The sequence below is a fragment of the uncultured Sulfitobacter sp. genome, assembly GCF_947500075.1.
GTDB lineage: Bacteria > Pseudomonadota > Alphaproteobacteria > Rhodobacterales > Rhodobacteraceae > Sulfitobacter.
Genome location: NZ_CANMQS010000003.1, coordinates 215,013 through 269,519, shown reverse-complemented (window position 1 = coordinate 269,519; position 54,507 = coordinate 215,013). Strand labels below are relative to the sequence as shown.

At 61.5% G+C, this 54,507-nt stretch carries 58 protein-coding genes, 1 pseudogene and 1 riboswitch (2 of these 60 running past the window's edge); of the genes and pseudogenes, 38 read left to right on the top strand and 21 right to left on the bottom strand.

All coding sequences use genetic code 11. The features are described from left to right. Positions 1-175 carry the final stretch of a 23S rRNA (adenine(2503)-C(2))-methyltransferase RlmN gene (rlmN, locus tag Q1A91_RS11210; RefSeq protein ID WP_299876839.1) on the top strand. Its footprint begins 1,013 nt before the window's first position, so the window shows 175 of its 1,188 coding nt (coding positions 1,014-1,188); its start codon lies beyond the left edge, outside the window; it ends in the stop codon at positions 173-175. 240 nt (positions 176-415) lie between these two features. Further along, complete coding sequence (locus Q1A91_RS11205) at positions 416-637, top strand: hypothetical protein (protein ID WP_299876837.1); 222 nt, start codon at positions 416-418, stop codon at positions 635-637. Here the strand turns inward: Q1A91_RS11205 and Q1A91_RS11200 are convergent. Continuing rightward, complete coding sequence (locus tag Q1A91_RS11200; protein WP_299876834.1) at positions 634-1,485, bottom strand: LOG family protein; 852 nt, start codon at positions 1,483-1,485, stop codon at positions 634-636. The two genes, Q1A91_RS11205 and Q1A91_RS11200, sit on opposite strands and share 4 nt — an antisense overlap. 124 nt (positions 1,486-1,609) lie before the next feature. Between Q1A91_RS11200 and Q1A91_RS11195 the strand changes: the two genes are divergently transcribed. The 3 genes from Q1A91_RS11195 (at position 1,610) to Q1A91_RS11185 (ending at position 3,456) form a co-directional block, all read left to right on the top strand. After that, a complete protein-coding gene (locus Q1A91_RS11195) occupies positions 1,610-2,158 on the top strand; it encodes a thioredoxin family protein (RefSeq protein WP_299876831.1) in 549 nt (182 codons plus the stop codon). 64 nt (positions 2,159-2,222) lie between these two features. After that, entirely contained in the window at positions 2,223-3,050 is an 828-nt protein-coding gene (gene dapD / locus Q1A91_RS11190; RefSeq protein ID WP_299876828.1) for a 2,3,4,5-tetrahydropyridine-2,6-dicarboxylate N-succinyltransferase, read from the top strand. 67 nt (positions 3,051-3,117) lie between these two features. Continuing rightward, positions 3,118-3,456 (top strand): hypothetical protein, encoded by a 339-nt coding sequence (locus Q1A91_RS11185; protein ID WP_299876826.1) that lies wholly within the window; start codon positions 3,118-3,120, stop codon positions 3,454-3,456. 58 nt (positions 3,457-3,514) lie between these two features. On the opposite strand, the gene Q1A91_RS11180 is transcribed toward Q1A91_RS11185, so the two are convergent. The 4 genes from Q1A91_RS11180 to Q1A91_RS11165 form a co-directional block, all read right to left on the bottom strand. Next, positions 3,515-4,903 (bottom strand): PepSY domain-containing protein, encoded by a 1,389-nt coding sequence (locus Q1A91_RS11180; RefSeq protein WP_299876823.1) that lies wholly within the window; start codon positions 4,901-4,903, stop codon positions 3,515-3,517. Positions 4,904-4,967: 64 nt separating this feature from the next. After that, positions 4,968-5,273 carry a hypothetical protein gene (locus tag Q1A91_RS11175; protein WP_299876821.1) on the bottom strand — a complete coding sequence of 102 codons (306 nt, stop codon included), beginning with the start codon at positions 5,271-5,273 and terminating at the stop codon, positions 4,968-4,970. A 122-nt stretch (positions 5,274-5,395) separates the two neighbouring features. Then, the gene (locus Q1A91_RS11170; RefSeq protein WP_299876818.1) at positions 5,396-6,490 is read right to left on the bottom strand and encodes a Hint domain-containing protein; all 1,095 of its coding nucleotides are present in this window, start codon (positions 6,488-6,490) and stop codon (positions 5,396-5,398) included. A 1-nt stretch (position 6,491) separates the two neighbouring features. Next, on the bottom strand, positions 6,492-8,075 hold the full coding sequence (locus Q1A91_RS11165) for a Hint domain-containing protein (RefSeq protein WP_299876815.1): 1,584 nt from the start codon (positions 8,073-8,075) through the stop codon (positions 6,492-6,494). 276 nt (positions 8,076-8,351) lie between these two features. On the opposite strand from Q1A91_RS11165, the gene dapE reads away from it, so the two are divergent. Genes dapE through rnr form a run of 4 tightly spaced genes read left to right on the top strand, consistent with a single transcriptional unit; the run spans position 8,352 to position 12,769 of the window. Next, positions 8,352-9,497, top strand: coding sequence for a succinyl-diaminopimelate desuccinylase (gene dapE, locus Q1A91_RS11160; protein ID WP_299876812.1), 1,146 nt, complete (start codon positions 8,352-8,354; stop codon positions 9,495-9,497). Continuing rightward, on the top strand, positions 9,494-9,910 hold the full coding sequence (locus Q1A91_RS11155) for a GNAT family N-acetyltransferase (protein ID WP_299876809.1): 417 nt from the start codon (positions 9,494-9,496) through the stop codon (positions 9,908-9,910). The genes dapE and Q1A91_RS11155 overlap by 4 nt, the downstream gene beginning before the upstream one ends. Then, positions 9,907-10,479: a TIGR04282 family arsenosugar biosynthesis glycosyltransferase gene (locus Q1A91_RS11150; protein ID WP_299876806.1), complete on the top strand. Its 573-nt coding sequence runs from the start codon at positions 9,907-9,909 to the stop codon at positions 10,477-10,479. Before Q1A91_RS11155 ends, Q1A91_RS11150 begins: the two co-directional genes overlap by 4 nt. Positions 10,480-10,510: 31 nt before the next feature. Further along, a complete protein-coding gene (gene rnr / locus Q1A91_RS11145) occupies positions 10,511-12,769 on the top strand; it encodes a ribonuclease R (protein WP_299876804.1) in 2,259 nt (752 codons plus the stop codon). On the opposite strand, the gene Q1A91_RS11140 is transcribed toward rnr, so the two are convergent. Further along, a complete protein-coding gene (locus tag Q1A91_RS11140) occupies positions 12,738-13,463 on the bottom strand; it encodes a glutathione S-transferase family protein (RefSeq protein WP_299876801.1) in 726 nt (241 codons plus the stop codon). The genes rnr and Q1A91_RS11140 overlap by 32 nt on opposite strands. Positions 13,464-13,539: 76 nt before the next feature. Between Q1A91_RS11140 and Q1A91_RS11135 the strand changes: the two genes are divergently transcribed. Together Q1A91_RS11135 and Q1A91_RS11130 are read left to right on the top strand one after the other, a co-directional pair. Continuing rightward, positions 13,540-14,253: a YafY family protein gene (locus Q1A91_RS11135; protein WP_299876798.1), complete on the top strand. Its 714-nt coding sequence runs from the start codon at positions 13,540-13,542 to the stop codon at positions 14,251-14,253. A 67-nt stretch (positions 14,254-14,320) separates the two neighbouring features. Continuing rightward, positions 14,321-15,580 carry a lytic murein transglycosylase gene (locus Q1A91_RS11130; RefSeq protein WP_299876795.1) on the top strand — a complete coding sequence of 420 codons (1,260 nt, stop codon included), beginning with the start codon at positions 14,321-14,323 and terminating at the stop codon, positions 15,578-15,580. Positions 15,581-15,640: 60 nt separating this feature from the next. Here the strand turns inward: Q1A91_RS11130 and Q1A91_RS11125 are convergent, their stop codons facing one another. Both Q1A91_RS11125 and Q1A91_RS11120 read right to left on the bottom strand, forming a co-directional pair. Beyond that, complete coding sequence (locus Q1A91_RS11125) at positions 15,641-17,038, bottom strand: aspartate aminotransferase family protein (protein WP_299876792.1); 1,398 nt, start codon at positions 17,036-17,038, stop codon at positions 15,641-15,643. Between the two features lie 65 nt (positions 17,039-17,103). Next, positions 17,104-17,814 carry a GntR family transcriptional regulator gene (locus tag Q1A91_RS11120; RefSeq protein WP_299876789.1) on the bottom strand — a complete coding sequence of 237 codons (711 nt, stop codon included), beginning with the start codon at positions 17,812-17,814 and terminating at the stop codon, positions 17,104-17,106. A 206-nt stretch (positions 17,815-18,020) separates the two neighbouring features. Here Q1A91_RS11120 and Q1A91_RS11115 point away from each other — a divergent pair, with 206 nt between their 5' ends. Next, positions 18,021-19,349 (top strand): FAD-binding oxidoreductase, encoded by a 1,329-nt coding sequence (locus Q1A91_RS11115; protein ID WP_299876786.1) that lies wholly within the window; start codon positions 18,021-18,023, stop codon positions 19,347-19,349. On the opposite strand, the gene Q1A91_RS11110 is transcribed toward Q1A91_RS11115, so the two are convergent. Next, positions 19,338-20,018 carry a flagellar hook capping FlgD N-terminal domain-containing protein gene (locus Q1A91_RS11110; protein WP_299876783.1) on the bottom strand — a complete coding sequence of 227 codons (681 nt, stop codon included), beginning with the start codon at positions 20,016-20,018 and terminating at the stop codon, positions 19,338-19,340. The genes Q1A91_RS11115 and Q1A91_RS11110 overlap by 12 nt on opposite strands. Before the next feature lie 15 nt (positions 20,019-20,033). Continuing rightward, positions 20,034-21,332, bottom strand: coding sequence for a flagellar hook-length control protein FliK (locus Q1A91_RS11105; protein ID WP_299876780.1), 1,299 nt, complete (start codon positions 21,330-21,332; stop codon positions 20,034-20,036). Between the two features lie 116 nt (positions 21,333-21,448). On the opposite strand from Q1A91_RS11105, the gene Q1A91_RS11100 reads away from it, so the two are divergent. The 3 genes from Q1A91_RS11100 to Q1A91_RS11090 all read left to right on the top strand — a co-directional run bounded on the left by Q1A91_RS11100 (position 21,449) and on the right by Q1A91_RS11090 (position 22,463). After that, positions 21,449-21,730 (top strand): rod-binding protein, encoded by a 282-nt coding sequence (locus tag Q1A91_RS11100; protein ID WP_299876777.1) that lies wholly within the window; start codon positions 21,449-21,451, stop codon positions 21,728-21,730. After that, entirely contained in the window at positions 21,720-22,091 is a 372-nt protein-coding gene (locus tag Q1A91_RS11095; protein ID WP_299876775.1) for a flagellar biosynthesis protein FlgN, read from the top strand. The genes Q1A91_RS11100 and Q1A91_RS11095 overlap by 11 nt, the downstream gene beginning before the upstream one ends. A 201-nt stretch (positions 22,092-22,292) precedes the next feature. Further along, positions 22,293-22,463 carry a hypothetical protein gene (locus tag Q1A91_RS11090; protein ID WP_367278676.1) on the top strand — a complete coding sequence of 57 codons (171 nt, stop codon included), beginning with the start codon at positions 22,293-22,295 and terminating at the stop codon, positions 22,461-22,463. Here the strand turns inward: Q1A91_RS11090 and Q1A91_RS11085 are convergent. Further along, a pseudogene (locus Q1A91_RS11085) lies at positions 22,427-23,701 on the bottom strand (flagellar hook protein FlgE); the annotation flags it as partial. The gene Q1A91_RS11090 and the pseudogene Q1A91_RS11085 overlap by 37 nt on opposite strands. Before the next feature lie 118 nt (positions 23,702-23,819). Next, positions 23,820-24,620 carry a flagellar motor protein MotB gene (locus Q1A91_RS11080; protein ID WP_299876772.1) on the bottom strand — a complete coding sequence of 267 codons (801 nt, stop codon included), beginning with the start codon at positions 24,618-24,620 and terminating at the stop codon, positions 23,820-23,822. Between the two features lie 142 nt (positions 24,621-24,762). Here Q1A91_RS11080 and Q1A91_RS11075 point away from each other — a divergent pair, with 142 nt between their 5' ends. Both Q1A91_RS11075 and Q1A91_RS11070 read left to right on the top strand, forming a co-directional pair. Further along, positions 24,763-25,998 (top strand): CynX/NimT family MFS transporter, encoded by a 1,236-nt coding sequence (locus Q1A91_RS11075; protein WP_299876770.1) that lies wholly within the window; start codon positions 24,763-24,765, stop codon positions 25,996-25,998. Between the two features lie 428 nt (positions 25,999-26,426). Further along, complete coding sequence (locus Q1A91_RS11070; RefSeq protein ID WP_299876767.1) at positions 26,427-27,485, top strand: Hint domain-containing protein; 1,059 nt, start codon at positions 26,427-26,429, stop codon at positions 27,483-27,485. A 121-nt stretch (positions 27,486-27,606) separates the two neighbouring features. Here Q1A91_RS11070 and Q1A91_RS11065 read toward each other — a convergent pair whose 3' ends face one another. After that, positions 27,607-28,497 carry a rhodanese-related sulfurtransferase gene (locus tag Q1A91_RS11065; protein ID WP_299876764.1) on the bottom strand — a complete coding sequence of 297 codons (891 nt, stop codon included), beginning with the start codon at positions 28,495-28,497 and terminating at the stop codon, positions 27,607-27,609. Positions 28,498-28,627: 130 nt separating this feature from the next. Between Q1A91_RS11065 and pncA the strand changes: the two genes are divergently transcribed. Further along, positions 28,628-29,221: a bifunctional nicotinamidase/pyrazinamidase gene (pncA, locus tag Q1A91_RS11060; protein WP_299876761.1), complete on the top strand. Its 594-nt coding sequence runs from the start codon at positions 28,628-28,630 to the stop codon at positions 29,219-29,221. On the opposite strand, the gene Q1A91_RS11055 is transcribed toward pncA, so the two are convergent. Next, positions 29,218-29,862, bottom strand: coding sequence for a hypothetical protein (locus Q1A91_RS11055; protein ID WP_299876758.1), 645 nt, complete (start codon positions 29,860-29,862; stop codon positions 29,218-29,220). The two genes, pncA and Q1A91_RS11055, sit on opposite strands and share 4 nt — an antisense overlap. Before the next feature lie 98 nt (positions 29,863-29,960). Between Q1A91_RS11055 and pncB the strand changes: the two genes are divergently transcribed. Continuing rightward, complete coding sequence (gene pncB, locus Q1A91_RS11050) at positions 29,961-31,253, top strand: nicotinate phosphoribosyltransferase (protein ID WP_299876756.1); 1,293 nt, start codon at positions 29,961-29,963, stop codon at positions 31,251-31,253. Positions 31,254-31,259: 6 nt separating this feature from the next. Here pncB and Q1A91_RS11045 read toward each other — a convergent pair whose 3' ends face one another. The 3 genes from Q1A91_RS11045 to Q1A91_RS11035 form a co-directional block, all read right to left on the bottom strand. After that, entirely contained in the window at positions 31,260-32,369 is a 1,110-nt protein-coding gene (locus Q1A91_RS11045) for a Fic/DOC family N-terminal domain-containing protein (RefSeq protein WP_299876752.1), read from the bottom strand. A gap of 101 nt (positions 32,370-32,470) precedes the next feature. Next, the gene (locus tag Q1A91_RS11040) at positions 32,471-33,082 is read right to left on the bottom strand and encodes a DJ-1/PfpI family protein (protein ID WP_299876749.1); all 612 of its coding nucleotides are present in this window, start codon (positions 33,080-33,082) and stop codon (positions 32,471-32,473) included. A 20-nt stretch (positions 33,083-33,102) separates the two neighbouring features. Further along, a complete protein-coding gene (locus Q1A91_RS11035) occupies positions 33,103-33,351 on the bottom strand; it encodes a DUF1272 domain-containing protein (protein WP_299876746.1) in 249 nt (82 codons plus the stop codon). A gap of 53 nt (positions 33,352-33,404) precedes the next feature. Between Q1A91_RS11035 and Q1A91_RS11030 the strand changes: the two genes are divergently transcribed. Next, complete coding sequence (locus Q1A91_RS11030) at positions 33,405-34,445, top strand: GlxA family transcriptional regulator (RefSeq protein WP_299876743.1); 1,041 nt, start codon at positions 33,405-33,407, stop codon at positions 34,443-34,445. On the opposite strand, the gene Q1A91_RS11025 is transcribed toward Q1A91_RS11030, so the two are convergent. Next, on the bottom strand, positions 34,433-35,347 hold the full coding sequence (locus Q1A91_RS11025) for a DMT family transporter (RefSeq protein WP_299876740.1): 915 nt from the start codon (positions 35,345-35,347) through the stop codon (positions 34,433-34,435). The two genes, Q1A91_RS11030 and Q1A91_RS11025, sit on opposite strands and share 13 nt — an antisense overlap. A gap of 141 nt (positions 35,348-35,488) precedes the next feature. Beyond that, positions 35,489-35,712, top strand: a riboswitch (cobalamin riboswitch). 34 nt (positions 35,713-35,746) lie between these two features. Here Q1A91_RS11025 and Q1A91_RS11020 point away from each other — a divergent pair. The 10 genes from Q1A91_RS11020 (at position 35,747) to cobJ (ending at position 45,226) form a co-directional block, all read left to right on the top strand. Continuing rightward, positions 35,747-35,917, top strand: a complete 171-nt coding sequence (locus Q1A91_RS11020; RefSeq protein ID WP_299876737.1) for a CbtB-domain containing protein — start codon at positions 35,747-35,749, stop codon at positions 35,915-35,917. 219 nt (positions 35,918-36,136) lie between these two features. Next, a complete protein-coding gene (locus tag Q1A91_RS11015) occupies positions 36,137-36,835 on the top strand; it encodes a CbtA family protein (RefSeq protein WP_299876734.1) in 699 nt (232 codons plus the stop codon). An 11-nt stretch (positions 36,836-36,846) separates the two neighbouring features. Next, positions 36,847-37,362, top strand: coding sequence for a hypothetical protein (locus Q1A91_RS11010; protein WP_299876732.1), 516 nt, complete (start codon positions 36,847-36,849; stop codon positions 37,360-37,362). Beyond that, positions 37,359-37,733: a DUF1636 domain-containing protein gene (locus Q1A91_RS11005; protein WP_299876729.1), complete on the top strand. Its 375-nt coding sequence runs from the start codon at positions 37,359-37,361 to the stop codon at positions 37,731-37,733. The genes Q1A91_RS11010 and Q1A91_RS11005 overlap by 4 nt, the downstream gene beginning before the upstream one ends. Next, complete coding sequence (gene cobW / locus Q1A91_RS11000) at positions 37,730-38,764, top strand: cobalamin biosynthesis protein CobW (protein WP_299876727.1); 1,035 nt, start codon at positions 37,730-37,732, stop codon at positions 38,762-38,764. The genes Q1A91_RS11005 and cobW overlap by 4 nt, the downstream gene beginning before the upstream one ends. A gap of 4 nt (positions 38,765-38,768) precedes the next feature. Continuing rightward, a complete protein-coding gene (gene cobN, locus Q1A91_RS10995; RefSeq protein ID WP_299877733.1) occupies positions 38,769-42,011 on the top strand; it encodes a cobaltochelatase subunit CobN in 3,243 nt (1,080 codons plus the stop codon). Further along, the gene (locus tag Q1A91_RS10990; protein WP_299876725.1) at positions 42,008-43,132 is read left to right on the top strand and encodes a precorrin-3B synthase; all 1,125 of its coding nucleotides are present in this window, start codon (positions 42,008-42,010) and stop codon (positions 43,130-43,132) included. Before cobN ends, Q1A91_RS10990 begins: the two co-directional genes overlap by 4 nt. Then, the gene (locus Q1A91_RS10985) at positions 43,133-43,762 is read left to right on the top strand and encodes a precorrin-8X methylmutase (protein WP_299876723.1); all 630 of its coding nucleotides are present in this window, start codon (positions 43,133-43,135) and stop codon (positions 43,760-43,762) included. Between the two features lies 1 nt (position 43,763). Next, positions 43,764-44,495: a precorrin-2 C(20)-methyltransferase gene (gene cobI, locus Q1A91_RS10980; RefSeq protein ID WP_299877730.1), complete on the top strand. Its 732-nt coding sequence runs from the start codon at positions 43,764-43,766 to the stop codon at positions 44,493-44,495. Next, positions 44,492-45,226 (top strand): precorrin-3B C(17)-methyltransferase, encoded by a 735-nt coding sequence (cobJ, locus tag Q1A91_RS10975; protein ID WP_299876720.1) that lies wholly within the window; start codon positions 44,492-44,494, stop codon positions 45,224-45,226. The genes cobI and cobJ overlap by 4 nt, the downstream gene beginning before the upstream one ends. On the opposite strand, the gene Q1A91_RS10970 is transcribed toward cobJ, so the two are convergent. Next, positions 45,202-45,951 (bottom strand): cobalt-precorrin-6A reductase, encoded by a 750-nt coding sequence (locus Q1A91_RS10970; protein WP_299876717.1) that lies wholly within the window; start codon positions 45,949-45,951, stop codon positions 45,202-45,204. The genes cobJ and Q1A91_RS10970 overlap by 25 nt on opposite strands. On the opposite strand from Q1A91_RS10970, the gene cbiE reads away from it, so the two are divergent. From cbiE to cobF, 7 genes are read left to right on the top strand one after another with little or no spacing between them, the layout of a single operon-like run. Then, positions 45,950-47,131: a precorrin-6y C5,15-methyltransferase (decarboxylating) subunit CbiE gene (gene cbiE, locus Q1A91_RS10965; protein WP_299876714.1), complete on the top strand. Its 1,182-nt coding sequence runs from the start codon at positions 45,950-45,952 to the stop codon at positions 47,129-47,131. The genes Q1A91_RS10970 and cbiE overlap by 2 nt on opposite strands. After that, on the top strand, positions 47,086-47,493 hold the full coding sequence (locus tag Q1A91_RS10960; protein ID WP_299876711.1) for a cobalamin biosynthesis protein: 408 nt from the start codon (positions 47,086-47,088) through the stop codon (positions 47,491-47,493). The genes cbiE and Q1A91_RS10960 overlap by 46 nt, the downstream gene beginning before the upstream one ends. Positions 47,494-47,500: 7 nt before the next feature. Then, positions 47,501-48,286 carry a precorrin-4 C(11)-methyltransferase gene (cobM, locus tag Q1A91_RS10955; RefSeq protein ID WP_299876708.1) on the top strand — a complete coding sequence of 262 codons (786 nt, stop codon included), beginning with the start codon at positions 47,501-47,503 and terminating at the stop codon, positions 48,284-48,286. After that, positions 48,283-49,608, top strand: a complete 1,326-nt coding sequence (locus Q1A91_RS10950; protein WP_299876705.1) for a cobyrinate a,c-diamide synthase — start codon at positions 48,283-48,285, stop codon at positions 49,606-49,608. Before cobM ends, Q1A91_RS10950 begins: the two co-directional genes overlap by 4 nt. Next, entirely contained in the window at positions 49,605-50,330 is a 726-nt protein-coding gene (cobA, locus tag Q1A91_RS10945) for a uroporphyrinogen-III C-methyltransferase (protein WP_299876703.1), read from the top strand. The genes Q1A91_RS10950 and cobA overlap by 4 nt, the downstream gene beginning before the upstream one ends. Further along, complete coding sequence (locus tag Q1A91_RS10940) at positions 50,327-50,629, top strand: DUF1636 family protein (RefSeq protein WP_299876700.1); 303 nt, start codon at positions 50,327-50,329, stop codon at positions 50,627-50,629. Before cobA ends, Q1A91_RS10940 begins: the two co-directional genes overlap by 4 nt. After that, positions 50,626-51,360, top strand: a complete 735-nt coding sequence (cobF, locus tag Q1A91_RS10935; RefSeq protein ID WP_299876697.1) for a precorrin-6A synthase (deacetylating) — start codon at positions 50,626-50,628, stop codon at positions 51,358-51,360. The genes Q1A91_RS10940 and cobF overlap by 4 nt, the downstream gene beginning before the upstream one ends. A 75-nt stretch (positions 51,361-51,435) precedes the next feature. On the opposite strand, the gene Q1A91_RS10930 is transcribed toward cobF, so the two are convergent. Next, positions 51,436-52,749 carry an ammonium transporter gene (locus Q1A91_RS10930; protein ID WP_299876694.1) on the bottom strand — a complete coding sequence of 438 codons (1,314 nt, stop codon included), beginning with the start codon at positions 52,747-52,749 and terminating at the stop codon, positions 51,436-51,438. Positions 52,750-52,764: 15 nt separating this feature from the next. Continuing rightward, entirely contained in the window at positions 52,765-53,103 is a 339-nt protein-coding gene (locus Q1A91_RS10925) for a P-II family nitrogen regulator (RefSeq protein ID WP_299876691.1), read from the bottom strand. Positions 53,104-53,357: 254 nt separating this feature from the next. Here Q1A91_RS10925 and Q1A91_RS10920 point away from each other — a divergent pair, with 254 nt between their 5' ends. Further along, positions 53,358-54,507: the 5' portion of a transglycosylase domain-containing protein gene (locus Q1A91_RS10920; protein ID WP_299876688.1), read on the top strand. It continues 1,076 nt past the right edge of the window; the window shows 1,150 of its 2,226 coding nt (coding positions 1-1,150); its start codon is at positions 53,358-53,360; its stop codon lies off the right edge, out of view.

Genomic DNA, 54,507 nt, shown 5'->3' with positions numbered 1-54,507 from the left:
CCGCATCCGGCGCTTTGCGGACATCATCTACAAGGCCGGTTATGCTTCTCCGATCCGGACGCCACGGGGGGAGGACATCATGGCCGCTTGTGGCCAGTTGAAGTCCGCCACGGAGCGGGCGCGCAAGTCGCGCAAGCAGATCGAGGCAGAAGCCGGTCTGGGCAGCGCAGGCTGACCCGAGGTCATTGGTTAAAATCTGTTTGCTGCTGGAATGTGGCAGTGTGTTGGGCTGGAAATCTCGCGCAGGATTTCGTTCATACCGTTGATTTACAGTGATAGTTTCGCTTTGACGGTATGCTGTCTCAAAATCGCAGGCATCACGAAATGACCTTCTTTCTGCCAAAAACGTGAACGATTTTCGCCACGACCCCCCCGCAGTCTCTCTTCATTGCAAAAAGCGATTAGGAGACTTCAGATGTCTGCACCGTCTACCAAAGACCCCTTTATCATCGCCCAGGTGATGGAACTTGTGATCCGCGAGCGCGAACATGCTTTGTCGCCTCGTGAATGGCAGCACCGCCTTGCGGGCTATGGCTATGCCGTGCGCGAAACGGACGAGGGCCATGTGGTTGAAACACTGCCACACCACATTGAAATCGGTCTTTTGCCCGAAGAAGCGCCCGCCGCAGCCCACTAAGTCGAACGGCCCGGCACTTTCTGCCGCGCGGGGGCGCGTTCCCATTTGGCAATTTCCGCCATGGCGTCCTCTGCCGTTTCGACAAATTTGAACAGATTGAGATCTTCAGCTGAAATCGTCCCGGCGTCTGCCAACGCCTCCCAGTTGATGATCTTTTTCCAGAAATCAGTGCCGAACAGCAGGAAGGGCAACGGCTCCATCCTGCCGGTCTGAATGAGCGTGAGCGATTCAAACAGCTCATCCATCGTTCCAAACCCACCGGGAAAGACGCAAATCGCCTTCGCGCGCATCAAGAAGTGCATCTTGCGGATGGCGAAGTAGTGGAAGTTGAAACACAGCTCAGGCGTGACATATTCGTTCGGTGCCTGCTCAAACGGCAGCACGATGTTCAGACCGATAGACCGCCCGCCTGCATCCAGCGCGCCAAGGTTTCCGGCTTCCATCACACCGGGGCCGCCGCCGGTGACAATCACATCTTCGGCGCCACCGCTTTCCATCGACTTCAGCGTCATCAGCCGCGAGAACTCCCGCGTCTCTTCATAGAACCGTGACAGATCGGCCAATGTCTCCGTCCGGGCAGAAGCCTTGTTTTCCGGCGATGGAATACGCGCGCCACCAAACAGCACGATGGTCGATTGAATCCCTTCCTCATCCAGCATCATCTGCGGTTTCAGCAGTTCCAGTTGCAAACGCACCGGCCGCAGTTCTTCGCGCAGCATGAAGTCATTGTCGGTGAACGCCAGTTGGTAGGCGGATGCGCGCGTTTGCGGCGTATCTGGCGTGACCTGTACGGCCTGCCGGTCTTCAATCGCGTCCCGCAGGGGATGGCGGCGGTTCTCTCGTGTCATCGTGGTCTCCGGATGATGCTGGCAAGGCGTTGCCAGACGTCAGAATGCACGGCACGCGAACAATTGACCACCGTCTTCTGCGGCTTCACTATGAGCCGTGTGTTTGACGGGGAGAAACATCACCATGTTACTTGAATCCAGGATTTGCGATTTTGACTGGCCTGCGCCCGATTTTGATCTGGCCACACCCGAAGGGGTGCGCCACAGCCGTGACAGCGTGATGGGGGATAAGGGGCTGTTGGTGGCGTTCATCTGCAACCACTGCCCCTATGTGATTGCCCTGATCGACCGTCTGGCAAAAGACATGCAGGCGTTGGAAGAGATCGGGGTCGGCTGCGTGGCGATCATGTCCAACGATTACAACGATTACCCCGCTGATGCACCGGACCGTATGACCGCCTTTGCAAAGGCACATGGCCTGCAAGCGCCCTATCTGGTGGATGAGGATCAATCGGTGGGCCGCGCGTATGGGGCCGTTTGCACACCAGACTTCTTTGGGTTCGATGCCAAGGGTGGGCTGCAATACCGCGGCAGGCTGGATGACATTGGCATGCGTGATGACCCGGCAAACCGCGTGCCGGAATTGCTGAATGCGATGACCCAAGTGGCGCAGACGGGACGTGGTCCGGAGGACCAGACCGCCTCCATGGGCTGTTCGATCAAATGGCGCTGACAGATTGCGCAGGTCCGCGCGCACAGGTATAGCCCGCCAAACCTTTTCATTCAGGAGCGCCCCTATGTCGAATGCCCAACTTGAGACCGCCATTGAAGCTGCATGGGACACCCGTGATCAGATCACCTCTGCCACCACCGGTGAGACGCGCGATGCCATTGAGGAAACGCTGAACGCATTGGACAGCGGAAAGCTCCGCGTCGCGGAGAAGATGGAGAGCGGCGATTGGCATGTGAACCAATGGGCCAAGAAAGCCGTGCTGCTGGGCTTTCGGATCAAGGACATGGAGCATCAGGAAGGCGGCCCGCAGGGTGCCGGCTGGTGGGACAAGGTCGACAGCAAGTTCAAGGGCTGGGGCGATGCGCAGTGGACCGAAGCCGGTTTCCGCGCTGTGCCCAACTGCGTGGTGCGCCGGTCGGCGTTCATCGCGCCCGGTGTGGTGCTGATGCCGTCGTTTGTGAACATCGGGGCCTATGTTGATTCAGGCACCATGGTCGACACATGGGCCACGGTCGGCTCCTGCGCGCAGATCGGCAAGAACGTGCACCTGTCGGGTGGCGTGGGCATCGGCGGCGTGTTGGAACCGATGCAGGCCGGACCGACCATTATCGAAGACAACTGCTTTATCGGCGCGCGCTCCGAAGTGGTCGAAGGCTGCATCGTGCGCGAAGGATCCGTGCTGGGCATGGGCGTTTTCATTGGCCAATCCACCAAGATCGTGGATCGCGAAACCGGCGAAGTGATGTACGGTGAAGTGCCATCGGGGTCCGTGGTCGTGGCTGGTTCCATGCCGTCCAAGAACGGTGTGAACCTCTATTGTGCGGTGATTGTGAAGCGGGTGGATGAGCGTACACGCTCCAAAACGTCGATCAACGAGCTGCTGCGCGACTGATCGCGACACTTCCCAAACCAACCTGATCACGCTAGGGCTGCCTTTCATACCAAAGGCGGCCCTTTTCATGTCAGACAAGAAGAAACCCAAAAAGCCCTCCCGCCAGCAGGTCTTTACCTTGCTGGTGCAGATCGGGCGCAAGGAAGGCGACGGCTTGCCCGACAAGGCAACCGGGGCGGCGTTGATGTGTTTTGCGTCAGGTGTGGACGAAGCGGAAGCGGTACGGGAGACGGTGGCCATCCTCAAGCAGGCGGATACTGCACCTTTGGATGTGACCGGGTATGGCACCTTGGCGGAGCGCGAAGCGGACGGTCAGGAGATCGACGATGAGGAACGCGCGCTGATGGCCCGTGCCCTGGCGGAGAATGCAGTGATCGTCGCGCAGATGACACCGTTCTTTGATTGATCAGGTGCGACGTACAGCCGCCCCCAAATTCGAGACTAAGGCCCTGTTTAGAGCCTGTTCAGGTCAGCGCCCGCCGCAAAAACGGCAGCCGTGACAGGATCAGGCTGTCCAGTGCCAACACCGTCAGCAGCGCCAGCCCTGCCATCGGAAATGCCATCGACACGGCCAATCCAACCAGCACCGCACCCTGCCACAGGGGCAATTCGCGCGGCATGGGCGGTGCGGCCAGACGTCCCGCGCCGACGGGGCGGCGTTTCCACCACAGCACCACGGAGCTGACACACAGGAACATCACCGCAAGACAGACGATTGTATTGGCCAGCACGCTCCATAATCCCATGGTCCCCATGTGCAGCGCGATGCCCACTGCCATGGCTTTGCCTGCCCATGTGTAATCCTCATACCGCACATCGGCGAGGATGTTGCCGGTGTATTGATCGACATGGACCGTGCGGTCTGACATCGGATCGGTGCTGTCCGTGTTCATCGAATCCCGGCTGAGGGTCCACACACCGGCATCGCCGCTGGGCAGGTTCATCTGGTAGCGGGCATCGAACCCGATCTCCCGCGCCAAGGCATCAACGCTGCCCATATTGACCAGCGGTGCCGTCACCCCCGGCACCCCGGCATCGCTGCCTGATGCTGGCATCGGTGTCAGTTCCAGCGCCCAGGGCACCTCGCGGCGGGCGTGGTTCATGTTGGCGTGGGTCACATCAGACAGCGGGACGGCGTCCCATTTCTCGGCCGGGAATTGGCTCCACGCCTGCACCATCTTGCCCCCCCAGATGCCTGCCCAGGACAGACCAGAGATCAGGAAGAATACCAGAATGATGGAAACCCAGATGCCCACAACCCCGTGCAGGGATTTCCACAAGGATCGCCCCGTCGCGAGTGTTGGCACCAGCGCGCGCCGCCAGCCGTCACCGCGGGGCCACCACATGTAAAGGCCCGTTGCCACCAGCACCATCGCAAGCGAAGCGGCTGTTTCCAGCATCCGGTCGCCGGTTACGCCCAGCATCAAATCACTGTGGATGCCGTCGGCAAAGTCATACCAGCCGCTGCGCCGGGGGAAGGTTTCGATCACCTGCCCGGTATAGGGATCAACCGCCACCATGGTTGCATCCCCTTCGTGGTCAACGCGGAACAGCGCTGCTACTTCTGGTGTGCGCGGGGCTACATATTGCTTCAGCTCACCGCCCGGAATGGCCGCAACCGCTGCCTCTGCCTGAATGGAGATTTGCATCGCTGTATCCTGCGGCACGACAGGTGTGCGTTCGCCGTCACGGCCATCGACCCATGCGATCCACAGCATGGCCATGCCGGTGACGGCAAGGATCATGAGGAACGGGATCACAAAAAGGCCTGCATAAAAGTGCCAGCGCCACGCGGCACGGTAGAGTTTGGTCGCACCGGTATCGCCGGGTGCGTTGATATCAAGAGTCGTCATTGGAATGCTCCAGCATAGAAGGTCCGCCAAGGGGCGGATATTGATCAAGGAAATGAAACGTTGATCAGATCTGGGGCGGTGCGCGGCTGAGACGGGTGGCATCCAGCGGCTTGGCATGATGGCGTGCTTGCGCGCAGCGCTGCATCTGCTGGGTCTGGAGCCGGAACTGAATATGCACGACTTGCGCGTCGGATGGTCTGGAGAGCGTATCAATCAGACGACAGGCCTCACAATCCTGCGTCATCCCTTCGCCGCTCTCTCCAAAGCTGCCGCAAAGCTCTGCCAGCGTGCCGCCGGCTTGCAGGAACGCAAGCATATCGCCATCAGGCACCTGCACGCTGGTACGGTGAGCAAGAGTCATCGTGGTCATCGCGCATCCAAACACAAAGACCAAAGCCAGACGCAGGAATGATGAAACGACTGCGCGCATACATCATAGCTAAGCCAACCTCGCGAACACGGCCAGCGCATTCATCAAGCGGAGCGAAAATATTATGCGGCGCGTCGCCGCGCCAGATGAATGGCGTCATACCACCGCAGCACGTGATGCGCCGGACGCGCATGTTCCGGCAACAAGGACCGTTCCAGATGGTGCAGGACCGAACTGTTCAGTTTCTGCCCATCGCGGCGAATGCGCCCGATATAGAGACTTTCCAGTGCCGTACCGGCGGCCATCACTGTCTCATGTTCAGGCAGCAACACCTGACCGTAGGTGATCACCGGCCCGCAGGGTTCCTCGATCGCGGCGAACTCATTCACCAGATGGCGCGCAGGCACCAGCACGGCTTCCTGACTGAAGAGGTATTCCACCTCTGGCCCGTCGATGATCAGCCGTTGTTCGGGGGAAACAATGATGTCCTGCTGCAAGCCAAAGTAAGGTGCGCGCAGCCGGATGGGGCGAAAGCTGCCACGGGCGGGGACGGTGCGCCCGATCCGGTGCAGGACGGGCACTGTGCCACTGTCACGGGTCAGGACTGTATCACCACGCCGCAGATCCCGCATCGGACGGTATCCCCATGGTGTCGCCAAAGGCGTGTTGGGCAGCAGCGTTGGCAATGGTCCGACAGCTTCGATCTGATCGGACAGTGCGGCGAAAATCATGTCTTGCGCAAAGGTCTGGTCCCCATGTCCCAGCATCAACTCGCGGATGTCTGTCAGGGAAAGGGGCGATGGGTTGTCGATATAGACGGAAGTGACTTCCGTCTCTTCAGGCTGTTCCAGTGACATGCGGGCCCATTTCATTTCGCTGTCCCAGGAGTAGGTGATCCGTGCGACATCTGTGCGGCCGGCATCTTCGCGTTTTATCGCGGCGTGACTGATCGTGCTGCCCTGGACCTGTACCATGGCGATCCCGCCGCCGGGGATGGCCTGAAAGGTCAGGCTGCGCATTTCCGGGTGGGTGTTCTTGTGGGCAAAGAGCTTCTGGGGACGCCCGTCAGGTGACAGCCGCGTCTCAAACATCACCGTGCCGCGCGTCAGCAGGGTCTGCGGATCGTCCACCAGCAGGGGCATGTCTTTCTTGTCGGTCCCCAGGCCCCGCAGGGACAGACGGCGGTTGTCGTGATCACACAAGGCGAGCCATGTCATATCAGGCCACCTTTCCGGCGCGCAGCAGATCCGCTTCAAACCGCTTCAGGGTGCGCCGGGCGGCCGGGGAATACCCGGTGCCGGTTTCCGCATCCAATTCGGGAAAGATCGCACAGATTTCCTCTACGATTTCAGGCTCAAGGCTCTTGGTGGTTTGCGGGCCGGGAAGGAAGCTTTCCGTCTCTAACCCTTCGGAAAACACCACCTGATGCCGATCAAAAAGCAGATGAACATACGTGACTTCACCTCCTTCGCACCGCCGCACGGAGCGGTCATTGACCAGATCACGGGCGGCGACCAGAACCTCCGGTTCACCAAACAGCAGTTCTGCCATGTTGTCCCGGATCAGCACCCGATGCAGCGGGGACACCAGCAAATCGCGATGGGTCCCGAAGGTGTTTGCGCGGATGTGGATCGGCGCAAATTTCCCCTCAGCCGCCACTTGCCGCGTGCCAATCCAGCGCAGTGGTTGCGGGCCGTCGTCCTGCGTCAGCACCAGATCGCCGGGCTGCAACGCCTCCGCTGCGCGTTCGCCGTCAGGGGTTGCGATCATCGTGCCGGCGACAAAGCAGGGTACGCCGGTTGCGTTGACAAACCCCACATCGGAATCGAGGCCGTTGTCGATGGTATAGGTGAAGTTGAAGTTCTCGACATCGCCATCACCCGTCACGGTGAATGTGCCGTCTGCATTCAGCTTTACCGTCTGGCCGGTCGGCAACGTAATGATGTCCCCGGCAATCACATCCAGGCCGTTGATCTGTGTAATGGTCAGCGTGCCGGGACCATCGTTGAGATCATTGGCAAGAACGTCGATGACTTTTTCACCATCGGGAAACAGATCTACGTCGTCGGACACAGCAATGATGTCGGTCTGGACAGAGTCAGCCGCAATCAGCACGTTTGAATCGTAACTGGAATCCGACACATCCGCGATGGCCACGCGCATGGAGTTCACGACACCGGGGTTGACGTTCATGGTCAATGTCAGGGTAATCGTGAAGCCGTCCATCTCGGTGTTGTGGTCGTCGTTCTGGTTGTCGACGAACATATTGATGTTGTTCGTGGTGTTGACGTTGCCCGGATCGGTGTCGCCATTGCCGACATCCATCGGCACCAGTGTGCCGTTGATCCAGACCCCGAAGAAATCCTGATAGATGGAGTTCTGGAACTCAGGATATTCTTCCGAGGAGAAGATGAACTTCATCGTCATCTTGTCGGAATCCGGGATGAAATCGACGTCCAGTGTTGCCGCGTCATAGGTGCGCGCGCCCGCCACCGCGTTGTACTGGGAAGTGTTGTTCTGCCCGGACGTATTGGTGGACGTGTTATTGTTCTGGTTGGCTTGTCCGCTTGAGTTGGTGAAATCCTCTGCATCGCCCGTTGACAGGATGATCCCGGCATCGCCGGGTGTCACGCCGGGGGATGTGCTGTCCCCGCCTGAGTATGTCCCGGCACTGTCCCGATCTCCGCGAAACGAAGCGCCGGTGACCGTCGCCCCGTTCCCGAAAATGGTCTGCGCCATATCAAGGGCAGACGTGCCCTCGCGCACTGTTTCGATTTGCAGTTCTGACGCGGGTACTGGCATGGGTCGTCTCACCTTTTTATCCAAAGGCGGACAGCACAGCCGGGCCAAGGGCACATGCCCTTTTTCGGATGGTAAGATGCAGAACAGGCCCTGTTTTCAGGTGCTCAACTCTGCGATACTGCTGCGAATGCCCTGCCTCGGGTCATATTATTAACTCAAAGTTAACACGGAAAACGCGAAACTGTTAAGCGTTTCTTGCCATACCCCCCTTCACACCGCGCTTTTTTCGCCACAAGAAAGGCAACGTTGCCCTCAGGTACTGCGAAGGAGCCCGCCATGTCTGGCCTTGACCCTGTCGAACTGACCGCGCGTCTGGTGCGTTGCCCCTCTGTCACGCCTGCGGATGCCGGTGCATTGGATGTGCTGCATGACGTTCTGACCAACGCGGGTTTTGACTGCACCTGGGCGGATCGGGAGGGGATCAGAAACCTCTATGCGCGCTGGGGTGACAAGGGTCATGCACGTAGCTTTGGTTTCAACGGCCACACGGATGTGGTGCCCATCGGAGAAGAGGTGAATTGGTCCATGCCTCCCTTCGGGGCAGAGATCAGGGACGGGGTCATGTACGGGCGGGGCAGCACGGATATGAAATCAGGCGTCGCGGCCTTTGCAGCGGCAGCCGTCGACTTTGTTCAGACCACGCCGCCGGACGGCGCGATCATCCTTGCCATCACCGGGGACGAAGAAGGGGTGGCCGATCATGGCACCCGCGCGCTGCTGGATCACATGGCGGTGCAGGGAGAGCAGATGGATGTCTGCCTTGTGGGGGAACCGACTTGTCCCGAAACCATGGGCGACATGATCAAGATCGGCAGGCGCGGCTCCATGAATGCGCAGGTCAAGGTAACGGGCACCCAGGGCCACGCGGCCTATCCCCATCGTGCCAACAATCCACTGCCTGCAATGCTGCGTCTGATGGACAGACTGGCCAGTCACACGCTGGATGAGGGGAGCGATCACTTTGATGCCTCCACGCTGGCGGTTGTCACAGTGGACACGGGCAACCCGGCTACGAATGTGATCCCCACCGCATGTTCCGCTGCATTGAACATCCGGTTCAACGATCACCACTCCGGAGCGAGCCTGACCGCGTGGCTGGAAGAGGAGGTCGCGCAGGTGCGTGCCGCATTTGGCGTTGAGATTGATCTGAGCGTGCGCATATCAGGCGAAAGCTTCATCACCCGGCCCGGCCGTTTGTCGGATCTTGTTGCACAGGCCGTCGTGGCGGAAACGGGGGTCACGCCGGTCCTGTCCACCAGCGGTGGCACATCGGATGCGCGGTTCATGAAAGCGCATTGCCCGGTGGTCGAATTTGGGCTGGTCGGCCAATCGATGCACCAGGTCGATGAGCACGTCCGCGTCGAACATATTCACCAGCTCAAGGCCATCTACAGCCGTATCCTGCGCGACTACTTTGCATGAGTGTCACGATCACGCTGACCGATGATCTGGACACCTGCCTTGCCTTGCGGCGGGTGGTCTTTATCGAAGAGCAGAACGTGCCGGAACCTGATGAGATTGACGGCCTTGATCCCGATTGCCTGCATCTGTTGGCCGTCGATGGCGCGACCCCTGTCGGCACAGCGCGCATTCTGATCGAAGGGGATATGGCCAAGATTGGGCGGGTCTGCGTGCTGAAATCGCATCGCGGAACGGGGCTTGGTGCCGCACTGATCCGAGCGGCTCTTGGTGCGGCGCAGGGGCAGGCAACGCAGGCAATGCTTGGCGCCCAGATCCATGCGCTGGGGTTTTACGAGAAGCTGGGGTTTATGGCGACCGGGCCGGTCTATGATGACGCGGGGATCCCGCACCGTGACATGGTGCGCCCGTTGTGAGACGGACCCTGATCGTCATGCTGAAAGTGCCGCAGGCAGGCCGGGTGAAGACCCGTCTTGGCCGTGACATCGGGATGACAGATGCGGCATGGTGGTTTCGCCACCAGACCCGTCGTCTGCTCCGTCGAATGCAGGATCCCCGTTGGGAAATTGTGCTGGCCGTCGCCCCGGATATAGCCGGGCTTCAAAGCCGTGTTTGGCCTGCACATCTGCCCCGCATCCCGCAGGGACCGGGACATCTGGGCGACCGCATGGCGCGGATGTTGGGGGCTGCGGGACCCGGCCCCTCTTGCCTGATCGGCGGTGACATTCCCGGCGTCACGCCTGCACATATCCATCGCGCGTTTCAGGCGCTGGGCGATCACGACGCTGTCTTTGGTCCGGCGGAAGACGGGGGATATTGGCTGATCGGTCTCAAACATCCGGCCCGACAGCCACATGGCTTCCTGCAAAACGTGCGCTGGTCTACCGAACACGCGCTGGCGGACAGCCGCGCCACCTTGCCCGGACAGCGCATCGCTACAGCCGACACCCTGCGCGACGTGGACACTGCCGACGATTTGCCATGACGCGGGCCGGGGTGCGTGCTACCTCCCCTTTATGAGCAAAATCCCCAGCAAATCAGAAATCCTCGACTGGATCAGCGAGAATCCGACCCAGACCGCCAAGCGCGACATTGCGCGCGCTTTTGGCATCAAGGGTGCCGCGCGGATCGACCTCAAGCGTGTGTTGAAAGAGCTTGAGGCAGAAGGACATCTGGAGAAACGCAAGCGCAGCTACCGCGATCCTGACCGTTTGCCGCCCGTGTCCGTTTTGGTGGTGACAGGGCCGGACAGTGACGGCGATTTGTTTGCCAAACCGATGGAGTGGCAAGGCGAAGGTGTTGAGCCCTTGGTGCTGGTGCTGCCCCGCGCTTCTGACCCCGCGCTGGGAGAGGGCGACCGCATTCTGGCGCGTCTGACCGAGGTGAAGGGAGACGACCACCACTACGAAGCGCGCCTGATCCGGCGGATTGGAACAAATCCGCGCCGGGTGATCGGCATCTTCCGCAAGAAAGCGGAGGGCGGGCGCATATTGCCGATCGACAAGGGGTCGGACAAGGAATGGGTCGTGGGCAGCGATGCCACGCATGGCGCGAAAGATGGTGAGCTGGTGGAGGCGGAACAAGCCGGACCAAAGGGCCGGATGGGCCTGCCGCGCGCCCGTATCGTGGCGCGGTTGGGGGACCCTTCCGCCCCGCGCGCCGTCTCGCTGATTGCGATCCACCAGCACGGGATTCCCGATGATTTCCCCGACGATGTGATTGCCGAAGCGGATGCGGCGAAACCGCTTGGGCTGAAGGGTCGCGAAGACCTGCGCGACATGCCGCTGATTACCATCGACCCTTCCGATGCGCGCGACCATGATGATGCCTGTTACGCCCACGCGGATGAGGACCCAAAAAACGAAGGGGGTCACGTCATCTGGGTCGCGATTGCGGATGTGGCGGCCTATGTCACGCCGGGTTCTGCATTGGACCGCGAGGCGCGCAAACGAGGGAACTCAACCTATTTCCCCGACCGCGTGGTGTCGATGTTGCCGGACCGATTGTCGGGCGATCTGTGCTCGCTCCACGAAGGGGTGCCGCGCGCCTGCATTGCGGTGCGCATGGTGCTGAACGCCAAGGGCACAAAGATCAGCCACAGCTTCCATCGCGGTCTGATGCGCTCACCCGCCTCCCTGCATTACGAAGAGGTGCAGGCGGCGATTGATGGGCAGCCGAATGACCGGACAGAACAGTTTCTAACCCCGGTGTTAGAGCCGCTTTATTCGGCTTATAGCGCCCTCAAGAAAGCGCGCGCGGAACGTCAGCCGCTGGATCTGGACCTGCCGGAACGGCGGGTGGAACTGGCCGACGATGGCACAGTGAAATCGGTCAATTTCAAAGACCGTCTGGACGCCCATCGCCTGATCGAAGAATTCATGGTGCTCGCCAACGTCGCCGCCGCAGAGACGCTTCTTGCAAAACGCGTGCCACAGCTGTTCCGCATCCATGAAGAGCCCACGAAAGAGAAACTTGATAGCCTGCGCGAGACCGCCCAAGCGGCAGGGCTAACGCTGGCAAAGGGACAGGTGCTGAAAACATCGCACCTCAACCGTTTGCTGAACGATGCGGCGGGAACGGAAGATGCAGAGCTGATCAACCTGTCGACTCTGCGGTCGATGACGCAGGCCTATTATGGTCCTCAGCATATCGGTCACTTCGGGCTGGCGCTGCAATCCTATGCGCATTTCACCTCCCCCATCCGGCGGTATGCGGATCTGATCGTGCACCGTGCCCTGATCACCGCGCATGGTTGGGGGAAGGATGGCTTGCCAATCGAGGACATCGACCGGCTGGAACAGATCGGCGCACATATCTCGGATACGGAACGTCGATCAATGACGGCAGAGCGGGACACGACGGATCGGTACTTGGCCTCCTATCTGTCAGAACGTGTGGGGAACAGCTTCACCGGACGGATCAGCGGGATCGCGCGGTTTGGCGTGTTCGTGAAGCTGGACGAGACGGGCGCGGACGGCCTGCTGCCGATGCGAACGCTGGGGAACGAGTATTTCCACTACGACCGCGACAGCCAGACATTGATGGGCGCGGACACGGGCATCGTGATCAGCATTGGCCAACGCGTCACCGTCCGGCTGACAGAAGCGGTGCCCGTAACAGGTGGCATCGCGCTGGAACTTCTGGAGATCGACGATCAGAAGGTCGCCCAGGGGCGGCAATCGCCCGCAGGGCGCAGTGGGCACCGCGGGAAATCGCAAAAGGCAAAACGCAAGAAGGGGAAGCTCAAGCGCAAAGTCTCACGGGCGCGCCGGTAGCACCACCCATCGCGTTGATGCAGCGGTCGATGTAGCGGCACAGGATCTCATCCTCCGCGATGCGGGTTTTGAGCAGTGTCTTGCCGGGTGTTGCCCGCATGGTGGCGAGCATCGCCCCGACAGAGGCATCCGCCGCTGTAGGCCGCTCCCCAAACAGATAAGGCCCATGCCACAACCGTGTTGTGATGGCGACGAGGTCGGGTTCCAGACGCTCCAGCCGTTCTTCGGGGGTGAAACGTCCCAAACCCTGACGGTCCATGCCTTGCAGGCAGGCTTTGCGTAACCTGTTGGTCACAAATCCACGCAAAACCCCCGGAATAGTGTCGAAGTATGTGTCACGAATGATCGGCCAGACGGTATCGTCGCCCCAGCGATCAAGGACGATATGGAAGTACATATGCTCCTCCGCCATGCGAATGAACGCATGTGACGTGCTCTTCTCCAGATCAGACAGCCCTTGATCGAAGTCCACGCCTTCGGTTTCCAGGTGCTGGCGAATGTTCTCACTGTCCGGAATGATCTGGCCGCCCACACGAATGGCAGGCAGTTTCTGCTTGGGCATTTTCCGGGGGTCTGCGATGTCCTCCCGCTGCCACGGTTGGCCGGAGAGGTTCAGCAGCCAGATGGCCTTGACGCAAAACGGGCTTGCAGCGGGTTGGCCAAAGGCAGGGGCGAAAGTGATGAGGGTGATCATATGGGCTCCTTTCAGGGTTGCCGTGAGATACCATGCGATCCTGTCAATTTTTGTCAGTATCAGCTATGAAATGTCCATGACCCGTACCCACCGCCTGTTCCAGATGATGACCACGCTGCGCCAGTTGCCCGCGCCTGTGCGCGCCGTGCAACTGGCCGATGCGTTGCAAATCTCCCTCCGCACGGTCTACCGCGATATTGATGCGCTGCGCGGCCTTGGCGCGGTGATCGACGGAGAGGCCGGGTTTGGCTATACGCTGATCGAAGATGCGGCGTTGCCCCCGCTGGGGTTTGAGGATGATGAGCTGGAGGCTCTGGTGCTGGGCCTGCGGGACGTTGCGGTGATTGGCGATCCCGCGCTGGCCAAAGCGGCAACCAGTGCTTTGGCCAAGATCACCGCACGCGTGCCGCCCCGGCAGGCACATCGCTTGCAGCATGCGATACTGGATGCGCGCCGGTTTTTTCGACCCGAACCGCCCCGCATTGATGTGGCTGCCCTGCGCGCGGCGACCTGGGCCGAAGATACAATCGCGTTTTCCTACACGGATGGTCAGGGCGCCCGCACCACCAGACAGGTTGATCCCTTGGGGATCATCTACATGCAGGACACCAATATGCTGATGGCGTGGTGTCACCTGCGGCAGGACTTCCGCGTGTTTCGGCTGGATCGTATGGACGATCTGCGCACCACCGGAGAGAGCTTTCGCCCGCGGCGCGTGCCCATGTTGCGCGACTACACCGCCATTTTGCGCGAAGAGGCGCGCGAACGGGCAAAAGACCGCGCGCCGTAGGGACTGTCCCTTTATCAGTGCTGATTTCACGGCTACGCTGATCTGAAAAAACAAGGCGCAGTGTGACATGAAACAGGTTCTGATCTTGGCGTTGATGGGGTGGCTGATGCCCACCCAAGGCGCATGGGCAACAGGTCCGGATGCCTCACCCCGGCCACCGGAGCGCATCGTGCTGGCCGCAGCACAAGCCAATGAAGGGACTGCCGCAGGTTTTCAGAAGTGGATCACCGAATTTCGGACGCGGGCGTTGTCGCAGGGGATCACCGCAAAGATCTTTGACGCGGCCATGACGGGCCTGACATTTGATGAGGACGTCATCCGGCGCGACCGCAATCAATCCGAGTTTACCAAAACGATCTGGGATTATCTGGACACCGCTGCGTCCGACCTGAGGGTCAGCAACGGCAAAGCGGCACTGAAGAAATGGGATGGGGTTCTAAGCCGGATCGAAGCCGAATATGGCGTCGAAAAGGAAGTTGTGACCGCGATCTGGGGGCTGGAAAGCGCCTATGGCACCTTCAAGGGGGGCGACAGTGTGATCAACTCCCTCGCGACGCTGGCCTATGACGCGCGGCGGGCCGCGTTCTTTGAAGGTGAGTTGCTGCATGCGCTGCGCATTGTGCAAAGCGGGGACACGACGCCAGCGCAGATGCGCGGCAGCTGGGCCGGTGCAATGGGGCATACGCAGTTCATGCCCTCGTCGTTCCAGCTCTATGCGGTTGACCAGACAGGTGATGGCAAGCGGGACATCTGGGGTGAGGATCCCACAGATGCGCTTGCCTCCACGGCGGCCTACCTCAAGCATTTTGGCTGGACGGCGGGCCAACCCTGGGGTGTGGAGGTGCGCCTGCCCGAGGGGTTCGATTACCTGCTGGCGAAGCGAGATTTGTTGAAGTCACCCTCCGAGTGGGCGGCGCTGGGCATTCTGGACATGCAGGGAAGTCCCGTACCGGATCACGGTCCCGCAGCGATCCTGTTGCCCGGTGGCGCGCAGGGGGCCGCGTTTATGATTTTCGACAATTTCGAGGTGATCGAACGCTACAACACCGCTGACGCCTATGTGATCGGGGTGGGCCACCTGAGCGACCGGATCAGGGGCGCGGGCCCGATTGAAGGGGCATGGCCCCGTGGCGACAGGGCGTTGAGCTTTGATGAGCGGATTGAGTTGCAGGAACGCCTAACCGCCGCCGGTTTCGACACCGAGAAGATCGATGCCAAAATCGGACCGCTGACGATCAACGCAGTGCGCAGGTTTCAAACGGCACAGAATATCGTGCCGGATGGCTATGCGTCCCTGCGGCTGCTGGAGCGTCTGCGGGAGCTGTAGGAAAAGAGATTTCAGACCTCCGGTGGGGTTTTTTGAACCATTTGGAAGGGCAGGTCGCGCCTATGACGCGGCCTTGAGCATATCCTTTTCCTTGAGATCCTTGTACGTGGCGTCCAGCGCCAGCTTGGCGCGGGTCGCGAAGATCTCAATTTCCTCAGGCGTAATCACCAATGGGGGGGAGATGATCATGCGGTCCCCCACATGGCGCATGACCAGATTGTTCGCAAAGCAGTGCTCGCGGCAGGTGTAGCCGACGGCACCTGCGTCACCGGCGAATTTCGCGCGGCTTTCCTTGTGCGGGGTCAGCGGCAGTGAGGCCATCATGCCGGAGATGTTCACCGTGCCCACCAGCGGGTGATCTGCCAGCCCATCCAGAGCCGCTTTCAACGCAGGTGCTGCGACCTTGCGGACATGGGTGAGGATGTCTTCCTCCTGCATGATGCGCAGGTTCTCTTCGGCCACAGCCGCGCAGACCGGGTGGCCGGAGTAGGTGTAGCCATGGTTGAACTCGCAGGCGTTGATCACTTCGGCAATTGCGTCGGAGACGATTGATCCGCCAATCGGCGCATAGCCTGAGCTGAGGCCCTTGGCGATGGTCATGATGTCGGGCGTGATATCCATGGTTTCGGAGCCGAACCAATTGCCGGTCCGGCCGAAGCCGCAGATGACCTCATCCGCGATCAGCAGGATGTCGTATTTCTTGCAGATGCGCTGGATTTCCGGCCAGTAGGTGGCGGGCGGCACGATCACGCCGCCGGCGCCCTGCACCGGTTCCCCGATGAACGCCGCGACGTTTTCAGCGCCGAGTTCGAGGATTTTTGCCTCCAGTTCCTGCGCGCGGGCAAGGCCGAAGTCTTCGGGAGTGTGATCCCCGCCTTCGGCCCACCAATCCGGTTGGCCAATGTGATGAATGCCGGGGATGGGCATGCCGCCCTGTGCGTGCATATAGGTCATCCCACCCAGCGAGCCCGACCCGATTGAGGAGCCGTGATAGGCGTTCTTGCGGCTGATCACGTGGCTTTTCTGCGGCTGGCCTTTTTCAGCCCAATAGGTGCGGACCATGCGCAAATTGGTATCGTTTGCCTCTGATCCCGACCCGGCAAAGAACACGTGGTTGAGGTGGGCAGGGGCCAGATCCGCCAGTGTCTTGGCCAGGGCAATGCCGGGGACATGGGTCGTCTGGAAGAAGGTGTTGTAATAGGGCAGCTCAGACATCTGCCGCTTGGCCACTTCACCCAATTCGGGGCGGCCATAGCCAAGGTTCACGCACCAAAGACCGGCCATCGCATCAAGGATTTCATTCCCGTCACTGTCGGTCAGATAGATGCCCTTGGCGCGGGTGATGACACGCGCGCCCTTAGCGGCAAGCTCATCGCCGGTCGTAAAGGGGTGCATGTGGTGCGCGGCATCCAGTGCCTGTAGTTCCGCCGTGGGCAAGTGGTTGGTGATCGAAGCCATGGTGCCGCGCCTTTTCAATGCAGGAAAAATGAAGTGGCGTCAGAATATGATCAAAAGTTGCAAAGTCAATCGGTCAACGCGTTTCCCTGCGTCTCTGCGAGCGCGGCGCGGACCTGCCGCATGCCTTGTGCCACGTCTTCTGCCATGGCCTGGGCAGCGGCGGGTGCATCGCGCCGCGTCAGTGCGTCCAGGAGTTCTGCGTGTTTGTCGGGCAGGTTGCTGGTCCCGAAACGCCCGCAGACCACGCGCAGGGAAGGGCCAAAGCGCAGCCACAGGCGGTCAACTGTGGCGGTCATAATCGGGGCATTCGCACCGTCATAGATCATCTTGTGAAAGCGGTAATTGTGGGTCAGATAGCCGCCGACATCACCCGTGCTGATGGCCAGGTTGAGATCATCATCGCAGGACGTCAGAGCCTGAATGTCGTCGTCCTTCATGTTCAGAACGGCACGTCGGGTCAGTTCCGGCTCAAGGGTTTCACGCATAAAACCAAGCTCTTCCACGCCTTGTGCGTCAAGTTCCGGCACGCTGACCCTGCGATTGCCCTGATGGGTCAGCGCCCCCTGGGCGATCAAACGGCGCAGCGCTTCGCGGACGGGGGTCATGCCTGCGTTCAGTTCCTCTACCAGACCCTGAATGGTGATGGCCTGACCGGGCGCGAGGTCACCAAAAAGAATCTTGTCGCGCAGTTGCTCATAGACCCGCTGATGCGCAGGGGTCTTTCCGGGTGTATCCCCGGATGGGGTGGCACGCTGCGATCTCACATCGATGTTCATAGAAGCATACCTTTCGTGTGGTCGGTGCCGTCTGGCCGTTTCGTCAAGATTTGTCTGCACAGCATAAGGTATCTTGTCGCGTGAGGCAAAATTTGATCAAATCAGGATACTATTGTTCAGCGCAAACCGGGGTCGACATTGGCACATAAGGCAATACTGCCCAACCGAGGGCTGACGCAATCAACTTACGCAGTACCTGTTTGTCCATGAAACGGATTTATCCAGAATTTGCCTATGGCGATGGTCCGAGAGCGGGGTGTTGGTGGGATCAGACCATCGATGCCCCGGACCGGCCTACCCTGATGGAGGATCACCACTGCGAGGTTGCTGTCATCGGGGGCGGGTACACGGGGGTCTCTGCCGCACTGCACCTGGCGGAAGCCGGTGTTTCGGTATCGGTGTTTGAGCAGCAGTATGTCGGGTTTGGCGCTTCGGGTCGCAATGGCGGTTTTTGCTGTCTGGGTGGCGGGATGCTGAACGATACACAACTGGATGCCTTGGTGGGGCGGGACGGGCGGTTGGCCTGGCGGCATGCGGAACGCGATGCGATTGCGTTGGTTGAGGGGTTGCTGCGCAAACACGCCATCGACGTGGATCGACACTCTGACGGGGAGACGCAGCTTGCCCACCGTCCGCGCGATTTCGATGCAATGCAGCGCGACGTGGCGGATTATGAAGAGAACTACGGTCTCGAAGTCCGGCTTACGCCGCCGGATGCGTTAGAGGACGAAGGGCTAAACGCCGGGTTTCATGGCGCGATTTCCATCCCCAGTGGATTTGGTCTGAACCCCCGCAAGTACATCTTGGGGTTGGCGCAGGCCGCATCGGACGCGGGTGCACAGATCTTTCACAACTCTGGTGTGACAGAGATCACGCGTAGGCCAGCTGGTTTCGTCTTACAAACGGCACAGGGCCGGGTTTTTGCAGACAAGGTCATCATCGGCACCAACGGATATTCCTCAGAAGATCTACCGGACTGGCTTGCGGGCCGCTATATGCCCACCCAATCCAGCATCATCGTCTCGCGCCCTTTGACCCAATCAGAGCTTGGTGCGCAGGGCTGGACAAGCGGACAGGCCTGTTATGACACGCGCCATCTGCTGCATTACTTTCGACTGATGCCGGACAACCGCATGCTGTTTGGCGTCCGGGGCGGATTGTTGGCGACGCCCGCCTCAGAAGCCCGCGCACTGAAACGCGCGCGCGCGGATTTTGAGCAGATGTTCCCGGCATGGCGGGATGTAGAGACACCAAATGGCTGGTCCGGTCTGGTCTGTATTGCGCGCAGCAGGATGCCTTTTGTCGGAGAAGTGCCCGACCAGCCCGGCATGTTCGCGGCGCTGTGTTACCACGGCAACGGCGTTGCCATGGCAAGCTATTCAGGCGTGCTGCTGGCAGACCTGGTGCAGGGAAAGACGCCACGGGTGGGATATCCGGAAGTGATGAAACGTCCCCTGGCAAAGTTTGAACTGGGCCGATACCGTCGGGCGGTTATGCCGATTGCCTACGCCGGGTTTGCCTTGTCAGACTGGTGAATCGGTAGGCGCGCGCAGACCGGTCACCGCCTGCGTCGTCAACGTGCCACCACCTTCGGTAATCAAAACGGTCTCGCCCTGCTCAATCCGCGCTTCAGTGATGCGATTGTAGGTCTGGGCAGCGGTTGTGCCGATCACCTCTCCCAACAGGCGGCTTTCGACGGAAAAGCTGTATTGACCGGTGGGAAAGGGTGTTCCGTCAGATGAAACGCCTGCCCAGACGACGTCTTGTGCAGCCAGAGGCAGGGCGTTGCGCTGCACCTCCGCGCCGCGTGCGTCTTTGACCACCAGCACGGCTTCATCCGCATTCGGCGCAGGCTTTGACGTGACGCTTATGGGATTGCCATCAAAGAACGCAGGCGTCGTGCTGCGCGCTTCCATGCCGATCCAACTGGCCAGCTGCGCCATGTTGCCCGCCCCCAGCTGACTGCTGAGTGCTGTAAGCAGGTCATTTGATTTGACCTGCTGTTCCACCATGGAGAACTGGGCAAGCTGGGCGGCGTATTCGGTGGCGTCGATCGGTTCCAGCGGATCCTGATTCTCTGCCTGTGTGGTGAGCAGTTTGATGAACGTGTCAAAGTCAGAAGACAGGTTGATGCCGGTATCGCGCGTATTGGCCGCGGCCGCAGGTGCTGCCGCGTTTGCCGTGGGGGTTTGGGTAACTTCCATCAGATGTCCTTCGCGTTAGAGCCGCAGATCGACGCCAGCAGAACTGCCGGTCGAAAGCGCGACATGGAGCGGCGCAGTGTCGGTTTCCTCTGCCACCGGAGCGGTGGCCGGATTGTCGGCCGCCTGATCGCCATTCGTCTGGGCATCACCGCCACCCGAGAAGGAGAATGCGATGTTTTCATATCCCAGCGATTCGAATTGAGCGCCCAATTGTCCGATGTGGCGACGTAAAAGGTCAGCGGTTTCCGGGCGCTCGGCGGCAACGTTCAGGATGATGCCGGACTCATGTGTAGAGACAGACAGACGGACGCGCCCCAGCTCTTCCGGGCTCAAGGTGATTTCCACCGGGCGCGCCGGCAAATGGTGGGCAACATCGGCAATCTGGCGGGCGACATGCCCCGCCAGCTCACTGCGTTGCACAGCTTGAGGCGTGGTGGTCGTTTGCAGGGACCCAGGACCATCACTGCGGCCGAGGGTGAAGGGCTCAAGAGGCGCGCTGGTTGATGTGTCCCGCTTTTCCTGAGCCATGCCTGACGTCACCTGCGAAATGATCAATGGCATGGTCTGTGGTGCCGGGGCGCTGGACAGCCTTGGTGCTGGTGTCGGAGCCGACACCAAGGGTGGCGTGACCGGCTCTGCACGGTTGGCTGTGGGGGCAGGGATACCATCAGATGCGATGCTTGGCGGTGGTGCTCCGTGTGGTTTTCCAAACGCCGGGCGCACCGATGCCGCGCTGGCATTCTGAAGCACCGGATCTGCGGCGATTACCTTGGGGCGGACTGCATCAACGCCGGTTCGCTGCACATCAGGTGTTGGGGGCAAAGCTGTTACCGGTTGAGGGGACGCTGGAGCCGCAGGGCTTTGTTGAAGGGTGGTCCTGCTCTCGCTCACCGTGATTTCAGTCTGATGAACTGCCGCCAACTTCGGTTCTGGATTTTCAACTTCAACCACTTGCGGTTCGCGCGAAGGCGTAATGCCATCTTTCGTGAGCTGCGCGGTCTCAGGTGATTGCTGTCGCGGAAGCAGGTCGGGACGATCGACAGATTCCGCAGGAGGAAGACGAAGCGCCTCCCCGTCCTCTGCCGTGATGCTCTTTTCCGGGTCCGTTAATTGTATTTCCTCGTCCGTCACCTGTGGAATCGCTTTGTCAGCAAGGATCACCAGTTCCTCTTCGGAAAAGACGTCTGCAAATTCTGGCGGTGACGGGTCACGCGACACCTGCGGTCCGACGCCGGTGTTCCCCCTGATCGGCGGGACAACAGATGGGGTGCTGGCAGTCGTGCTGGCAGCGAGCGGCAGGGCGGTTGGTTGCATCGGGTCCTCCGTGCGGTTTTGGCCGTTGGAGGGCTTATCGGCGTTCAGCCTTACCACTTGTTTACCGCCTTGGGCGCATGCTGCGCAAAATAGGCTGCAATTTAAGGACCTCCCCCATGGATGTGACCCCTGTCCTGGCTCCACCCCCCGATCAGGCCGCGAAAGACGCGGCACTCAGACGTGCGGCGCAAGCACTTGAAGCCAGCTTTCTCACTGAAATGCTCAGTGCAGCAGGGCTTGGCATGGCCCGTGAGGGGCTGGGAAGTGGTGGCGCCGGGGAGGATCATTTTGCCTCCTTTCTGGTCCACGAACACGCCCGGATCATGGTGGAGGCAGGCGGCATCGGACTGAGCGAATCGATTTTCAATGCACTCAAGGAGCAAGCAAATGACACCTGAACAGACATCGAAACCGCAACAATCGGGCGTTGAGGCCCTCAACACCCTGCTGGACGCGGAACGTGCGGCCTTGCTGGAGGGCGATCTGGAGAGCATTGCAGAAATGCTGCCCGCGAAGGAGGCCCTGATCGAAGATATGAACGGTGCACCGCCCATCGACATTGAGGCGGTGCATGCGCTCGGGGGCAAGGTACGCCGCAACCAGCTTTTGCTGGATGGCGCGCTTGAAGGAATCCGCGCCGCTGTCGCCCGCATGTCAGCGTTGCGTGAGCTGCGGGTCGGTCTGGAGACCTACGGCGCAGATGGCCAGAAACACCGGATCGCGATGGAGACGGATAATTCAGTCGAAAAACGCGCCTGACGCTTTGATTAAAATCCGGGTCAAGGCGAATGCTCAGATTTACGTGCTGTTAAGAAAATTCGGAGCAGTGTGCCCCTGCATCCGAGGTCGGATGGCGCACCGCTTGGCACTCCGGGCGTACGCAATGGTCAGAATGGCATTTCCGTCCACCCTCAAAGGGGTAGGGCAAAACGGGCGTAAAGCGCCCATGACTAAAGGAACATGCTTATGTCGAGCATTCTCACAAACAACAGCGCAATGGTTGCGTTGCAGACCCTCAAATCCATCAATGCAAATCTGGCAGGGACGCAGAACGAAATCTCTACCGGTAAGTCCATTGCCAGTGCGAAGGACAACTCCACCGTCTGGATCACCTTCGCGTTCGACGAATAGGCCCGCTGTGTCTGGATCATGGAGGTCAGCTCCCCCGCGACATCGGTGGCGGATTCCTCAAGGGAGAATGCGACAATGTCCCCGGTCGGCCCGTCAGAGGCATCCCACAGGAAGAAGGAACCGCTCTCGACCGAAGGCAGGTAGATCTGTTGATCCAGCGCGACCATGCCATTGGGGTTGGGCAGATCGACCAGCGGCACCTGATAGATTGTGCGCGTGATGCCTGTGTCGAAGTAGGCGTAGACATAGCCGTTCGGGTCCACCTCCACCGAGGTCATATTGCCAACCGGGGAACCGTCCTTGGAAATGGACACCGGCGCAAAGTTGTCCGACAGCTGGGTGATCCCATCGCTGTCACCGATGCGGCCGATGTCGATCTCAATGGGGCCGCCGGCGACGTCCACGATGATCTGGCCGGTCGCAGGATCATACGTGCCACCCGGCGCACCAGCCGCCTGAGACACAGTCAGCATGGTGCCACCCGCAGTCCGGTTGTCTGCGAAGGTGACGGTGTATTCCCCGATGGTCACGCCCGGACTGGCGCTGTCTGTCATGGTCAGAGTCCATTCGTTCGACGACCCGGTTGCCGGCACGGTGGGAGAGAACACGATGTTGATGTTTTCCGACGTGCCGAGGTTGTCGTAGTATTCAACCGACAATTCCTGCGTATCCCCGTCAGAGCCTGCATCCGTCTCTGTCGCGGGCAGATTCACGCCCAGCGTCATGCTGGTTGTCGGCTCCCCCGAGAATTGGTTTACGTTGATCTGCACGGGCACAAGGCCGTCTGCCGTGTCGCGCGGGAAGGATGGAATGGACCCATCCGGCTGCGCAGGCCATCCCAGCAGCACAAGGCCGGAGGAGGTACGCAGATAGCCTTCGGCATCGGTGCGGAACGATCCCGTCGTGGTCAGGAACATCTGTGTGTCGCCGTTGGCGACCTCCACGTCCGTGGCCTGGGAGACGGGCAGGAACCCGCGCCCGCGCACCGCCAGATCCGTGGCATTCGCGGTGGAGACAAGCGGCCCCCGTTCATCAATCAGGCGATGCGAGGTCGCCCGCACACCCCCCGCGGAATAGGTCCCCCCTTGCGAAGAGATCACCAGCGAATGAAAATCCGCATCCACCCGCTTGTACCCGTAAGTTGATGAATTTGCGATGTTATCGGAAATTGTCGCGAGCCGTGTGGCATTGGCCTGAAGCCCCGCCACCCCGGCGTTGAGCGAAGAAGAAATTGTCATTGATAGGCCTTTCTGCTGTATCAACTGTCCCGTCTATCGGCATACCGTCTGTCAGCTTAAGGTCGGGCTAACAGATAAAATGCCCGCTATTCCGTGGCCCCTTTTTGCGGCCGGGTTCTCAGTTTCGGGGCACGTCGCGCAGCAGGATGACCTCCAGCCGGTTGTTCCGCGCGCCCATCGGATTGCGCACCACCGGTTTGCGGTCCGCATGGCCGGTGACACGCTGGATGCGCAGCGGCGGTATCCCCGTGCCCTCCAGCAAAAGCCGCATCGCTGTCGCCCGCGCGGCAGAGAGTTCCCACACCGGGCTGCGGGCCAGAACAACGGGGTTGGCGCGCACATGGCCGCCGATGGCAATGTCATTGGTGACGCTGCGTGTGGCCTGCGCGATGACCGCAGCCAGATCACGCAGCAACTGAACAGGCTCCGCGGTTTCGCCTTCAAAAAGAGGAATGTTCTCAAGATCATAGATCTCGATCACCAGCCCTTCGTCGGTGATCCGGGTCACGATATGACGCATGGCGTTTTCCATGACGTCACTCTCTCCGCCACGGCCCAGAAGCATTTCCTCAAGCGATTCCAGCGCGGCCTGTTCCTGTGCAGCACCGGTGTTTGTGCTGATCCCGCCGGTGCCGTTCTGGGGCAGGTTTTCCTCAGCAAAGATGCTGTCCCCGCCAAAGGCACCATCGCCGCCGCCCGACACCCGGTTGATCGGAATGGTCGGCGTGAAATAGTCCGCGATCCCCTTGCGTTGTTGCTCTGTCGTTGCGTTCAGCAGCCACATCAACATAAAGAAAGCCATCATCGCGGTCACGAAATCCGCATAGGCAACTTTCCAGGCACCACCATGGTGCCCGCCGCCGCCGACGACCTTCTTACGTTTGATGATGACTGGCGCCGCATTGGCTTGCGCACCCATCTCCACCACCTCTTTTCTCACCCGGAGGCAGGTGTATCCGCGCAGGTCTTGCGCTTGCCTTAACAGATCGATTTGTCCGTAATTTCCCGCCCCTGCGCGGCTTTGCATTGCGCCTGGAGGCCGATTGCCCCCAGATACCTGCATGACAGATCCAACCCTTGAGACCGACAGCCCCTACGCCTGGGGACGGCTGGTGATGACGCTGCTGGTGGCGCTGATCGCCAATGCAGGGATGTGGTCAATCATCGTGATCATGCCCGTGGTGGAAGTGGAGTTCGGCACGGATCGTGCTGCCTCTTCAATGCCTTACACGCTGACGATGATCGGCTTTGCGGTGGGTAATTTCGCGCTGGGGCAAGCGGTGGACCGCTTTGGCGTGGTGCGGTCACTGGTGCTGGCAGCGCTGGCGCTGACGGCGGGTTTCGGGCTGGCGATCCTGTCCACGTCGATGCTGATGCTGTCGCTGGCGCAGCTGATCATCGGGCTGGCATCTGCCGTAGGGTTTGGGCCGCTCATCGCGGATATCTCACATTGGTTTGTGCGCAAGCGCGGCATCGCGGTGGCGCTGGTGGCCAGTGGCAACTACCTGAGCGGCGCCTTCTGGCCGCTGGTGCTGGCAGGCGTGCTGGAGGACAGCGGCTGGCGGGCCTGCTACACCATTCTGGCCGCAGCGACGTTTTGTGGTGTGATTCCAATGGCTTTCACCCTGCGCCGGAAGGTGTCAGAGGCGAGCAGGGACGCCGCACAGGCGGCTTCAACGCTGAATGCGCAATCCGCAGGGATCAGCCCGCGCACCCTGCAAATCCTGCTGGGCGCGGCAGGGATCGGGTGCTGTGTGGCGATGTCGATGCCGCAGGTGCATATCGTGGCGCTCTGCGTGGACATGGGGTTTGGCCCGGCCGTCGGCGCCGAAATGCTGGCGCTGATGCTGCTGGGCGGCGCTGCCTCACGGGTGGTGTCGGGGCTGGTCGCAGACCAGCTGGGCGGGGTGCGGACGTTGCTGATTGGGTCGATATTACAATGCGTTGCGCTGTTTTTGTACCTGCCTGCGGGCGGCCTGGTCTCGCTCTATGTGGTGAGCCTTGTGTTCGGGTTGAGCCAGGGCGGCATCGTGCCGTCCTATGCGCTGATCGTGCGGGAATACCTGCCTGCCCGCGAAGCCGGAGCGCGGGTGGGTGTGGTGCTGATGGCGACGATCCTGGGCATGGCACTGGGCGGCTGGATGTCGGGATGGATTTACGACGTGAGCGGGTCCTATCAGCTGGCCTTCGTGAACGGGATTGTCTGGAACGGGTTCAACATCGCGTTAATGATCTGGCTGTTGCTGCGCAGCCGACCGCGCGGCGGGGCGGCAACGGGGGCAACGGCTGTGACGTGAGAATCCCGGTTAATACCATGTTTTGAAGGGAAAAGGGCGGGGCACAGCCCGTACACAGTCTGTGCACAACCTGTACACCGTTTGTGCACCGCAGGCGTGGTTAACTGGGCGTACCCTAGGTGTGAGCGGGTAAGGTTGGTTAACAAAGTGACGGGTGGGGTGCTGTGCTGGCTGTTTCGCGGTGTGGGTTTTAGCGGCGGCGGATTTGGTGTTGTTTTGGGGTCATCAGGAGAAGATTGGACGGCGGCTTGGCGGGACAAAGCTGCCGGTTGCTGCAATCCCACCAATGGCTGCCTTCGCCTGGACTTGACCTCAATTCATCCGGAAAAACTCCCTAAATCCAACATATTGTCGAGCTTTACTTAAGACTTCTGTAGTCGCACTCGTGCAAGTTGCCCCGAACCCAACTTGCTTGGATAGCACCTAAGATGCCCACCGTTACGACATCAACATTGTTCTACATCGGAAATTTTGCCGATATGGATACCAATGAATCTGATAATGATAACGAGAATCCCGGGGTCGTACTGGGCCTTCATGACACTTTGTCGCTGGTCGATGTTACCAACCATGACCAAAATGATAACGGCATGATGCATGACAACGATACAGCGAACAATTCCCCTGATTTTATCAGCTATGATACAGGCAGCGGACCAGTCAGTGCCGCAGTAGATTCCACTTCGGTCTATAATGCGGTGGTCACCTTGGGTGACGGGTCAACGTTGAACATACAGGTGATCGTCGTGCAGTCCGCGAATGGAGATGTGTTTTTCGCAGATTTTACCACCGAACTCGACAATTCGAATGTGCAATCCATCAATCTGACCAGCCTTCAGAACTCTAATTATTCCGGCTATCTTCCCAGCATGACTGTCCAGAATGCATCGGTTGTCTGTTTCGTTCAGGGCACCTTGATCGCAACGCCGGACGGTGAGGTGCCGGTTGAAACGCTCAAACCCGGCGATCTGGTGACTACGCTGGATCACGGGCCACAGGAAATCACATGGGTCAATGCCGTGACGAGCCTGAACCCTGGTCACAATGCGCCGATCATACTTCCTGCGGGAAGTCTGGGGAATGGGTTGCCAAAAACACCGCTGCGCGTCTCGCCACAGCACCGCATAATGCTGCGCTCCAGGATCGCAAACCGGATGTTTGGAAGCGACGAAGTTCTGCTCCCTGCAAAATTCTTGCAGAGCGTCCATGGGATCATACAGGTCTTGCGTTTTTTGCCCGTCACCTACCACCATTTTGCCTGCCGCCGACATGAGATCGTATTTGCAAATGGCGCTGAGGTAGAGAGCTTTTTCCCCGGTCCAGAGGCGCTCAAGACACTCTCGGACAAGGCAAGGTCAACTCTGCCCGTTGACATCCATCAGACCTTGCCCGCCCGGCCATTTGTGCGTGGCAAGGCGGCACAGAAATTGCTTTGGCGTCATGCAAGGAACGAGCTTCCACTTTGCGAAAACCATTCCATGGCCTGATGATATGCGCTGCTGGCATGTGCGCTGATTGCAGCATCCGGTAACATGGAGCCCTTCCTGCTATCCACTGCATTGCAAATCGAATGCCGCAAAACGGGCAGCGGTTCATTGGCGTCAGCCTTCAAACCTCTCCGCGTTCCGCCGCCAGCCTGATCTGCTTCTGCCGCTCGCGGAACCGCGCCTTGTCTTCATCCGACGTGCGTTCAAAACACTTGTGGCAGGACACGCCCTGCTCATACTCGGGGAGGTCCATATCCTCTGGCAGGATCGGCTGGCGGCAGCCGTGGCACAAGAGGTGCGGGCCTTCGCGCAGCCCGTGGCCGACGCTGACGCGGGCGTCGAAGACGAAACAATCGCCCTGCCATGTGCTGTCTTCCTTTGGCACCTCTTCGAGGTACTTCAGGATGCCGCCCTTGAGGTGGAAGACATCCTCCACCCCCTGACCGAGCAGGTAGTTGGTGGATTTCTCACACCGGATGCCACCGGTGCAGAACATGGCGATCTTCTTGTTGTGGAAGCGGTCCTTGTTCGCCTCCCACCACGCGGGAAACTCACCGAAGCTGGCGGTATGCGGGTCGATGGCGCCGTCGAAGGTGCCGATTTCGACCTCGTAATCGTTGCGGGTGTCGATCACGGCCACATCGGGCCGGGCGATCAGATCGTTCCAGTCCGCGGGGGCGACGTAGTGGCCGGTGCCTGCAAGCGGGTCGACATCGGGCTGGCCCATGGTGACGATTTCGCGCTTGAGGCGGACTTTCATGCGGTGGAAGGGCGGGGTGTCGGACGTGGCCTCCTTCCATTCGAGGGCGGCGCAGCCGGGCAGGGCGCGCAGGTGCGCGATCACGGCGTCAATGCCGCTGCGGCTGCCTGCGATGGTGCCGTTCACGCCTTCCTGCGCCAAGAGCAGCGTGCCTTTGACGCCCTGTTGCTGGCACAGGTCCAGCAACGGCGGTTTGAGCGCGATGGGATCGTCGAAACGGGTGAAGTGGTAGAGGGCAGCGATGGTATACATGGAAGGCGACATAGGATGGCGGAGGCCGGGTGCGCAAGAGGGGGCTTTCGCGTTTGCGGTCAGCGGCGGATTTGAGTTTACTGGCCAAATGAAGCCGGGGCCGGGTGCGCCCCTTTGAAGGAGACTGGCGATGCAGGCGTTGATCGTAATTGATGTGCAGAATGATTTCTGTCCCGGCGGCGCGTTGGCGGTGCCGGGCGGGGATGAGATTGTAGCGGGGATCAACGCGCTGATGGCGGACGCCGATGCGGTGATCCTGACGCAGGATTGGCACCCGGCGGGGCATGCGTCCTTTGCCGCGTCCCATACGGGACACAGCCCCTATGATCTGATCGAGATGCCTTACGGGCCGCAGGTGCTGTGGCCGGATCATTGTGTGCAGGGCACGCAGGGGGCGGCGTTCCACGCCGGGCTGGAGGCGGACCGGGCGGATCTGATCATCCGCAAGGGATACCGGCCCGCCATCGACAGCTATTCGGCGTTTTTCGAGAATGATCACCAGACGCCGACGGGGTTGGAGGGATATCTGCGCACGCGGGGCATCACGCGGCTGACCTGCGTGGGATTGGCGCTGGATTTCTGTGTGCAGTATTCGGCGGTGGACGCGGCCCGGCTGGGCTTTGGCGTGGACGTGCGGCAGGATCTGTGCCGGGCGATTGATATGGATGGGTCGCTGGATGCGGCGAAGGTGCGGATGGGGGAAGCGGGGGTTGGGTTGGTTTAGAAGCCTTCAAACACCACTTTGCCGTTCGCGACGACTCCCCTGATCCGTTTGACGCCCTTGGCCTGCTTCGCGCGGTCGCCGAAGCGGTCGTTGGAGACGATGGGCAGGCCTTCGGTGCGGGCGTATTTGATCAGGAATTCATCCGCTTCGGTCCCGGCGGGACAGATGGTGATTTGATGCGCCTTCAGGCCCAGCGCGCGGGCGAACCCTTTGGCGTTGAGGTCTTTGTCGTTCAGGTGATGCCGGGTTGAGGCATCGAGAAAGACGATCGGCTCCAGCTTGCGTTTGACGAGGGCGTCCACTGCAAGGCGCAGGCTGTGCAGGGAGGGGCTGCCGTCCCAGTACATGACATTGGTGCCATCCACGACGATGCGGTTGGGGTTGGATTTGGCGGCGGATGTTGAGGAAGCGGGCCGGGTGGTCCAGAACGGGCGCGCGCACCAGAGTGCGGCAAGGACGAGCACCAGCGCGCCGACCCAGTAAAGCGCTGTTTCCGCAGTGGGCGGTGTGCCGGACCAGAGCCAGCCTGCCAATACAACCGTGCCGCCCAGTGTGACCCAGCGCGCCCAGACAAGGCAGGTCACATATCCCAAAAACGCCAAACCGCAGCCCAATACCACAAGCACATCATAATCGGTCATTCGGCTTCCTTTTGCGCGTCAGGGCCGTGCTGCGCTTTGGTCTTGCCCCGGTGGGCCAGTCTTTGCCACAAGGGTGCGGCTGAATTAAGGAATGCCCCATGGTCGATATCGCCGCCCGCGTCTGGAACCACAAGTGGAAGATCGACCCGATTGTGCGGTCTCTGATCGACACGGATTTCTATAAGCTGTTGATGTGTCAGTCTATTTTTCGCAACAAGCCGGACACGCAGGTGACCTTCAGCCTGATCAACCGCTCCACCCATGTGCCCCTGGCGAAGTTGATTGATGAGGGCGAATTGCGCGAGCAGCTGGATCATGTGCGCTCGCTCAGCCTCAGCCGGGGGGAATCGACCTGGCTGCGGGGGAACACGTTCTATGGCAAGCGGCAGATGTTCCGGCCCGATTTCATGGAGTGGTTCGAAGGCCTGCGCCTGCCGCCCTACCATCTAGAGCGGAAGGGCGATCAGTATGAGCTGACGTTCGAGGGCAAGTGGCATGAAGTCATGCTGTGGGAGATCCCTGCACTGGCCATCCTGATGGAGCTGCGCGGCCGCGCGGTGCTGGACCGGATGGGCAAGTTCGAATTGCAGGTGCTCTATGCGCGCGCGATGACGCGGGTCTGGGAGAAGGTTGAAGCGCTGCGCGATTTGCCGGACCTGTCGATTGCGGATTTCGGCACCCGGCGGCGGCATTCGTTTTTATGGCAGGACTGGTGCGTGCAGGCGATGAACGAAGGCCTGCGCGGCGGGTTTACCGGCACCTCCAATTGCAAGATCGCGATGAACCGCGAGGTGGAGGCGATTGGCACCAACGCCCATGAACTGCCGATGGTCTATGCGGCCTTGGCGGAGGATGACGCGGCTTTGGCGCAGGCGCCCTATGACGTGTTGGAGGACTGGCACGAGGAACATGAAGGCAATCTGCGGATCATCCTGCCGGATACCTATGGCACCAAGGGGTTTCTGGACAATGCGCCTGATTGGCTGGCCGGGTGGACGGGCATCCGGGTGGATTCAGGCGATCCGGCCACAGCGGCGAACATCGCCATCGACTGGTGGCGGGCGCGGGGAGAGGACCCGACGGAAAAGCGCGTGATCTTCAGCGACGGGCTGGACGTGAACAAGATCCGCGACCTGCATGAGGCTTTTGCGGGAAAGGTGAAGACCTCCTTCGGGTGGGGCACGCTGCTGACCAATGATTTCCGCGGGCTGGTGCCGGAGGATGCTTTGGCGCCGTTCTCCCTGGTGTGCAAAGCGGTAGAGGCGAATGGCCGTGCGACGGTGAAACTGTCGGATAATCCCCGGAAGGCGATGGGGCCGGAGGATCAGATCACGCGGTACAAGCGGGTGTTTGGTGTGGGGGAACAGGTGGCAGAGGAAGTGGTGGTTTGAGGGGGGCTAGTCCTGTGACTGAACCACCATATCGGGACGGTTGGAGAACAGATCAACCAGTCGCGTGTTGATGTAGTAGTTTTCCCGTCCAATCTTGATTTTGTCGACCAGACCACCCCGTGCCAAAGAATCCAGATGTCGGGCAGCGGTCTGTCGCCCGACGCCGGTTTCGGAAATCACATAGTCCAGCTTTGTGTAGGGATGGCGGAACAGGGTGTTGAGCAGCTCATGCGAGTAGATCTTGGCGTGTTCGCGACGCAGGTTTTGTTTGTATTCGATCAGGAGCGCGTTAATGCCTTGTAGCAGTTTGGTCGTCTCATCTGCGGTCGCGGTGACTCCGTTGATCATATAGAGCAGCCATTCCTCCCACGTCTGGGTGTCCCGGACCTGCTGGAGCAGGCGGTAATAGTCTGACTTGCTTTGGGTGATGTAACGGCTGAGGTAGAGGATCGGAATGTCCAGCAGCCCCTGCTGAACAAGATAGAGGACGTTCAGGATACGTCCAATCCTGCCGTTGCCATCGGGAAAGGGGTGAATGCTCTCGAATTGATGATGGATGACAGCCATTTTTATCAGGGGGTCCCAGTCGCTGAGCGCCGGTGTGTTTATGAATTTCTCCAGCGCCGACATGTGTCTTTCTATATCGACAGTGGATTGTGGCGGGACATAAACCACGTCTTGTGTGGTCTCGTTTTTCAGGACGGTTCCGGGCCCTGATCGAAAGCTGCCGTCGACCTGTTTGAGTTCTTTGAAAATGGCGATGATCGTGTTGGCTGTCAGCAGTCCGTCGGACGTGACCAGACCCTGATGCCCAACCGAAAGGGACGCCCTGTAACGGGCGACCTCCTTTTGATTTGGGGAGAGCGCCTGAATCTTCCTTGGGTCAATTCGAAACAATTCGTCCTGCGTTGTGACGTAGCTTTCTATCTCTGACGAGGCTTGGGCTTCCTGAAGTGTAAGCGTGTCGATCAGGATGGCTTGATTGGGCACACGGGCTGCTTCGCGCCGGAGGCTGGAGAGGGCCCTTGTTGCGGTCAGGCATGCTTTGAGGACCGGTTTGGTTTCGATCTCCTGATCGAGGGGCAGATCAGGAATGTCGTAGGTGCATTTGAGCATGGGGACCAACGTGATTCAATTATCAGGCTTTTGCGACACGTTATGAAAACGTGTTACAAAAATCGTAAAATTACAACACGTTTTTGAGAAAGCTGGTCGCTTTAGCCCACCAACCCCGCCATTTTCGCAAAGGGATCGCGCCCCGCTTCCTTGTGCCATTCATATTCGGTGCCGCGTGCGATCCGGTCGGCCATCTCCATCCCGAAGAGGTCGGCCATCACGGCCAGCGCCATGTCCATGCCAGCGGAGACGCCGGAGGAGGTGTAGAATTTGCCGTCCACCACCCAGCGCGCTTCCTTGACCCAATCGACGTTGGGGGCGAGCGGGACGGTGGCGGTGAAATCCATCTTGTTTGTCGTCGCCCGGCGACCATCGAGGACGCCGGTCATGCCCAGAAGGACCGTGCCGGTGCAGACCGCCATCACCCGTTCGGCGTTGGCGCTGACGGTGCGGATCCAATCCATCAGGGCGGGGTCCTTTGCGGCTTCCAGCGCGGTGTCGCCGCCGGGGATGAGCAGCAGGTCGTAGTGGTCCGTCTCTGAAATGGCGCGGTCGGGGAGGATCCGCTGGCCGTGCACGCTGGTGACGGGATCAAGGGTCCGGGCGACGGTGAATAGCTGCGTTTCCTGCCCATATCCGCCCAGCATTTCGATGGGGCCGAAGTAGTCGAGCGTTTCAAAGCCGGGGAAGACGAGGGCGGCGAGGGTTTTCATGAGGGTGTCCTAACGGGGGATCAGAGGTCAGCGCAGGCGGCGTGCGCTTTGGTAAAGCGCTCGGTCGAGGCGGGGAATTTGGCAAGCATCGCGGCAGGCCGGATGGGGCGGCGGATCAGCTCTCCGCCGCAGTTGGGGCAGGTGTTGTCGAAGCGTGTTTCTGCGCAGTCTTTGCAGAAGGTGCATTCAAAAGAGCAGCTGCGCGCCGCGGTGCTGTCGGGCGGCAAATCGACATCACAGCATTCGCAATTGGGTTTGAGGATCAGCATCGGTTTTCCTTTGTGACTGGCGTTGAAGGCACCATAGCTGCTATGGCTGTGGCATGAATGACAAGATACCCTCTTTTTACGCCAATGCCTCGACCGGGAAACCGCAGGAGGCGGCAGACAAGAAGAATGTGCTGTTTGTGGTTTACCCAAACATCGTGTTGCTGGACCTTGTCGGGCCGTTGCAGGTGTTCACCCAAGCGCAGTGGAATGCCCCCGATGGCCCGCCGTATCAGACCTTTGTGGCGTCCTTTGCGGGAGGACGCACCAAAACCAACACGATTGTGGAGATCGACAGCGACCCGCTGGGCGATTGGCAGACGGTGCACCGGCACCGGCCGATCCATACGCTGATTGTCATTGGCGGCGATGGCGCCGGGCCTGCATCGGGGAACCCGGCGTTTGTGGATCTGCTGCGCCATCTGGCGCGGCGCGCGAAACGGGTGTGTTCGGTATGCTCGGGCGCGTTGATCCTGGCAGAGGCGGGGCTGCTGGACGGGCGGCGGGCCGTGACCCATTGGGAGGATTGCGATCATCTGGCGGAGACCTATCCGGCGGTCGATGTGGAGGTTGATCCGATCTACATCAAGGACGGGAAATACTGGACCTCTGCCGGGATCACGGCGGGCATCGACATGGCGCTGGCGATCATCGAAGAGGATCTGGGCAAGGCGGCGGCGATGGAGATGGCGCGGTCGCTGGTCACGCCAATGGTCCGCTCCGGCGGGCAGTCGCAGTTCAGCGGGGCGCTGGACCGGCAGACGCGCGACACCGGGGAGCGGTTTGGCGCCCTGCATGACTGGATCGCGGACAACATGCAGGCGCGCATTTCGGTCGAGGACATGGCGCGGGAATGCGGGATGAGCCCGCGCAATTTCTCAAGGCGGTACACGGAGACGATGGGCGTTCCCCCGGCAAAGGCGGTCGAAGTGCTGCGGGTGGATGCGGCGCGGGAACTGCTGGCGACGACGGATCAGCCCATCAAATCGGTCGCTGCCGCTTGCGGGTTTCTGGACGACGAGCGGATGCGGCGGGCCTTTTTGCGCAACATCAACACCACCCCCTCGGCGTACCGCAAGCAGTTTCAGGTCTCCTGAACGCCCGCGCTCCGCGCTGCGGCCTTGAGCCGCCGCTCCCGCCAGATGATGAGCAACCCGCCTGCGATGATCAGCAGCGCACCGGGGAACAGTTCATTCCAGGGGGCCTCATCAAAGAACACCCAGCCCAGCACAAAGGCGATGGGAATGCCGAAATAGTTGAACGGCGCCAGATCGCTTTGTTCAGCCATGCGGAAGGCGGTGATCAGCACCAGCACCGCGCAGCCCCCCAGCGTGCCCATGGCCGCGATCCAAAAAAGGTCAGTGGGGGCGGTGATGGGCGAGAAACCGGTGGTCGCAAGGGTGAGGATCAGCGCGCCAAGGGCGGCGACGGCGGAGGAATAGAGGTTGATCAGCGCCGTGGGCACATCGCTGTCAATCAGGCGGGAGGTGACGCCAATGAGCGCGTAGCAGAACGCGGCCACCAGCGGCAGCAGGGCGGCAGGCGTGAAGGTATCGCGCCCCGGTCCGGTCACGAGGATCACGCCGACAAAGCCTACCAGCACCGCCATCCAGCGCACGCGGCCCACCTTTTCACCCAGAAGCGGCACGGCGAGGGCGACCATGAACAGCGCGTTGGCGTAGGTGATCGTGGCCGCTGTGGCAAAGCTGAGGATGCCCAGCGAGAGATAGAAGAAATACTGCGCGAAGGTCAGCACCACTCCGCGCGCCAGCCCCAGACGCCATTGGCGCATCCCAAGTTGGCGGCCCTTTGCGTGCCAGTCGGCTGAGCGCCAGAGCACGATGAAACTGGGGATGAGGCCCACGACATTGCGGTAGGCAGACAGTTCAGCCGCGCCATATCGGGGGGTAAGGTGTTTGATGATCAGGCCCATGCCATCAAAGAGGGTAATTGCCAGCAACAGATAGAGAATCGCCAGGGTCGTTGGGCTGAAGGGCATCTGCGCTCCGGATGGGGAAGGCCCGGTCGGATGATCGGCCTGTCATTGATCTATGCACGGAAATGGCAAACTAGGCCAGCGATAGCGCGTTTCCAGCCCGCACTGCGTCGCAAATCAACCTTGTGCTGCGCAGGGCAAAGTGCGACAAAGTCGGGGCTTGGTGTTCCCATCAGCGCCCCGGCTTTGGGGTGTGGAACCTAACAGGGAATTTCGTGCAGGCCGCAAGGCCCCAATCGGAAGCCGCCCCCGCGACTGTAAGCGGAGAGCCTGCGCCCAAATTGCCACTTGACCACACGCGGTCAGGGAAGGCGGGCAAAGGCATCGACCCGTGAGCCAGGAGACCTGCCAGGCGCCTGAAACTGTACAATGCCGTCGGGTGTGACGGTGAGGAGACCAAAGATGACAACACTGACCAAGACACGCGCACTGTCGCGCAGCCGCTTTGCCCCCGCTCTGTTTGCAGCGATTCTGGGTGTGGCGGTGATCTCCCTGACCGGGCACGTTCAGGCAGCAGCGCTGCATGATGCGGCACATGATGTGCGTCACGCCACGGGATTTCCCTGCCACTAACGGCCTGGAATTTCTGCGGGTGAGGGGGGCGCTGTCAGCATAGGCAGCCTTCGGCATCGGCGCATCCTGCGCCACTGATACCATCCCCCAGAGCGCCCTACATCATCATCTTCCGCCTTTCACGCGCTGCCGGACCCCGGTGGCGCGCCTTGTTGTGGCGGTGTTTCACATTTGATCGGCCCGGACGCTTTCTGCGCGGGCCATGCGAGGAGATAGACAATGACCTCTCGTTTTCTGATTTCTGCCCTGTTTGCCGGCGCCTGCGCCGGGGTGATTGCCGCATTGCTGCAATATGTGTTTGTCCAACCGGTGCTGCTGCATGCGGAATTGTATGAAGGCGGGGAGCTGGTGCATTTTGGCGCAGAGCCTGTGTCTGCCCATCCCGAGTTGCCCGGTTTTGATGCTGTCCGCGACGGTTTGTCGATTGTGTTCACCATGCTGATCTACACCGGCTACGCGCTGATGATGGTTGCCGCCATGGGGCTGGCAGAGGAGCGCGGCGCGCAGATCAACGCGCGCACAGGCATCGTCTGGGGCGTGGCGGGTTTTGTCGCCTTCCATCTGGCCCCCGGATTTACCCTTGCCCCCGAAGTGCCCGGTGTGGCCGCCGCAGACGTGGGCGCGCGGCAGATCTGGTGGTTTGCCACCGTGGGCACGGCGGCTGTTGCGATGTGGCTGGTCGCCTTTGGTCAGAACTGGATGGCCTGGGGCATTGCCGCGATCCTGCTGGCCGCACCGCATGTGATTGGCGCACCGGAGCCGGACACCTTCACCGGCCCTGTCCCGACCGAGATTGCAGCCCTTTATGCCGCGCGCGCGCTGGGCGTCGGGCTGGCGGCCTGGGTGCTGCTGGGCATGTTTGCCGGGTATTTCTGGCAGCGTGAAGGTGTGCATGAAGCCGCCGCCGCCAAGGCGTGAGGGGCTGAGCGATGGACCGGACACTCGGGCTCTTCATCATCGGCCTTGTTTTCGGGGGCGGCATCGGGTTTGCCCTTGCCGCTGCCAATGGCGTGACCTTTGACGGCCACGATCACAGCGATCCCGCGCAGCATGGCGCGGGCATGGATCACGCCGCGATGGGCCATGGCAACGGGGATCATGCCATGATGCACGACACGCCGTTGGAGGTCACAGGCGTGCCAGCGCCGACGCTTGCCATCATGGTCAGCGCCGATCCCATGGCCGGCTACAATCTGCATGTGATGGTCGAAAATTTCGCCTTCTCCCCGCAGAACGCCAGTGGCGCGGATGTCCCCGGAGAGGGTCATGCACATGTCTATGTGAATGGTGAAAAACTGGGGCGGCTTTATGGGGCGTGGTATCACATTGACGCGCTGCCCAAGGGCGCGCACACGGTCGCGGTCACACTGAACAGCAACAATCACCAGCCCCTGTCCGTGGATGGCGTGCTGGTTGAAGCCAGTACCAAGGTGGTCGTCGAATGAGCACAACTTTGTATGTTTGCACCACCTGCAAGGCGGATGAGGTGCACGAGGATGACAGCCAGCGCCCCGGTGCCCGTCTGCACCGCGCATTGACCGCAGCAGGGGCACCGGAGGGTGTCGAGATTGTCGGTGTCGAGTGTCTGTCCGCCTGCAAGCAGGGTGCGGCGGTCGCTTTGTCCGAGCCGGGCAAATGGACCTATGTTTATGGCCGGCTGAGCGCTGACGATGTGCCTGACATCCTGCAAGGTGCGGCGGCCTACGCCGCCACCGACGATGGTCTTGTCACATGGCGCGAGCGCCCTGTGATCTTCCGCAAGCAGAGCCTTGCGCGTATCCCCCCTTTCACTTTGCCCAAGGAGCCTGCGGCATGAACGATCTGAGCAAAATCCCCGTCACGGTCATCACCGGTTTTCTGGGCGCGGGCAAAACCACGCTGATCCGGCATTTGATGAGCAATGCAGGCGGGCGCAAGCTGGCTGTGTTGGTCAATGAGTTTGGGACTGTGGGGGTGGATGGGGACATCCTCAAATCCTGCGCGATCCCGGATTGCCCGGCGGAGAATATTGTGGAACTGGCCAATGGCTGCATCTGTTGCACGGTGGCGGATGATTTCATCCCGACGATTGAAGCGCTGATGGATCTGCCGACGCGGCCTGATCATATCCTGATCGAGACCTCGGGGTTGGCACTGCCCAAGCCATTGTTGAAGGCGTTTGACTGGCCCGCGATCCGGTCCAAGATCACTGTGGATGGGGTGATTGCGCTTGCCGATGCGGAGGCTGTCGCCGCGGGGCGCTTTGCCGCGGATGAACATGCGGTCGATGAGCAGCGCAAGGCGGATGAGAGTCTGGACCACGAGACGCCGCTGTCTGAGGTGTTCGAGGATCAGATTTCCTGCGCGGATATTGTGTTGATGTCCAAGGCCGATCTTGCCGGGGAAGAAGGATTGGTGAGGGCGCGCGGCGTGATTGAGGCGGAAAGCCCCCGGTCGGTGCCGATCCTGCCGATGTCCGAAGGGGTGATTGATGTGAATGTGGTGCTGGGGCTGAATGCAGCAGCGGAGGATGATCTGGACGCGCGGCCCTCGCATCATGACGGCCATGACGATCACGAGCATGATGATTTCGAGACGATTGTGGTGCCGATGCCGGAGGTGGATGACGTGGACGCTTTGGTTGCGGCGATTGAGACCATGGCGCGGGAGCAGCATATCCTGCGGGTCAAAGGCTATGTCGCCGTGACGGGCAAGCCCATGCGCCTGCTGGTGCAGGCGGTTGGCGCGCGGGTGCGGCATCAGTTTGACCGGCCGTGGGGCGATACCCCGCGTCAGGGGCATCTGGTGGTGATTGCGGAGCATGATCACATCGACACCGCCGCAATCCGGGTCGCTTTGGGGGCCTGAGCAGATGCACGTCGTCTTTCGCGAAAGCCACGGGCTGGAGGATAACGAGGCACCGTTTGATCCGGGGCAAACGCCCGCTGATCTGGTGGTGCTGTCGTTCTCTGACAGTGATCTGGGCGCTTTCGCGGCGGGCTGGCATCGCGGTGGCGGCAAGGAGGGCAAGCTGCCGTCGTTGCGGTTGTGCAATCTGGTGGCGCTCAGGCATCCGGCGTCGGTGGACAACTATGTTGAGCAGACGCTGACGGGTGCGAAAGGCATTCTGATCCGGCTCATTGGCGGCGAGAATTACTGGCCTTACGGGATCATGCAGGTGCAGGATTTCGCACGGCGGCATGACATTGCTTTGGCAGTTCTGCCGGCGGATGGGCGCGAAGACCCGGCGTTGGATCAGCATTCGACCTTGCCGGTGTCCACGCTGCGGCGGTTGTCGCATTTGTGTGATGCGGGCGGCGCGGTGGCCGCTCAGGCGGCTTTGGCGCAGCTTGCCTTGGCGGCGGGGTTTTATGCAGGGCCGGTGACGGGCATGAAGACAGTGCCGACCTGTGGGTATTATGACCCTGACAAGGGCGTGATGTTGGATGCGGGAGCGGACGGGCCATGCGTGGCGGTGACGTTTTACCGGAGCTATTTGACGGCGGCTGATACCGCACCCGTGGATGCCTTGATCCGGCGGTTGCGGGCGCGTGGGTTTGCGGCTGTGGGTCTGTTCGTGCCCTCACTGAAAGCCGAAGCGGGCCGTGCGTTTCTGAACGAAGCACTCGCCCATCTCAAGCCTGCTGCGATCATCAATGCCACGGCGTTTTCGGGGCGCGGGGGCGATGGGGTGTCGCCTCTGGATGCGCCGGGCTGTCCGGTTTTTCAGGTGGCACTGTCCACCGCGCGGCGCCGCGAATGGGCCGAAGCGGAGCGGGGATTGTCGCCTGCGGACCTCGCTATGCACGTGGTGCTGCCGGAGGTGGACGGGCGGATTTTTACCGGTGTGGTGAGTTTCAAAGCGCCGGAGAAGAAAGACCCCGACCTGCAATTCTCCCGCTTTTCGCACCGTCCGGCGGCGGACCGGGTTGAGGCCGTGATTGACCGGGTCGAGGGATGGTACGCGCTGGGTCAGACGCCAGTGGCGGAACGGTCGCTGGCTTTGGTGCTGTCCACCTATCCGGGGCGTGCGGATCAGATGGCCCATGCGGTGGGGCTGGATGCGTTGGCTTCGGCGGAAGGGATGTTGGAGGCTCTTGGCGCAGCAGGATATGATGTGAGCAAGGCCGAGGGTCTGGCCGGAGCGCTGGCGTCTCAGACCGTGCCGTTTGATCTGGCGGCGTACCACGACATGCTGCGCAGGTTGCCGCAGGACATGCAGGACGATCTGCACACCGCATGGGGTGCAGCGGAGGACGATCCGCTGTGCGTGGAAGGCGCGTTTCAATTCCCTACGGTAGCGTATGGAAAAGCACTGGTAACCCTGCAACCCGAGCGTGGCAGCATTGATGCGCGCGACACCGACTATCACGATCTGGCCCGCATCCCCCGTCATTCCTATGTCGCGTTTTACCTGTGGCTGCGGGCGCAGGGCATCGACGCGATGGTGCATATTGGCGCGCATGGGACGCTGGAATGGCTGCCGGGCAAGGCGGTTGCCTTGTCTGGCGATTGCTGGCCCGAGGTGCTCACGGGTGCGATGCCGGTGATCTATCCGTTCATTGTCAACGATCCGGGTGAAGCGGCGCAGGCAAAACGGCGCATCGGCGCGCTGACACTCGGCCATCTGCCGCCGCCGTTGAAAGAGGGCGCAACGCCGGACGGGTTGGTGCGGCTGGAACGGCTGCTGGATGAATACTCCACTGCTGACGGGCTGGACCCGGCGCGGCGGGATCGGCTGATCGAGACGATCCGCGATGAGGCGCAAGCGGCGGGCGTGGAGGACGATCTGGGCCTGACGCCCGATGCCTGCCCGGCGGAGGCGATCACCCGGATTGACCGCTTTGTCTGCGACATCAAGGAAAGCCAGTATGGCGATGGCTTGCACATCTTCGGCGCGGGTGCGGGGGAGATGGACGGGCTGCTGCGTGCGCTGGAGGGCAAGCGGGTGGACGCGGGGCCAAGCGGGTCGCCCTATCGCGGGCGGACGGATGTGCTGCCGACGGGGCGGAACCTCTTTGCCGTTGATCCGCGCAGCGTTCCGACCCGCTCTGCCCATGCGCAGGGCGTGAAGCTGGCGGAGGAATTGATCCGGCGGCATTTGCAGGACGAAGGGGATTATCCGCGCGGGCTGGTGGTGGACCTTTGGGGGTCGGCCACGATGCGCACGGCGGGTGAAGAGATCGCCATGGCGCTGCATCTGGCGGGGTTGGCCCCGATCTGGGATGAAGGCAGCGAACGGGTGTCGGGCGTGGAGGTGGTGCCGCTGACGCTGTTGAACCGCCCGCGCATCGATGTGACGCTGCGGGTGTCGGGCCTGTTCCGCGATGTCTTCCCCGGATTGGCGCAACTGTTTGAGACGGGTGCGGCGGCGCTGGCTGAACGGGAAGAAGCGGCGGACATGAACCCCTACAAGACCCGGACACCGCGTGTCTTTGGGCCCAAGCCGGGGCTTTATGGGATGAACATGGAAGCCGCGATGCTGGATTACTCTGACGCAGGGCGTGCGGCGGCGGGGGAGGCGTGGTTGCGCGCCTCGGAATGGGCGATTGATGCGAAGGGTGAGGTGCATCAGGACCGCGCGGCGCTGGAAGCGCGGCTGGGGCAGACCGATGGCTTTGCCCATGTGCAGGACCTGATGGAAAGCGATGTTTTGCTGTCCTCGGATTATGCCAGCCACGAGGGCGGTTTTGCCGCTGCGATGGCGCATCTGGGAGCGGCGACACCGGCGCTTTACCATATCGACAGCGCCACACCGGACCGGCCACGGGCGCGGTCGATGGCGGAGGAGATCGCCCGTGTGGTGCGGGGGCGTGCAGCCAACCCCGATTGGGCCAGTGGCATGATGCGGCACGGGTTCCGAGGGGCGGCAGAGGTGGCGGCGACGCTGGATAATCTTGCGGCCTTTGCGCATCTGACACGGGACGTGCCGGGGCATCTGTTTGACCTCTATTTCGACGCGACACTGGGCCGGGCCGATCTGGTGGCGTTCATGGAGCGGGAGAACCCCGAAGCGCTGGCCGCAATGCGGGACCGGTTTGCGGCGGTCCGCGATGCGGGGCTTTGGGTGACGCGGCGCAATTCGATATTGTCCCAGATGGCGGCAGCGGAATGAACGCGCCGTTGGTCAAAGGGTACTGCCCCGGAGCGCTGCGCCCGATGATGTCGGGCGATGGTTTGGTGGTGCGGGTGCGCCCTTTTGGCGGGCGGCTGAGGCGTGCGCAGGCGGACGGGATTGCCACGCTGGCGGCGGCGCACGGGAACGGGCGGATTGATCTGTCAAGCCGGGGGAATGTGCAGATCCGGGGTGTGCGGGAAGATACCTTGGCGCCGCTGATCGAGGGATTGCGCGGTCTGGGTTTGCTTGATGACAGCGTGGAGGCTGAGGGACGGCGCAATGTTCTGGTGACACCGTTCTGGCGTGCCGGGGATGAGACCGAAACGCTGATGGCGGAACTGACCGATGCGCTGGTGGCGGTGGATGCGCCGGACCTGCCGGTGAAGTTTGGCTTTGCTGTGGACACGGGGCGCGTACCTGTTTTGCAGGGCGCGTCGGCGGACATTCGGCTGGAGCGGGATGCGGGCGGCGGCTTGATACTGGTGGCGGATGGCGCTGAGACGGGCAAGCTTGTGACTTCGGGTACCGCTGTGACCGAAGCGATTGCCCTGGCGGATTGGTTTGTGCAGCAACGCGGGTCGCACAAGCGGATGTCAAAGTTGCTGCGCTCCGGTGCGGCACTTCCAGCTGGGTTTATCGTGCCGCGCAATACGCAGGCGTATGTTCCGGTGCCGGGGCCGACGCCTCAAGGCATTATGGTCGGCCTCGCCTTTGGACAGATGCGTGTTGAGACCTTGTCGGGGATCGCGAAACATGGCGGATTGCGCATGACCCCCTGGCGCATGCTGCTGGTCGAGAACGCGCGGGACATTCCCGGCGTGGACGGTTTGATCACCGATCCGGACGATCCGCTGCTGTGGGTGGTGGCCTGCACCGGGGCACCTGATTGCACCCAAGGCCTCGCTGAAACGCGCCCGCTTGCGCGCAGCCTTGCGCCGCATGTGGCGCAGGGGCAAATGCTCCACGTCTCAGGCTGTGCGAAAGGCTGCGCGCATCCTCAAGCCACCCGCACCGTCACGGCGACCAAAGACGGCTTCGCCCTTGTTCATAACGGCAAGGCGGGCGATACGCCGGACCTGCGCATCACGTCCCCTCAAGACATTATCAAGGCCCTCTGAATGCCCCATACCTACATTACCGATGGCGCGGAGATCTACCGCCAGTCCTTTGCCACGATCCGATCTGAGGCCGCGCTGGCGCGGTTCACACCGGAAGAAGAGATCGTCGCTGTGCGGATGATCCATGCGGCGGGCATGGTGGGGTTGGAGGAGCATGTGCGGTTCTCTGACGGCATGGCGATTGCGGCAAGGGCGGCATTGGAGGACGGCGCGCCAATCCTGTGCGACGCCTATATGGTGAGCGAGGGGATCACCCGCAAACGGCTGCCGCGCGAGAATGAGGTGATCTGCACCCTGCGTGACCCCCGCGTGCCGGGGATGGCGGCTCAGATGGCGAACACACGCTCGGCGGCGGCGCTGGAGTTGTGGCGGCCCCATCTGGCGGGTGCCTTGGTGGCGATTGGCAACGCGCCGACGGCTTTGTTTCATTTGCTGAACATGCTGGAAGACCCCGATTGCCCGCGCCCGGCGGCGATTATCGGGTGTCCTGTTGGGTTCATTGGGGCGGCGGAGAGCAAGGATGCGCTGATGCAGGATCTGCCTGTGCCGTCGATGATCGTGCAGGGGCGGCTGGGCGGATCGGCCATCACGGTGGCGGCGGTGAATGCGCTGGCGAGCAGGGTTGAATGACATGGGCAAGGTGATCTGCGCAGGACTGGGGCCCGGTGATCCGGAGTTGATGAGCGTGAAGTCCGACCGGGTGATCCGGGCGGCGCGGCATCTGGCGTTTTTCCGCAAGAAGGGGCGCGCGGGGCAGGCGCGGAGTATCGTCAAGGACATGCTGCGGGACGACGTGGTGGAGTATCCGATGGAGTATCCGGTCACGACCGAGCTGCGCTTTGACAGTCCGGAATATCGTCAGCTGATGGTCGATTTCTATGCGGAATGGGCGGACAGGCTGGCCGATCTGGCGACACGGGAAGACGTGGTTGTGCTCTGCGAGGGCGATCCGTTTTTCTATGGCTCGTTCATGCACCTGCACACGCGGTTGCAGGGGCGGGCGGAGGTTGAGGTGCTGCCCGCTATCCCCGGTATGGTGGGGTGCTGGAACGCGTTGGATACGCCGTTCACCTGGGGTGATGACGTGGTCACGGTGCTGATGGGCACCTTGCCGGAGGCGGATCTGGTGGATCATATGACGCGCGCCGATGCGCTGGTGGTGATGAAGACAGGGCGCAACCTGCCTGCGGTGAAACGGGCATTGGCGCAGGCGGGGCGTTTGGATGACGCCTGGCTGGTGGAGAAAGGGACGATGCCCGGAGAGCGGATCGTGAAACTGGCGGAGACGGGTGAGGACGACTGCCCTTATTTCGCGATTGTGCTGGTCCACGGACAGGGCCGCAGGCCGGAGGCGTCGGAATGAGCGGTTGGATTGCCGTTGCGGGCCTCGGGCCGGGGGATGACGCGATGGTCACGCCTCAGGTTCGGGATGTGCTGGCGCAGGCGACGGATGTGATCGGGTATATTCCCTATGTGGCGCGGGTGGCCCCTCGGGAGGGGTTGACCCTGCATCCGACTGACAACCGGGTGGAGTTGGACCGGGCGCTGCATGCGTTGCAATTGGCGGCTTCGGGCGCGCGAGTTGTGATTGTCTCGTCCGGTGATCCGGGGGTTTTTGCGATGGCGTCGGCCTTGTTCGAAGCGGTTGAGGCGCATCCGGAGTATATCGAGACGGAGATTTCTGTGCTGCCGGGGATCACGGCGATGCTGGCGGCAGCGGCAGCAGCAGGCGCGCCTCTGGGGCATGATTTCTGCGCGATCAATCTGAGTGACAACCTCAAGCCATGGGAAATGGTGGAGAAGCGTTTGCGGCTGGCGGCGCAGGCGGATTTTGCCATGGCGTTTTACAACCCCCGCTCCAAATCCCGGCCGCATCAGTTTGGGCGGACGCTGGAGATCTTGCGCGAGGAGCAGGGGCCGGATGTGCTGATCACCTTCGCGCGGGCGGTCAGTACGAAGGACGAGGTTTTGAAAACGGTGACATTGGGCGAAGCCACGCCGGAGATGGCGGATATGAGGACGGTTGTCCTCGTCGGAAATTCCGCCACGCGGCGGGTGGGGCGGTATGTCTATACGCCCCGGTCAGCCTCGTGAGTGAGCCAGTGCATCACCTCCTCGGCAGTGCCGGCGGTATGCGCTTTTGGCAGGGCGGGGCGGTCCGCAAGGATCACCGTGAGGCCCAACGCGCGCGCGGCGGTCAGCTTGGCCTGCGCACCGATGCCGCCAGCATTCTTGGCAATGATGTGGGTGATGTTGTGCTTCTGAAGCAGCGCCGTGTCGCCCGCCACGTCGAAGGGACCACGGGCCAGCGTGACGGTGTGGTGCGGCAGCGGGATCGGAGCCTCGGGCGGGTCGACAAGACGAAGCACATAGTGGTGCTGGGGCTTGGCCGCGAAGAGGTCGAGTTGCTGTTTGCCGATGGCGAGGAAGACATTTGTGGGGCTATCGGGCAGCGCTGCGGGGAGGTCCTCCATGCGCGGGACGGTTTGCCATGTGTCGCCGGGTTGCACAGCCCATGGGGGGCGTTCGAGGCGGATGAGCGGGATATCAAGGGCCTGCGTTGCGGCATGGGCATTGCGGCTCATCTGGGCGGCGAAAGGGTGCGTGGCGTCGATGACGCGGGTGATGGCGTGGTCGGTCAGATAGGTTTGCAACCCCGCGATGCCGCCGAAGCCGCCGATGCGCAGGGGCAGCGGTTGATCCACGGGCGTGGCCGTGCGTCCCGCGTAGGAGAAGGTTGCGTTCAGACCCGCATCAGCGAGGGCGCGGGCCATCTGGCTCGCCTCGGTCGTGCCGCCGAGCAGGAGGATATGCGTCATGTCTGAGCCTTGGCTGACCATCGTTGGAATGCCGGACGATAGCCTGTCTGCTTTGCCGCCCGCAAGCATCGCCGCGATCGAGGCCGCAGAGGTGATTTTCGGCGGGCCACGGCATTTGGACCGGGTCGGCGCGGGGACGCGAGGGCAGGCGTGGCCAGTGCCGTTTTCAGTGGCGCCGGTGTTGGCGGCGCGGGGCAAGCGGGTTGTTGTGCTGGCGTCAGGTGATCCGTTCTGGTTCGGCGTGGGTGGCAGTTTGGCAGCTGTGTTGCAGCCCTCGGAGTGGTCGGTTTTTGCAGCACCCTCGACGTTCTCGCTTGTGGCGGCGGCGCTGGGCTGGCGGTTGGAAGAGGTGACATGTCACGGGCTGCATGCGGCGCCCTTTGCGCAGTTGCGCGGGGTGCTGGCGCCGAAGGGGCGGATGATCTGTTTGGTGCGGGACGGGGATGCGCCGGCTGCTTTGGCGGCTTGGTTGACGGGGCAGGGTGCGAGTGCAGCGCGGTTGACGGTCTGTGAGGCCATGGGCGGTGTGCGGCAGCGGATCCGGGAAACTGGGGCGGAGGCGTTTGATCTCGAGGATGTCGCAGCACCTGTGGCGGTGGCTGTTCAATTGCCGGATGGTGTGGGCCATACGCAGGCGTCTGGTTTGCCGGATGAGATGTTTGCCAGTGACGGCCAGATCACCAAGCGGCCCGTGCGGGCCTTGACGCTGAGCGCGCTTGCCCCCCGTGCGGGGGAGCTGCTGTGGGACATTGGCGCGGGGTCTGGTTCGGTCTCGGTCGAGTGGTGTCTGGCAGGCGGGCGTGCGCTGGCGTTTGAACAGCACGCCGCGCGGGTGGCGAACATCGCGCGGAACATTGAGGATTTCGGGCTGGGCCACCGGATGGAGGTCAGGCAGGGCGATGCGGCGGTCAGCATCCCGGACGCACCCCTGCCGGATGCGGTGTTTATCGGCGGCGGTGGCTCGCAAGACTTGCTGGATCAGCTTTACGCGGTGCTGCCAGTTGGCACGCGGCTCGTCGCGAATGGGGTGACGTTGGAGACTGAAGCGCTCCTCGCCCTTGCGCAGAAGGAACGCGGGGGTGCGCTGCTGAGGATCGAACTGGCGCAGGCGGCACCTTTGGGCGGGATGCGCGGATGGCAGCCGAGCCGCCCGGTGGTGCAGTGGAGTGTTGTGCTGTGAGGGTCGTCGGGTTCGGGTTTCGCGGCAGTGCGGATATGGCGTCGTTGCAGGATGCGCTGACGCGGGTTCTGGATCAGGCGGGCGGCAGCATTGACGCCATTGTGACGGAGAGCGGCAAATCCCGCGCCGCCGCTTTTCGCGATCTGGCGCAGGCGTTGAAACTGCCGGGGCTGGGGATCAAGGCGGAGGATCTGGCGCAGATGATCACGCCGACGCAGTCGGAGCGGGTGATCGACAAGTTTGGCACGGGATCGCTGTGTGAAGCGGCGGCATTGGCGGCGGCAGGGCCGCAGGCGCGGCTGGTTGCAGGGCGTGTGGTCTCAGGCGATGGTAAAGCCACCGCCGCATTGGCGGAGAGTTGAGGGATTTATGACGGTTCATTTTATTGGCGCGGGGCCGGGTGCGCCCGATCTGATTACGCTGCGCGGGCGCGACCTGATCGCGGCTTGTCCGGTGTGTTTGTACGCGGGGTCTTTGGTGCCTGAGGCGTTGCTGTCCCATTGCCCGGAGGGGGCGAAGGTGGTGAACACCGCGCGGATGTCGCTGGATGAGATCATGGCGGAGATTTCCGCAGCCCACGCTGAAGGCCATGACGTGGCGCGACTGCATTCGGGGGACCTGTCGGTCTGGTCTGCGATGGGAGAGCAGTTGCGGCGGTTGCGTGCCTTGGACATCCCCTATGATGTGACACCCGGCGTGCCGTCTTTTGCGGCGGCGGCGGCGACCTTGGGGGCGGAGCTGACCCTGCCGGGGGTTGTGCAATCGGTGGTGTTGACGCGAACCTCCGGTCGCGCGACGGCGATGCCGGAGGGGGAGACGCTGGCGAATTTCGCAGCCACGGGGGCAACGTTGGCCATTCATCTGAGCGTGCATGTGTTGGAGAAGGTTGTTGACGAATTGACCCCGCATTACGGCGCGGATTGCCCGGTGGCCGTCGTCTGGCGGGCAAGTTGGCCGGATGAGCGGGTGGTGCGGGCGACGCTTGCGACGTTGCAGACGGCGATTGGGGCAGAGATGGAGCGGACGGCTTTGATCCTCGTCGGCCATGCAATTGGGGCCGAGGAGTTTGGAGAGAGCCGGTTGTACGCTGGCGACTATGACCGACGGTTCCGGCCTGTGGGCACGGACCCGCGTTTTCCGGAGACAGCAGAATGATCCCCCCCGGTTTGATGATCTCCGCCCCGGCTTCGGGCACGGGCAAGACGACGCTGATGTTGGGCCTGCTCGCGGCATTTCGGGCGCAGGGCGTGGCGGTGCAGCCGTTCAAAAGCGGCCCGGATTATATCGATCCGGCATTCCATACGGCAGCGTCTGGTCGGGCCTCGTTCAATCTGGACAGCTGGTCGATGCAGCGGGCGCGGATTGACGGGTTGTTGGGCAATGCGGCGGGGGCGGATCTGATCCTTGCGGAAGGGTCCATGGGGCTGTTTGACGGTGTGGCAATCCCCGGCGGCTGCGGCAATGGGGCGAGCGCGGATATCGCCACGCTGATGGGCTGGCCGGTGGTGCTGGTTCTGGATGTGTCGGGTGCGGCGCAATCGGTGGCGGCGACGGCACTGGGGTTTTCCAGGATGCGGCCGGAGATGCCATTCGCAGGCGTGGTGCTGAACCGCGTCGCCTCCCCCCGGCATGAGACGCTGGTACGCGTGGGGATGGATGCGGTTGGGGTGAAGGTTCTGGGATCACTGCCCCGACGCAGCGAGATTGAACTGCCGGAGCGACATCTTGGCTTGGTGCAGGCGGGGGAGCAGGAGAACCTGCCGGAGTTGCTGGCGGATGCGGCGGCGTTTGTCTCGGAGCATGTGGATCTTGATGCCTTGCGCGCGGCGGCAGGGGGGGCTGTGCCAAGTGCGCCGGCACCTGTGAAAGTCACGCCGCCGGGGCAGCGGATTGCACTGGCACAGGACAAGGCGTTTGCTTTTGTTTACCCGCACCTGCTGGCTGGGTGGCGCGCGGCGGGGGCTGAGGTTTTGCCGTTTTCCCCACTCGCGGATGAAGCCCCCGATGACAGCGCCGATGTGTGCTGGTTGCCGGGCGGATACCCTGAGCTGCACGCGGGGACGCTTGCAGCGGCAGAGACGTTCCGGTTGGGCATTCAGAATTTCGCACAAACGCGGCCCGTGCATGGCGAGTGCGGCGGCTACATGGCGATGGGCGCGGGTCTGATCGACAAGGACGGCACGCGGCACCAGATGGCGGGGCTGCTGGGGGTTGAGACGTCCTTTGCCAAGCGCAAATTCCACCTCGGTTATCGCAAGGCGGAGTTGAACGCGGGCCTGCCGGGGCAGGCGGCGGGGTCAAAGCTGACCGGGCATGAGTTTCACTACGCGACGATTTTGGAGGAACCCGACGATCCGCTGGCCCATGTGACCGACAGCAATGACGTGGCGGTGCCAGAGACCGGATCGGTGCGCCGCTACGAAGGCGGCGGCGTGGCGACAGGCACGTTCTTTCACATGATTGCGGAGGCGTCGTGACAGGGTTCGTTTCCTTTGTCTCCTCCGGGCCGGGTGATCCGGAGTTGCTGACCGTGAAAGCCGTGGACCGCTTGCAGCGGGCGGAGGTCGTGTTGTTCGATGATCTGAGCGCAGGCCCGATATTGGAACACGCAGGTCCGGACGCGGATCTGATTGGGGTTGGCAAACGCGCCGGGCGTGCCTCTCCCAAGCAGCATCACGTGAGCCAGTTGCTGGTGGATCATGCGCAAACAGGGCTGCGGGTGGTGCGGTTGAAGTCCGGCGACAGCGGCATGTTTGGACGATTGGAGGAAGAGACCACCGCCTTGCAGGAGGCGGGGATCGGGTTTGAGATCATCCCCGGTGTCACCTCGGCTTCCGCAGCGGCGGCGGCGGTCGGCATCCCGCTGACCCGCAGGCTGACGGCGCGCCGGGTGCAGTTCATCACCGGTGCGGATGTCACGGGCGGATTGCCGGAAGACGTGAACATGACTGCCCTTGCCGATCCGCTGGCGACAACTGTGGTCTACATGGGCAAACGCACCTTTCCGGTGCTGGCGGAGCGGTTGATGGCCCATGGCCTGCCCGGCGATACGCCCGCGATGCTGGCCGAAGCTGTCTCGACTCCCGCGCAAAAGGTGACACCGTTTACGGTTGAGAGTTTGGCGGCACATCTGAGCGACGTGACCACCAGCACGCCCGCGTTGATTTTCTACGGCGCATTGGCGGAGATGGTGGAGTGAAGGTGTTCGTCTGCACCACCTGCACCGAAGACGGGACCTTTCTGGACGTTGTGCGGGACGGGCTACCGGGCTGCGCGGTCGAAGGGATCGACTGCATGTCAGGCTGCACGCGGGCGCAAACGGTGGCCTTCCGCGCGCCGGGAAAAGTGGCCTATCTCTTTGGCGACATCACAGTCGATGACCTGAACGATTTGCAGAAATTCGCTACGCTCTATGCCGAATCCCAGGGCGGAACCTTTGCAGATGCCCGCGTGTTGGGCGATTTGCGCACCAAAGCCATCGCGCGGATACCGGCATGATCCTGAGTTTGATTGGCATTGGCACTGGCAACCCGGATCATCTGACCCTGCAAGCGGTGAAAGCGATCAATGCGCAGGATATGATCCTGATCCCGCGCAAGGGGGAAGGCAAAGCCGATCTGGCGGAGCTGCGGCGGGAGATTTTGGCGCAAGTGCTGACCAATGACACCACGCAGGTGGTGGAGTTTGATTTGCCCGTCCGCGATGAGGCCACGGCGGACTACCAGCAGCGGGTGCAGGACTGGCATGATGCGATTGCGGAGGCCTGGGTCACCGCAATGGGGGATGCGACAGGCCGCGTGGGGCTGCTGGTCTGGGGCGATCCGTCGCTTTATGACAGCACGCTTCGGATCGCCGCGCGGCTGGACCCTGCGCCGCAGATTGAGGTGGTGCCGGGGATCACGTCGCTGCAGGCGCTGACGGCGGCGCATGGCATTCCGATCAACGATATTGGTGCGCCTTATGTGGTGACCACGGGGCGGCAATTGCGCGATCATGGCTGGCCTGCGGGCGCGGCCCGCGTTGCGGTCATGCTGGACGGTGCTTGTGCGTTTCAGACGCTGGACCCGGAGGGGCTGCACATCTGGTGGGGGGGCTATGTGGGCATGGCTGAACAGATCATCTGCGCGGGACCGGTGGCTGAGGTGACCGCGCAGATCATCGAGATGCGGGCGGAGGCGCGCAACGCCCATGGCTGGATCATGGACATCTATCTGCTCTCCCGCAGCTGATCTGCAAACCACCGTTTCAGACACAAAAAAACCCGGCCCAAAGGCCGGGTTTTGAGTTTCAGGCTGAAGAGAGGATCAGCCTTTGGAGAACTCTGGGTAGGCTTCCATGCCCAATTCGGACATGTCCAGACCGTTGATCTCATCCTCTTCGCTGACGCGGATGCCGATGGTGGCTTTCAGGATGAACCAGATGATCAGGGAGGCCACGAAGGTGAACACACCGTAAGCCACGATACCGGTCAGCTGTGTCATCAGGTTTGCGTCTTCATTGTAGAAGATCACCGCAATGGTGCCCCAGATGCCTGCCAGCAGGTGAACCGGGATCGCACCGACCACGTCGTCGATCTTGAACTTGTCCAGCATCGGAATGGTGAAGACCACGATCACACCACCGATGGCACCAATCCAAAGCGCCCCAAAGAGCGTTGGCGCAAGCGGCTCAGCCGTGATGGACACAAGACCCGCCAGCGCGCCGTTCAGCACCATGGTCAAGTCAGGCTTCTTGTAGAGAACCTGTGACAAGATCAGAGCGGTAACGGCACCGGCTGCGGCGGCCATGTTGGTGTTGGCAAAGATGCGGGACACGTCAGAGACATCGCCCACGGTGCCCATCGCCAGCTGCGAACCACCGTTGAAGCCAAACCAGCCAAGCCACAGGATGAACGTCCCCAGTGTCGCCAGCGCGAGGTTTGAGCCGGGCATCGGGTTGACGCGGCCGTCCTTGTATTTGCCCAAACGGGGGCCCAGCACGATGGCACCTGCCAAAGCAGCCCAGCCACCCACGGAGTGTACCACTGTGGAACCCGCGAAGTCCTGAAAGCCCATCGCGTCGAGCCAGCCTGCGCCCCACTTCCAGGAGCCGGAAATTGGGTACATGAAACCAGTAAGAATGATCACAAAGATCAGGAAGGGCCAGAGCTTGATCCGCTCCGCCAAAGCACCTGAGACGATGGAGGCCGTTGCCGCCACAAACACCAGCTGGAAGAAGAAGTCAGACCCGACGGATGCATAATCAAGGGCCGCATCCGCAGCCGCCACACCCACAGGGTCCAGAACTGTCTGACCGCCAAGGGCGAAGTAGCCGTTGAAGTCGCCGGGATACATCGTGTTGAAACCAACCAGCCAGTACATGATCGCCGCGATCGAGAAGAGCGCGATGTTCTTGGTCATCTGCATGGTCACGTTCTTGGAGCGCACCAGCCCGCCTTCGAGCATCGCAAAGCCCGCAGCCATGAAGAACACCAGAAAACCAGCCATGCAGAACAGCAGGGTGGTCATGATATAGGGGCCGATTTCGTCAAAGCTGGGGGTCGCCGCGTCTTGGGCAAACCCCAGCGTCGGCAGCAGGGTCGCTGCGACGGCCAATGGAATAAGATATGTCTTTTTCATCGTTCTATCCTTGGATTAGATGGCGTCTTCGCCGGTTTCGCCGGTGCGCACGCGCACCGCTTGTTCGACGTCGAGGACGAAGATCTTGCCGTCACCGATCTTGCCGGTCTGGGCTGTGCGCGAGATCGTCTCGACCATCTGGTCGGCAACGGCATCGGCCACCACGAGCTCCAGTTTTACCTTGGGCACGAAGTTCACGACGTACTCTGCACCGCGGTAGATTTCTGTATGGCCCGACTGTGCGCCGAAGCCTTTGATTTCGGTTACCATCAGGCCGCGGACACCCGCTTCGGTCAGCGCTTCGCGCACTTCCTCAAGCTTGAATGGTTTGATTGTTGCAATGATGAGTTTCACCGATTTTCCCTCTTCCGGTTGTCAGGGCAGCCCTGAATGCAGGTGCAGAAAATCGGCAAAAGGGGGGCAGGTGGAAGATTGGAGCGCCGAATGGAGGGGGAAAGACAGGCTGTTGCGATGAAAAATTAGGCGGCGCGTGCAAAGTGCACAATAATTGCGCATCTATTTGACAGGCTTTGCGGCTCTCGGTGCTAAACAATCCGGTGCAACAGGCGTATGATGCAGAAAAAACCAGAGCCGGGCAGGCAGTATTTATGAGTGATTCATCCGGGCGAAAGCCATTGGTGGCCGACAAGCGGTATCCGTCGAAAGGCAAGGCAGCAGCGCCCCAGAAGGCCAAGCCAGCCGCGCGCAAGCCAGCACCCAGGAAACGCAAGGCCCGCAAGCCCGCGCGCCCCCGCCGTGGCGGGATCATCGGCTTTTTCTCAAGCATTATCCGTTGGATCCTGCGCCTGATCTGGAAGATCACCTGGCGCGTTACAGCACTGGGCGTGCTGCTGTTGGGTCTTGCGGTTGGATACTTCTACACCACACTGCCGCCGTTGGAGGCGCTGCTGGATGGTCGTGCCCGTGGGTCGGTCACGCTGATGGACCGGGAGGGGGAGGTGTTCGCCTGGCGCGGGGACCAGTTTGGCGGGGTGGTCACGGCGCAAAGCGTGTCCAAACACCTGCGCCACGCGGTCATTGCCACAGAAGACAAACGGTTCTACCGCCATTTCGGCGTAAGTCCGCGCGGCATCGCCTCGGCCGTGCGCATCAACCTGCGCGAAGGGCGCGGGCCACTGTCCGGGCATGGCGGCTCCACCATCACGCAGCAGGTGGCCAAGCTGATCTGTCTGGGGGAGCCTTATGATGCCTCCTCCGGCATGACGGAGCGGGAGTATGAAGCGGGCTGTCGTGCAGGCAACGTGCAGCGCAAGGCCAAGGAAGCGCTCTATGCGATGGCGATGGAGCTGAAGTATTCCAAGGACGATATCCTCTCTATCTATCTCAACCGCGCCTACATGGGGGGCGGTGCATACGGGGCGGAGGCCGCAGCGCAGCGGTTCTTTGCCAAACCAGCCGCAGCGGTGAGTGCGGCAGAGGGTGCCATGCTGGCCGGGCTGCTCACGGCACCCAGCAGCCTGTCGCCCACGTCAAACCTCAGCCGGTCACAAAACCGCGCGGCAACCGTGGTGCGGTTGATGCGCGATCAGGGGTATCTGTCGGCGGAAGAAGCGCAGGCGGCACAAGACAACCCGGCAGAGCTGTCGCAAGCGGCGGAAGCGCGGGCGGGTGGCTATTTCGCAGATTGGGTGATGTCGACGGGACCCGAGTTCTTCACCCGCAACACCACCGAAGACGTGATCATCAAGACCACGCTTGATCAGCGGATACAGAAGGCCGCAGAGGATGGTCTGAAGT

Coding starts and splice junctions, on each gene's coding strand:
- Q1A91_RS11205 (WP_299876837.1), top strand. CDS start 416: ATGTCTGCACCGTCTACCAAAGACCCCTTTATCATCGCCCAGGTGATG.
- Q1A91_RS11090 (WP_367278676.1), top strand. CDS start 22,293: ATGCTTATGTCGAGCATTCTCACAAACAACAGCGCAATGGTTGCGTTG.
- Q1A91_RS11165 (WP_299876815.1), bottom strand. CDS start 8,075: ATGCCAGTACCCGCGTCAGAACTGCAAATCGAAACAGTGCGCGAGGGC.
- Q1A91_RS11135 (WP_299876798.1), top strand. CDS start 13,540: ATGACCCGTACCCACCGCCTGTTCCAGATGATGACCACGCTGCGCCAG.
- pncA (WP_299876761.1), top strand. CDS start 28,628: ATGCAGGCGTTGATCGTAATTGATGTGCAGAATGATTTCTGTCCCGGC.
- Q1A91_RS10970 (WP_299876717.1), bottom strand. CDS start 45,951: ATGACGCATATCCTCCTGCTCGGCGGCACGACCGAGGCGAGCCAGATG.
- Q1A91_RS11030 (WP_299876743.1), top strand. CDS start 33,405: ATGAATGACAAGATACCCTCTTTTTACGCCAATGCCTCGACCGGGAAA.
- Q1A91_RS11130 (WP_299876795.1), top strand. CDS start 14,321: ATGAAACAGGTTCTGATCTTGGCGTTGATGGGGTGGCTGATGCCCACC.
- Q1A91_RS11065 (WP_299876764.1), bottom strand. CDS start 28,497: ATGTATACCATCGCTGCCCTCTACCACTTCACCCGTTTCGACGATCCC.
- cobN (WP_299877733.1), top strand. CDS start 38,769: ATGCACGTCGTCTTTCGCGAAAGCCACGGGCTGGAGGATAACGAGGCA.
- cbiE (WP_299876714.1), top strand. CDS start 45,950: ATGTCTGAGCCTTGGCTGACCATCGTTGGAATGCCGGACGATAGCCTG.
- cobM (WP_299876708.1), top strand. CDS start 47,501: ATGACGGTTCATTTTATTGGCGCGGGGCCGGGTGCGCCCGATCTGATT.
- Q1A91_RS10930 (WP_299876694.1), bottom strand. CDS start 52,749: ATGAAAAAGACATATCTTATTCCATTGGCCGTCGCAGCGACCCTGCTG.
- Q1A91_RS11035 (WP_299876746.1), bottom strand. CDS start 33,351: ATGCTGATCCTCAAACCCAATTGCGAATGCTGTGATGTCGATTTGCCG.
- cobF (WP_299876697.1), top strand. CDS start 50,626: ATGATCCTGAGTTTGATTGGCATTGGCACTGGCAACCCGGATCATCTG.
- Q1A91_RS11120 (WP_299876789.1), bottom strand. CDS start 17,814: ATGAACATCGATGTGAGATCGCAGCGTGCCACCCCATCCGGGGATACA.
- Q1A91_RS11020 (WP_299876737.1), top strand. CDS start 35,747: ATGACAACACTGACCAAGACACGCGCACTGTCGCGCAGCCGCTTTGCC.
- Q1A91_RS10985 (WP_299876723.1), top strand. CDS start 43,133: ATGCCCCATACCTACATTACCGATGGCGCGGAGATCTACCGCCAGTCC.
- Q1A91_RS11195 (WP_299876831.1), top strand. CDS start 1,610: ATGTTACTTGAATCCAGGATTTGCGATTTTGACTGGCCTGCGCCCGAT.
- Q1A91_RS11100 (WP_299876777.1), top strand. CDS start 21,449: ATGGATGTGACCCCTGTCCTGGCTCCACCCCCCGATCAGGCCGCGAAA.
- Q1A91_RS11010 (WP_299876732.1), top strand. CDS start 36,847: ATGGACCGGACACTCGGGCTCTTCATCATCGGCCTTGTTTTCGGGGGC.
- Q1A91_RS11185 (WP_299876826.1), top strand. CDS start 3,118: ATGTCAGACAAGAAGAAACCCAAAAAGCCCTCCCGCCAGCAGGTCTTT.
- cobJ (WP_299876720.1), top strand. CDS start 44,492: ATGAGCGGTTGGATTGCCGTTGCGGGCCTCGGGCCGGGGGATGACGCG.
- cobW (WP_299876727.1), top strand. CDS start 37,730: ATGAACGATCTGAGCAAAATCCCCGTCACGGTCATCACCGGTTTTCTG.
- cobI (WP_299877730.1), top strand. CDS start 43,764: ATGGGCAAGGTGATCTGCGCAGGACTGGGGCCCGGTGATCCGGAGTTG.
- Q1A91_RS10950 (WP_299876705.1), top strand. CDS start 48,283: ATGATCCCCCCCGGTTTGATGATCTCCGCCCCGGCTTCGGGCACGGGC.
- Q1A91_RS11180 (WP_299876823.1), bottom strand. CDS start 4,903: ATGACGACTCTTGATATCAACGCACCCGGCGATACCGGTGCGACCAAA.
- Q1A91_RS11055 (WP_299876758.1), bottom strand. CDS start 29,862: ATGACCGATTATGATGTGCTTGTGGTATTGGGCTGCGGTTTGGCGTTT.
- Q1A91_RS11040 (WP_299876749.1), bottom strand. CDS start 33,082: ATGAAAACCCTCGCCGCCCTCGTCTTCCCCGGCTTTGAAACGCTCGAC.
- Q1A91_RS11015 (WP_299876734.1), top strand. CDS start 36,137: ATGACCTCTCGTTTTCTGATTTCTGCCCTGTTTGCCGGCGCCTGCGCC.
- pncB (WP_299876756.1), top strand. CDS start 29,961: ATGGTCGATATCGCCGCCCGCGTCTGGAACCACAAGTGGAAGATCGAC.
- dapD (WP_299876828.1), top strand. CDS start 2,223: ATGTCGAATGCCCAACTTGAGACCGCCATTGAAGCTGCATGGGACACC.
- Q1A91_RS11140 (WP_299876801.1), bottom strand. CDS start 13,463: ATGATCACCCTCATCACTTTCGCCCCTGCCTTTGGCCAACCCGCTGCA.
- Q1A91_RS10960 (WP_299876711.1), top strand. CDS start 47,086: ATGGCAGCCGAGCCGCCCGGTGGTGCAGTGGAGTGTTGTGCTGTGAGG.
- Q1A91_RS11075 (WP_299876770.1), top strand. CDS start 24,763: ATGACAGATCCAACCCTTGAGACCGACAGCCCCTACGCCTGGGGACGG.
- Q1A91_RS11175 (WP_299876821.1), bottom strand. CDS start 5,273: ATGACCACGATGACTCTTGCTCACCGTACCAGCGTGCAGGTGCCTGAT.
- Q1A91_RS11110 (WP_299876783.1), bottom strand. CDS start 20,018: ATGGAAGTTACCCAAACCCCCACGGCAAACGCGGCAGCACCTGCGGCC.
- Q1A91_RS10990 (WP_299876725.1), top strand. CDS start 42,008: ATGAACGCGCCGTTGGTCAAAGGGTACTGCCCCGGAGCGCTGCGCCCG.
- Q1A91_RS11115 (WP_299876786.1), top strand. CDS start 18,021: ATGAAACGGATTTATCCAGAATTTGCCTATGGCGATGGTCCGAGAGCG.
- Q1A91_RS11070 (WP_299876767.1), top strand. CDS start 26,427: ATGCCCACCGTTACGACATCAACATTGTTCTACATCGGAAATTTTGCC.
- Q1A91_RS11045 (WP_299876752.1), bottom strand. CDS start 32,369: ATGCTCAAATGCACCTACGACATTCCTGATCTGCCCCTCGATCAGGAG.
- Q1A91_RS11125 (WP_299876792.1), bottom strand. CDS start 17,038: ATGGCTTCGATCACCAACCACTTGCCCACGGCGGAACTACAGGCACTG.
- Q1A91_RS11025 (WP_299876740.1), bottom strand. CDS start 35,347: ATGCCCTTCAGCCCAACGACCCTGGCGATTCTCTATCTGTTGCTGGCA.
- Q1A91_RS11155 (WP_299876809.1), top strand. CDS start 9,494: ATGAGTGTCACGATCACGCTGACCGATGATCTGGACACCTGCCTTGCC.
- Q1A91_RS11200 (WP_299876834.1), bottom strand. CDS start 1,485: ATGACACGAGAGAACCGCCGCCATCCCCTGCGGGACGCGATTGAAGAC.
- Q1A91_RS11005 (WP_299876729.1), top strand. CDS start 37,359: ATGAGCACAACTTTGTATGTTTGCACCACCTGCAAGGCGGATGAGGTG.
- Q1A91_RS11105 (WP_299876780.1), bottom strand. CDS start 21,332: ATGCAACCAACCGCCCTGCCGCTCGCTGCCAGCACGACTGCCAGCACC.
- dapE (WP_299876812.1), top strand. CDS start 8,352: ATGTCTGGCCTTGACCCTGTCGAACTGACCGCGCGTCTGGTGCGTTGC.
- Q1A91_RS11095 (WP_299876775.1), top strand. CDS start 21,720: ATGACACCTGAACAGACATCGAAACCGCAACAATCGGGCGTTGAGGCC.
- Q1A91_RS11170 (WP_299876818.1), bottom strand. CDS start 6,490: ATGACATGGCTCGCCTTGTGTGATCACGACAACCGCCGTCTGTCCCTG.
- rnr (WP_299876804.1), top strand. CDS start 10,511: ATGAGCAAAATCCCCAGCAAATCAGAAATCCTCGACTGGATCAGCGAG.
- Q1A91_RS11080 (WP_299876772.1), bottom strand. CDS start 24,620: ATGGGTGCGCAAGCCAATGCGGCGCCAGTCATCATCAAACGTAAGAAG.